Source organism: Streptosporangium sp. G11, assembly GCF_051192615.1.
GTDB lineage: Bacteria > Actinomycetota > Actinomycetes > Streptosporangiales > Streptosporangiaceae > Streptosporangium.
Map to the genome: position 1 here is coordinate 57,672 of NZ_JBPJUQ010000016.1, position 56,358 is coordinate 114,029.

The 56,358-nt window shown below is 70.9% G+C and carries 53 protein-coding genes (2 of these 53 running past the window's edge); 20 read left to right on the forward strand and 33 right to left on the reverse strand.

Features of this window, described 5'->3' with window-relative positions; genetic code table 11:
• Both ACSDR0_RS17830 and ACSDR0_RS17835 read left to right on the forward strand, forming a co-directional pair.
• A protein-coding gene (locus ACSDR0_RS17830; protein ID WP_435289939.1) for a HEAT repeat domain-containing protein crosses the window boundary here: on the forward strand, nt 1-219 show its end. Its footprint begins 450 nt before the window's first position; the window shows 219 of its 669 coding nt (coding positions 451-669); its start codon lies beyond the left edge, outside the window; the stop codon is at nt 217-219.
• Nucleotides 220-225: 6 nt separating this feature from the next.
• Nucleotides 226-1,230 carry a HEAT repeat domain-containing protein gene (locus ACSDR0_RS17835; RefSeq protein WP_435289940.1) on the forward strand — a complete coding sequence of 335 codons (1,005 nt, stop codon included), beginning with the start codon at nt 226-228 and terminating at the stop codon, nt 1,228-1,230.
• Between the two features lie 288 nt (nt 1,231-1,518).
• Here the strand turns inward: ACSDR0_RS17835 and ACSDR0_RS17840 are convergent, their stop codons facing one another.
• Complete coding sequence (locus ACSDR0_RS17840) at nt 1,519-2,709, reverse strand: erythromycin esterase family protein (RefSeq protein ID WP_435289941.1); 1,191 nt, start codon at nt 2,707-2,709, stop codon at nt 1,519-1,521.
• Between the two features lie 272 nt (nt 2,710-2,981).
• On the opposite strand from ACSDR0_RS17840, the gene ACSDR0_RS17845 reads away from it, so the two are divergent.
• Complete coding sequence (locus tag ACSDR0_RS17845; protein WP_435289942.1) at nt 2,982-3,188, forward strand: hypothetical protein; 207 nt, start codon at nt 2,982-2,984, stop codon at nt 3,186-3,188.
• 65 nt (nt 3,189-3,253) lie between these two features.
• Complete coding sequence (locus tag ACSDR0_RS17850) at nt 3,254-4,294, forward strand: alpha/beta fold hydrolase (protein ID WP_435289943.1); 1,041 nt, start codon at nt 3,254-3,256, stop codon at nt 4,292-4,294.
• Nucleotides 4,295-4,436: 142 nt separating this feature from the next.
• Here ACSDR0_RS17850 and ACSDR0_RS17855 read toward each other — a convergent pair whose 3' ends face one another.
• The gene (locus ACSDR0_RS17855) at nt 4,437-4,739 is read right to left on the reverse strand and encodes a helix-turn-helix domain-containing protein (RefSeq protein ID WP_435289944.1); all 303 of its coding nucleotides are present in this window, start codon (nt 4,737-4,739) and stop codon (nt 4,437-4,439) included.
• A 66-nt stretch (nt 4,740-4,805) separates the two neighbouring features.
• On the opposite strand from ACSDR0_RS17855, the gene map reads away from it, so the two are divergent.
• Complete coding sequence (gene map / locus ACSDR0_RS17860) at nt 4,806-5,576, forward strand: type I methionyl aminopeptidase (RefSeq protein WP_435289945.1); 771 nt, start codon at nt 4,806-4,808, stop codon at nt 5,574-5,576.
• A gap of 414 nt (nt 5,577-5,990) precedes the next feature.
• Here map and ACSDR0_RS17865 read toward each other — a convergent pair whose 3' ends face one another.
• The 3 genes from ACSDR0_RS17865 to ACSDR0_RS17875 all read right to left on the reverse strand — a co-directional run bounded on the left by ACSDR0_RS17865 (nt 5,991) and on the right by ACSDR0_RS17875 (nt 8,307).
• The gene (locus tag ACSDR0_RS17865; protein WP_435289946.1) at nt 5,991-6,785 is read right to left on the reverse strand and encodes an MOSC domain-containing protein; all 795 of its coding nucleotides are present in this window, start codon (nt 6,783-6,785) and stop codon (nt 5,991-5,993) included.
• 212 nt (nt 6,786-6,997) lie between these two features.
• Nucleotides 6,998-7,357 (reverse strand): MerR family transcriptional regulator, encoded by a 360-nt coding sequence (locus tag ACSDR0_RS17870; protein ID WP_435289947.1) that lies wholly within the window; start codon nt 7,355-7,357, stop codon nt 6,998-7,000.
• 11 nt (nt 7,358-7,368) lie between these two features.
• On the reverse strand, nt 7,369-8,307 hold the full coding sequence (locus ACSDR0_RS17875; RefSeq protein WP_435289948.1) for a zinc-binding dehydrogenase: 939 nt from the start codon (nt 8,305-8,307) through the stop codon (nt 7,369-7,371).
• A gap of 218 nt (nt 8,308-8,525) precedes the next feature.
• Here ACSDR0_RS17875 and ACSDR0_RS17880 point away from each other — a divergent pair, with 218 nt between their 5' ends.
• Nucleotides 8,526-9,290 (forward strand): hypothetical protein, encoded by a 765-nt coding sequence (locus ACSDR0_RS17880; protein WP_435290019.1) that lies wholly within the window; start codon nt 8,526-8,528, stop codon nt 9,288-9,290.
• 257 nt (nt 9,291-9,547) lie between these two features.
• Nucleotides 9,548-10,297 carry a dienelactone hydrolase family protein gene (locus ACSDR0_RS17885; RefSeq protein WP_435289949.1) on the forward strand — a complete coding sequence of 250 codons (750 nt, stop codon included), beginning with the start codon at nt 9,548-9,550 and terminating at the stop codon, nt 10,295-10,297.
• A 268-nt stretch (nt 10,298-10,565) separates the two neighbouring features.
• On the opposite strand, the gene ACSDR0_RS17890 is transcribed toward ACSDR0_RS17885, so the two are convergent.
• The 6 genes from ACSDR0_RS17890 to ACSDR0_RS17915 form a co-directional block, all read right to left on the reverse strand.
• On the reverse strand, nt 10,566-12,116 hold the full coding sequence (locus ACSDR0_RS17890; RefSeq protein WP_435289950.1) for a pectate lyase family protein: 1,551 nt from the start codon (nt 12,114-12,116) through the stop codon (nt 10,566-10,568).
• A gap of 493 nt (nt 12,117-12,609) precedes the next feature.
• On the reverse strand, nt 12,610-13,893 hold the full coding sequence (locus ACSDR0_RS17895) for an aspartate aminotransferase family protein (RefSeq protein WP_435289951.1): 1,284 nt from the start codon (nt 13,891-13,893) through the stop codon (nt 12,610-12,612).
• 327 nt (nt 13,894-14,220) lie between these two features.
• On the reverse strand, nt 14,221-14,727 hold the full coding sequence (locus ACSDR0_RS17900) for a S26 family signal peptidase (protein ID WP_435289952.1): 507 nt from the start codon (nt 14,725-14,727) through the stop codon (nt 14,221-14,223).
• The gene (locus ACSDR0_RS17905; protein WP_435289953.1) at nt 14,724-16,556 is read right to left on the reverse strand and encodes an ABC transporter ATP-binding protein; all 1,833 of its coding nucleotides are present in this window, start codon (nt 16,554-16,556) and stop codon (nt 14,724-14,726) included. Before ACSDR0_RS17905 ends, ACSDR0_RS17900 begins: the two co-directional genes overlap by 4 nt.
• Nucleotides 16,553-17,083: a peroxiredoxin family protein gene (locus tag ACSDR0_RS17910; RefSeq protein ID WP_435289954.1), complete on the reverse strand. Its 531-nt coding sequence runs from the start codon at nt 17,081-17,083 to the stop codon at nt 16,553-16,555. Before ACSDR0_RS17910 ends, ACSDR0_RS17905 begins: the two co-directional genes overlap by 4 nt.
• A gap of 189 nt (nt 17,084-17,272) precedes the next feature.
• Entirely contained in the window at nt 17,273-17,437 is a 165-nt protein-coding gene (locus ACSDR0_RS17915) for a hypothetical protein (protein ID WP_435289955.1), read from the reverse strand.
• 204 nt (nt 17,438-17,641) lie between these two features.
• Here ACSDR0_RS17915 and ACSDR0_RS17920 point away from each other — a divergent pair, with 204 nt between their 5' ends.
• On the forward strand, nt 17,642-20,548 hold the full coding sequence (locus ACSDR0_RS17920) for an AfsR/SARP family transcriptional regulator (protein WP_435289956.1): 2,907 nt from the start codon (nt 17,642-17,644) through the stop codon (nt 20,546-20,548).
• Between the two features lie 33 nt (nt 20,549-20,581).
• Here the strand turns inward: ACSDR0_RS17920 and ACSDR0_RS17925 are convergent, their stop codons facing one another.
• The 6 genes from ACSDR0_RS17925 to ACSDR0_RS17950 form a co-directional block, all read right to left on the reverse strand.
• Nucleotides 20,582-23,035: a hypothetical protein gene (locus ACSDR0_RS17925; RefSeq protein WP_435289957.1), complete on the reverse strand. Its 2,454-nt coding sequence runs from the start codon at nt 23,033-23,035 to the stop codon at nt 20,582-20,584.
• A complete protein-coding gene (locus tag ACSDR0_RS17930) occupies nt 23,032-23,535 on the reverse strand; it encodes a hypothetical protein (protein WP_435289958.1) in 504 nt (167 codons plus the stop codon). The genes ACSDR0_RS17925 and ACSDR0_RS17930 overlap by 4 nt, the downstream gene beginning before the upstream one ends.
• A 654-nt stretch (nt 23,536-24,189) precedes the next feature.
• Nucleotides 24,190-24,603, reverse strand: a complete 414-nt coding sequence (locus tag ACSDR0_RS17935) for a hypothetical protein (protein WP_435289959.1) — start codon at nt 24,601-24,603, stop codon at nt 24,190-24,192.
• Nucleotides 24,604-25,424: 821 nt separating this feature from the next.
• Nucleotides 25,425-26,846: an FAD-dependent oxidoreductase gene (locus tag ACSDR0_RS17940; RefSeq protein ID WP_435289960.1), complete on the reverse strand. Its 1,422-nt coding sequence runs from the start codon at nt 26,844-26,846 to the stop codon at nt 25,425-25,427.
• Nucleotides 26,847-27,121: 275 nt separating this feature from the next.
• Nucleotides 27,122-27,460 carry a helix-turn-helix domain-containing protein gene (locus ACSDR0_RS17945; RefSeq protein ID WP_435289961.1) on the reverse strand — a complete coding sequence of 113 codons (339 nt, stop codon included), beginning with the start codon at nt 27,458-27,460 and terminating at the stop codon, nt 27,122-27,124.
• Between the two features lie 61 nt (nt 27,461-27,521).
• Nucleotides 27,522-28,106 carry a tyrosine-type recombinase/integrase gene (locus tag ACSDR0_RS17950; protein ID WP_435289962.1) on the reverse strand — a complete coding sequence of 195 codons (585 nt, stop codon included), beginning with the start codon at nt 28,104-28,106 and terminating at the stop codon, nt 27,522-27,524.
• A gap of 408 nt (nt 28,107-28,514) precedes the next feature.
• On the opposite strand from ACSDR0_RS17950, the gene ACSDR0_RS17955 reads away from it, so the two are divergent.
• The 3 genes from ACSDR0_RS17955 to ACSDR0_RS17965 all read left to right on the forward strand — a co-directional run bounded on the left by ACSDR0_RS17955 (nt 28,515) and on the right by ACSDR0_RS17965 (nt 31,386).
• On the forward strand, nt 28,515-29,534 hold the full coding sequence (locus ACSDR0_RS17955) for a hypothetical protein (RefSeq protein ID WP_435289963.1): 1,020 nt from the start codon (nt 28,515-28,517) through the stop codon (nt 29,532-29,534).
• Nucleotides 29,535-29,696: 162 nt separating this feature from the next.
• Entirely contained in the window at nt 29,697-30,407 is a 711-nt protein-coding gene (locus ACSDR0_RS17960) for an alpha/beta fold hydrolase (RefSeq protein WP_435289964.1), read from the forward strand.
• 346 nt (nt 30,408-30,753) lie between these two features.
• Complete coding sequence (locus ACSDR0_RS17965; protein ID WP_435289965.1) at nt 30,754-31,386, forward strand: LysE family translocator; 633 nt, start codon at nt 30,754-30,756, stop codon at nt 31,384-31,386.
• Here ACSDR0_RS17965 and ACSDR0_RS17970 read toward each other — a convergent pair.
• Nucleotides 31,379-31,687, reverse strand: coding sequence for a GMC family oxidoreductase N-terminal domain-containing protein (locus tag ACSDR0_RS17970; protein ID WP_435289966.1), 309 nt, complete (start codon nt 31,685-31,687; stop codon nt 31,379-31,381). The genes ACSDR0_RS17965 and ACSDR0_RS17970 overlap by 8 nt on opposite strands.
• 90 nt (nt 31,688-31,777) lie before the next feature.
• Between ACSDR0_RS17970 and ACSDR0_RS17975 the strand changes: the two genes are divergently transcribed.
• Genes ACSDR0_RS17975 through ACSDR0_RS17985 form a run of 3 tightly spaced genes read left to right on the forward strand, consistent with a single transcriptional unit; the run spans nt 31,778 to nt 33,592 of the window.
• Nucleotides 31,778-31,960: a hypothetical protein gene (locus ACSDR0_RS17975; RefSeq protein WP_435289967.1), complete on the forward strand. Its 183-nt coding sequence runs from the start codon at nt 31,778-31,780 to the stop codon at nt 31,958-31,960.
• Nucleotides 31,950-32,615 (forward strand): helix-turn-helix transcriptional regulator, encoded by a 666-nt coding sequence (locus ACSDR0_RS17980; protein WP_435289968.1) that lies wholly within the window; start codon nt 31,950-31,952, stop codon nt 32,613-32,615. Before ACSDR0_RS17975 ends, ACSDR0_RS17980 begins: the two co-directional genes overlap by 11 nt.
• The gene (locus ACSDR0_RS17985; protein ID WP_435289969.1) at nt 32,612-33,592 is read left to right on the forward strand and encodes a threo-3-hydroxy-L-aspartate ammonia-lyase; all 981 of its coding nucleotides are present in this window, start codon (nt 32,612-32,614) and stop codon (nt 33,590-33,592) included. The genes ACSDR0_RS17980 and ACSDR0_RS17985 overlap by 4 nt, the downstream gene beginning before the upstream one ends.
• Before the next feature lie 93 nt (nt 33,593-33,685).
• On the opposite strand, the gene ACSDR0_RS17990 is transcribed toward ACSDR0_RS17985, so the two are convergent.
• Nucleotides 33,686-34,270: a TetR family transcriptional regulator gene (locus ACSDR0_RS17990; RefSeq protein WP_435289970.1), complete on the reverse strand. Its 585-nt coding sequence runs from the start codon at nt 34,268-34,270 to the stop codon at nt 33,686-33,688.
• 84 nt (nt 34,271-34,354) lie between these two features.
• On the opposite strand from ACSDR0_RS17990, the gene ACSDR0_RS17995 reads away from it, so the two are divergent.
• Entirely contained in the window at nt 34,355-34,990 is a 636-nt protein-coding gene (locus tag ACSDR0_RS17995; protein ID WP_435289971.1) for an isochorismatase family protein, read from the forward strand.
• A gap of 173 nt (nt 34,991-35,163) precedes the next feature.
• Here ACSDR0_RS17995 and ACSDR0_RS18000 read toward each other — a convergent pair whose 3' ends face one another.
• The 4 genes from ACSDR0_RS18000 to ACSDR0_RS18015 all read right to left on the reverse strand — a co-directional run bounded on the left by ACSDR0_RS18000 (nt 35,164) and on the right by ACSDR0_RS18015 (nt 40,493).
• The gene (locus ACSDR0_RS18000; protein WP_435289972.1) at nt 35,164-37,470 is read right to left on the reverse strand and encodes an FdhF/YdeP family oxidoreductase; all 2,307 of its coding nucleotides are present in this window, start codon (nt 37,468-37,470) and stop codon (nt 35,164-35,166) included.
• 51 nt (nt 37,471-37,521) lie between these two features.
• Nucleotides 37,522-38,652 carry an aromatic ring-hydroxylating oxygenase subunit alpha gene (locus ACSDR0_RS18005; protein WP_435289973.1) on the reverse strand — a complete coding sequence of 377 codons (1,131 nt, stop codon included), beginning with the start codon at nt 38,650-38,652 and terminating at the stop codon, nt 37,522-37,524.
• A gap of 65 nt (nt 38,653-38,717) precedes the next feature.
• Complete coding sequence (locus tag ACSDR0_RS18010; protein WP_435289974.1) at nt 38,718-39,065, reverse strand: bifunctional 3-phenylpropionate/cinnamic acid dioxygenase ferredoxin subunit; 348 nt, start codon at nt 39,063-39,065, stop codon at nt 38,718-38,720.
• A gap of 684 nt (nt 39,066-39,749) precedes the next feature.
• Complete coding sequence (locus tag ACSDR0_RS18015; RefSeq protein WP_435289975.1) at nt 39,750-40,493, reverse strand: sulfite exporter TauE/SafE family protein; 744 nt, start codon at nt 40,491-40,493, stop codon at nt 39,750-39,752.
• A gap of 202 nt (nt 40,494-40,695) precedes the next feature.
• Between ACSDR0_RS18015 and ACSDR0_RS18020 the strand changes: the two genes are divergently transcribed.
• A complete protein-coding gene (locus tag ACSDR0_RS18020; RefSeq protein ID WP_435289976.1) occupies nt 40,696-41,418 on the forward strand; it encodes a VOC family protein in 723 nt (240 codons plus the stop codon).
• A gap of 36 nt (nt 41,419-41,454) precedes the next feature.
• Here ACSDR0_RS18020 and ACSDR0_RS18025 read toward each other — a convergent pair whose 3' ends face one another.
• Nucleotides 41,455-41,589, reverse strand: coding sequence for a hypothetical protein (locus ACSDR0_RS18025; protein WP_435289977.1), 135 nt, complete (start codon nt 41,587-41,589; stop codon nt 41,455-41,457).
• A gap of 31 nt (nt 41,590-41,620) precedes the next feature.
• Here ACSDR0_RS18025 and ACSDR0_RS18030 point away from each other — a divergent pair, with 31 nt between their 5' ends.
• Nucleotides 41,621-41,731 carry a DUF397 domain-containing protein gene (locus tag ACSDR0_RS18030; protein WP_435290020.1) on the forward strand — a complete coding sequence of 37 codons (111 nt, stop codon included), beginning with the start codon at nt 41,621-41,623 and terminating at the stop codon, nt 41,729-41,731.
• A gap of 155 nt (nt 41,732-41,886) precedes the next feature.
• Here ACSDR0_RS18030 and ACSDR0_RS18035 read toward each other — a convergent pair whose 3' ends face one another.
• The 8 genes from ACSDR0_RS18035 to ACSDR0_RS18070 form a co-directional block, all read right to left on the reverse strand.
• Nucleotides 41,887-43,242 carry a sensor histidine kinase gene (locus ACSDR0_RS18035; RefSeq protein ID WP_435289978.1) on the reverse strand — a complete coding sequence of 452 codons (1,356 nt, stop codon included), beginning with the start codon at nt 43,240-43,242 and terminating at the stop codon, nt 41,887-41,889.
• Nucleotides 43,239-43,928 carry a response regulator transcription factor gene (locus tag ACSDR0_RS18040; RefSeq protein WP_435289979.1) on the reverse strand — a complete coding sequence of 230 codons (690 nt, stop codon included), beginning with the start codon at nt 43,926-43,928 and terminating at the stop codon, nt 43,239-43,241. Before ACSDR0_RS18040 ends, ACSDR0_RS18035 begins: the two co-directional genes overlap by 4 nt.
• Nucleotides 43,929-44,069: 141 nt before the next feature.
• Entirely contained in the window at nt 44,070-45,410 is a 1,341-nt protein-coding gene (locus ACSDR0_RS18045; protein WP_435289980.1) for a cation:proton antiporter, read from the reverse strand.
• A 29-nt stretch (nt 45,411-45,439) separates the two neighbouring features.
• A complete protein-coding gene (locus tag ACSDR0_RS18050; protein WP_435289981.1) occupies nt 45,440-46,960 on the reverse strand; it encodes a cytochrome P450 in 1,521 nt (506 codons plus the stop codon).
• A complete protein-coding gene (locus ACSDR0_RS18055; RefSeq protein WP_435289982.1) occupies nt 46,951-48,075 on the reverse strand; it encodes an alpha-hydroxy acid oxidase in 1,125 nt (374 codons plus the stop codon). The genes ACSDR0_RS18050 and ACSDR0_RS18055 overlap by 10 nt, the downstream gene beginning before the upstream one ends.
• A 44-nt stretch (nt 48,076-48,119) precedes the next feature.
• Complete coding sequence (locus ACSDR0_RS18060) at nt 48,120-49,688, reverse strand: NAD(P)-binding domain-containing protein (RefSeq protein ID WP_435289983.1); 1,569 nt, start codon at nt 49,686-49,688, stop codon at nt 48,120-48,122.
• A gap of 71 nt (nt 49,689-49,759) precedes the next feature.
• The gene (locus tag ACSDR0_RS18065; RefSeq protein WP_435289984.1) at nt 49,760-51,313 is read right to left on the reverse strand and encodes a class I adenylate-forming enzyme family protein; all 1,554 of its coding nucleotides are present in this window, start codon (nt 51,311-51,313) and stop codon (nt 49,760-49,762) included.
• 417 nt (nt 51,314-51,730) lie between these two features.
• Entirely contained in the window at nt 51,731-52,288 is a 558-nt protein-coding gene (locus tag ACSDR0_RS18070; protein WP_435289985.1) for a hypothetical protein, read from the reverse strand.
• 257 nt (nt 52,289-52,545) lie between these two features.
• On the opposite strand from ACSDR0_RS18070, the gene ACSDR0_RS18075 reads away from it, so the two are divergent.
• From ACSDR0_RS18075 to ACSDR0_RS18085, 3 genes are read left to right on the forward strand one after another with little or no spacing between them, the layout of a single operon-like run.
• A complete protein-coding gene (locus ACSDR0_RS18075; RefSeq protein WP_435289986.1) occupies nt 52,546-53,388 on the forward strand; it encodes a carotenoid biosynthesis protein in 843 nt (280 codons plus the stop codon).
• A gap of 40 nt (nt 53,389-53,428) precedes the next feature.
• Nucleotides 53,429-54,892 (forward strand): phytoene desaturase family protein, encoded by a 1,464-nt coding sequence (locus tag ACSDR0_RS18080; RefSeq protein ID WP_435289987.1) that lies wholly within the window; start codon nt 53,429-53,431, stop codon nt 54,890-54,892.
• Nucleotides 54,889-56,166, forward strand: coding sequence for a glycosyltransferase family 2 protein (locus tag ACSDR0_RS18085; protein WP_435289988.1), 1,278 nt, complete (start codon nt 54,889-54,891; stop codon nt 56,164-56,166). Before ACSDR0_RS18080 ends, ACSDR0_RS18085 begins: the two co-directional genes overlap by 4 nt.
• Here the strand turns inward: ACSDR0_RS18085 and ACSDR0_RS18090 are convergent.
• A protein-coding gene (locus ACSDR0_RS18090) for a glycerol-3-phosphate acyltransferase (RefSeq protein WP_435289989.1) crosses the window boundary here: on the reverse strand, nt 56,117-56,358 show its 3' portion. 355 nt of this gene lie beyond the right edge of the window; the window shows 242 of its 597 coding nt (coding positions 356-597); its start codon lies beyond the right edge, outside the window — the gene reads right to left on this strand; the stop codon is at nt 56,117-56,119. The two genes, ACSDR0_RS18085 and ACSDR0_RS18090, sit on opposite strands and share 50 nt — an antisense overlap.

Genomic DNA, 56,358 nt, shown 5'->3' on the forward strand with positions numbered 1-56,358 from the left:
GAACGTGAGACGCGGCTGAGCCTCAGCCGGGCGCTGGTCGCGCTCGGTGAGATGATCGTGCCCACGCTGCGCGCCGCGATGACGGATCTCGACCCGCGCGTGCGCGCGCACGCGATCGCCACGGAACGGCTGTTGCTCGACCCGGATGCCGGATTCGAGTTCGCGATCGAGGAGGCCAAGCGCGTCGTGGCCCTCGGCGGAGGCGGCAGGGAGGAGTGATGGGCAGTGTTGATCGGTGAGGTGGCACGACGCTCCGGGGTCAGCGCCCGCATGCTCAGGCATTACGACTCGCTTGGCCTGGTACGGCCAACGGGCCGTAGCGACGCGGGCTATCGGGAGTACTCCGGCGAGGACATCCGGCGGATCTTCCATATCGAGAGCCTGCGGTCCTTGGGGCTGTCGCTGCGTGACGTCGGGCGCGCGCTCGATGATCCCGGCTTCACGCCCTCGGAGCTCGTCGCCGACCTCATCCGCCGGACGCGAGAACGCATCGCGGCCGAGACGGAGTTGCTCACGCGACTGCGTCGGATCGACGCCGTGGAACCGGCCGGCTGGGAGGACGTCCTCCAGGTCGTCACACTCCTGCGGGCGTTGGGGTCAAAGAGCGCCGGCGAGCGCCAGCGCGCGGCCCTGTCCTCGGTCGAGGAGGTTTCGGTGCCGGTGGAAGCACTGGTCGAGGCAGCGCTGAGCGAGAGGGACCCGAACGTCGCCGGAGCCCTTCGCTGGGCTTTGGCGCAATCGGGCGACGGCGGCTTGGCGCTGCTGGCGCGGGGCCTCGGCTCACCGGTGGCCGAGGTGCGCGAACGTGCCGTCCAGTCCATCGCCGAGATTCCGGACGGTGAGGCGACCACACTGCTGCGGGACGCCCTCGCCAACCCCGACATCGTGGTCCGCAGGTACGCGGCCCTGGCACTCGGGGCCCGTGGAGTGGCCGACGCGATCCCGACGCTCATCGATGTCGTCGTCGAGGGGACGAACGACGTCGACGCGGCCGACGCCCTGAGCGCGCTGGCCGGCCGTCCCGCGCTGGCGGATCGGATCGCCACCGGGCTCGTCGATCGCCTCACCCACGGCGGCGTTGAACCGTCCGCGCGGCGACGGCTGACACAGGCGCTCGCGGACATCCCGGGAACCACGGTGTCACGAGCCCTCGCAGATCTGTCACACGACGAGGACCGTGCCGTCGCGCTTACCGCGACGTACATTCTCGGGATACGCGACGCACGATGACGGATCCTTCCCGGGCGCGGTAGGCGCGCCGCCGACAGGCTCGCGAGCGGTACCGGCGCCCGCCGCGACGTCGGCGTGGATCCGGCCCCGCCCGCCCCGGCCACGACCGTGCCCGCCTCCTGCTCGGCGAGTACGCGGGCCTCGACCAGCACCGGTCGCGGCACGGCGCCACCCACCTTGGCGACGCCGAAATCCCCCTCCGGCTCATCAAGGAACCCCCGCACCGCCATGCGCTACGTCAAACAACGGCACCGGAGGTCTGTCCGGTGAGTGATGACCGTACGGTCCTCACTCGGGCGTGGACGGTGTGATGGTGCGCATGTCAATCCATCCTGACAACTCCTTCAGGAAGACGACGCCGTCGATCGTGTCGAGCTGGGCCGGGTCCAGCGGGAAATAGGCGAAATCGCGGGAGACGCGCTGGGCGGGCTTCGTGACGGCCTCGGCCAGGCGGCGGGCGTCGACGAGAGAGTGGTCCCACGGGAGCGTGGACAGGACGCCCTCGACGGTGTCCGGGGGCGGGGTGTCGTCGCCGACCGTGCCGAAGGCGGAGGCCAGGAAGGCGTACCGGTCGCCCAGGTGCGTTGCGATGATCGCCCCCGCGCTCCACCACTCCAGCATCTGGTCACCGAACGACATGAGGCTCTTGTTCCGCTGCAGGTGGAGGTTGGAGGTGAAGACCAGGGCGGGGCCGTGCTCGGCGACGGCGCGCAGGTTGGCGGCCATCATCGCGTCCCGCAGGGCCGACAGCCGCGATATCCGCGCAGGGGACGTGTCGGCCATCCAGGAGTGGTAGCGGAGCAGGCCGACGGCGGTGCGCCCGTACAGCGCCGCCCGCTCCCTGTCCTCAGCGCTCAGCCTCGGCATCTGAGTGTCGAGCAGTGCCACCAGGTCGTCGGCGAGCAGCCGCAGCCGCTGGGCGTCGGCGGATCGGCCGATCGACTGGGACGGGTCCATGACCGTGGCCTCGTTCGTCCACCGGTCGTCCGGGCCGAGCAGCGCGTCGAGGGTTTCCATGGTGCAGGGCAGCGGGCCGTCGAGGAGGGCGTAGAGGGCGGTGAGCGCCTGGCGCGGGCTCTCGGCCCAATACTCCAGCGGGCCGTCGAAGCCGAAGAACCGGAGCTTCTCGTCATGCTCCTCGTTGTACGCGCGCATCCAGCGCACGAGCTCGCGGTTGGCCGGGGACGTGCCGAAGCGGTGGCTGAAGCCGCGTTCCATGACGTCGTCGAGCGTGCCCGCGCCCGTCGTGATGTGGTCGTGCACCACGAGGCCCCTGAGGCAGTCGCTCTCGATGGCGAACGACCGGTAGCCCTCGTGCTCGACCAGATGCCGGAAGATCTCGTTGCGCAGCTCGCCCAGCTCCTCCACGAAGTGTCTGGCCTCGCCCAGGCCGAGCAGCAGGGGCTTGGCGGGAAGCGACCGGAGAAACGCCGAGACGCCCGCGCCATCGAGCGGCCGGGCCGTGTCCTTGATATCCATGCCCTCAACGGTATCGTTGAACATACGGTGTAAACTTTTCGGCGGAAATGCTCGCGTTCACCGCAGATAACCCTCAATCGGTGATGCATCCACGAGGCCGGCGGCCCCGGCGCGCGAGCATGGCCTGTCCACCCGGGCGATCAGGAACCACGAGGACGCCGGCATCCTGGGTAGAACGAACAGAGGAGTATGACAAGGCCACGGCTCGGGGTCTCCGGAGTCACAACTTCACCGAGGCCGTCATCGGCTACGGCCGGTTCCTGGTCATCACCATGGGCGAGTCCAACCCCGCGCCGGCCACGTCGAGACACATGATCGTGTACGGCGAGCTGCTCGCCCTCGACGACGAGGCGCGTCTCGGCCGGGCGGCCATCGCAGAGGCGCCAGATCGCGAAGCCGCCGCGACACTGCTGCCGACCGGCGGCGACGGCCGCGCGGAAGTCCATCCCTGGCGCTTCGGCGGCAGACCCGCTCACTGAGGTTGAAAGATCATCGGCGGTGATTCATGGCCGGTGGACGGCCTCGCGTTTGGTATGCCGGAGTCATGCGGTACCCGGAGGGTAGTGGATCGACCCCCAAAGACCGGGCGCGACGTTCAGACCGGGTTCACGCTCCGGGCCCGGCGTGGCAGGCTGCAGGGGTGCGGTATGCAGATTGGGGCGAACGTTCCCCACGGTGGGCCGGAATCCGTAGCCAGGCGATCGACGTCGCCGGTACCAAGGTCCATTACCTGAGCGCCGGCAAGGACCAGGGTGGGCCCACTCACCTGCTGATTCACCCCATGGCCGGTAGCGCGTCGATGTGGATGGACACCATCGCCGAGCTGAGCGCCCACGGTCCGGTGGTCGCGCCCGACCTGCCGGGCTCGGTGTTCGGCCACACCGGCTCGCCGCACCCGCGCGCGTCCAAGGCCGAGCTGAGCGCGCGTTTCCTGCGAGCGTTCACCGGCCGCATGGGGCTCAAGGCCACCGTCACCCACGGCTGGTCCATGGGCGGCCTGGTCGCGGTGCACTTCGCGACTTCCTCGCCGGACAGGGTCGATCGTCTCGTCCTGGCCTGCCCGGCGCTGCCCGGCCCGATCCCGCCGGACGAGGCCACCTTTTGGCGCGTTCTGGGCCGCCCGCTGCTCGTGGTCGGGCCCGCACTGCTGCGGGGCGTGCTGCGGGTGGCGGGCCGGCGCATGATCGATTTCAAGCTGCGTGTCTACGCCGATCCCGGCGCCTGGTCGGGCGGCGTGGTCGGTGATGACCTCGAACGGCTCTCGCCCGAGATGCTGGCCTTGCTGAGCGACGAGCTGCGGGCCACCGACCCGCGCCGCCTCGGTGACGCCGTCGCGGCCTTGGCCTCGGTGGTGTCCAGCCTCTACGTCGACCGGGATGCGGTTCATCGGATGATCGAGCAGCTCGGCATGCCCACGCTGCTGCTGGCCGGGGCGCAGGACAAGCTGGTCACCACGGCCACCGTCGACGACGTGGCCGCTCGCCGCCCCGACTGGGCGCACCGCACCTTACCTTCGGCCGGGCACCTCCTGCCCCTGTCGGAGACGCGCGACTACGGCGCGACGGTCGCCGACTGGCTGGATTGATCTCGGCGGGAAGCCCCTGATGGGGCCCGGTGGGATGGGCGGCCGGTAGGTGGACCGGTTTCACCGGCCGGGGACATCGGTTGAGAGCCGCACCCAGGCCTTCTCGCTCCTCGACGCCTCAGCGCAGCCGCGGGATCGAGACCTACGAGGCCAACCGCTCACGTGCGTTATGAGCGGAGCCGACCGGCTCGACACCACGTTCGGGCTGGTTGATCTCAGCCCACACCACATCGAGGGAGAGGCCGAGGACATCGGCGATCGCCGCGACGGTCGGGAAGGCGGGAGTCGCCACGCGACCCGTCTCGATCTTCCGGAGGGTCTCCGGTGAGATACGCGCGTCGAGCGCGGTCTCGAGCATCGAGCGCTCTCCCCTGGCGCGACGCAACAGGGCGCCGAGGCGCTGTCCGCGCTCGACCTCTTCGGGTGTTAACGGCAACCTGACCATGGCTCCGATTCTAGTACCGGGATAACATGGCCGGGATAGTTATTGGTTGCGCGAGAAAGGCGCCGCATGATCGAGATCCTGAACCCCCCCGGCCTGGCCCGAGCGAAGGAGACAGGTGCCCTGGTCGCTCACATCTTGCAGACGCTGAAGAGCCGCAGCGCGGTAGGCACGAACCTCCTGGACATCGACCGGTGGGCCCAGGCCATGATCACCGAGGCCGGAGCGCTGTCCTGCTACGTCGACTACGAGCCATCGTTCGGACGCGGGCCGTTCGGCCACTACATCTGCACGGCTGTCAACGACGCCGTGCTCCACGGACTGCCGTACGACTACACGCTTGCCGACGGCGACCTGCTGACGCTCGACCTCGCCGTCTCCAAAGACGGGGTCGCCGCAGACTCTGCCATCAGCTTCATCGTGGGCGACTCGAAGCCCCCGGAGAGCGTCGCGATGATCAGCGCGACCGAACGCGCACTGAGCGCAGGCATCGCGGCCGCCGGGCCCGGAGCTCGCATCGGCGACATCTCCCATGCCATCGGCTCGGTCCTCAGCGAGGCGGGGTATCCGATCAACACCGAGTTCGGAGGTCATGGCATCGGATCAACGATGCACCAGGACCCGCACGTCTCGAACACCGGACGGCCCGGCCGTGGATACAAACTGCGCCCTGGGCTGCTGCTCGCACTGGAACCGTGGGTCATGGCGGACACCGCCGAACTCATCACCGATGCCGACGGGTGGACGCTCCGAAGCGCGACAGGCTGCCGGACAGCACACAGTGAGCACACGATCGCCATCACCAGCGACGGAGCCGAAATCCTCACCTTGCCGAGGTAGGCGCGACCGTGAGGTCGAGCGCTTCCACCGAACCGTGGCCGACGGATGGGCCCATGCCCGCCACTGCCGGTCAGAACCCGAGCGCCGAAAGGCACTGGAAGCATGGCCGCATCACCGCGACCACCACCGGTGGGAGCCGGTCGCGCCGAGCAGCCGCCCCTCACGCGATTGGTCAACGTCCCCGATCGGTACGACCAGCGCTGGGGCGGGGGAACGAGTCCACGGCGGAATGTCGCACGGGGGCGGTGGTCCACAGGACGTCTACCTGATGCTCGGGCAGGCAGCGGGTGAGCGCGGGAAAGGGAACGTCCTGGCGCACCAGCCGGGTCTCGGGGAAACTGCGGCGAACCTCTCGTGCGACGCCGGTCATGTCGATTTGCCTCAGGATCGCGCCAAGGCCGAGCGCCTGACCGGCTAGCCTGGCCGGACTTCGTCGCCGACTCTCAGCTCGCCGAGGTTCCTGGGCACCAGGCAGATGCCGAACCAGGTATTCCCGTCCCAGCGGCGGTGTTTGGCCAGGGTTTGCAGGGGTTCCTTGCCGCGGTCCTGAGTGGCCGGGTCCCAGATGGTGGCGGCGCAGCGGTCGCACAACTTCGAGACGCGGAAATCGATCTCGCCGATGCGGACCGACGTCCAGGCGTCCTCCGCGAAGGGTTCCGCGCCGTCGATGACGGCGTTGGGCCGGAAGCGGGCGACGTCGAGGGGGTCCGGGGGGTGCTCCTGGCGTTCCATGGCGCCTTCGGCGATCCAGTCGTCCAGGCGCTGGAGCGAACTCCTGGAGACGAGCAAAAGGGGTGCGTCCCAGAGGCCGCCGTGTTCCTCGGTGATGGTCCGGCGTCCGGGGTCGTCCACCCAGACGAGGCGGGCGGGCTTGCCGAGCAGGCGGGTGAACCATTCATGGGCGTCGGCGTGGGCGAGCACGGCTCGGTCGAGGTTGGAGAAACCCAGCGGGATCGTGTCGCCGGTGGCCGGGGGGACCTCGAGTTCGCCCACGCCCTTCGCCGACAGGCGAAGACCGCCTTCGAGGGTTTCGGCGGCCGAAACCGAGAGGAGCCGGGGGTGTTCGCCTACCCAGATCAATTCTCCCAGCGGGTCCACCACGACCCAGCGGCGGTCGCCTTCCAGACCCCAGGGGAGGACTTGGGCGGATGGGCGGGCGATGCCTTTGGTGGACTTGACGGGGTAGGTGCGGATCTCCGCTAATTCCATTAAGCAAGAATAGGAGAAAGCGCTTTCTTAGGGTATGGGAGCGTGTCCACGGGGCGTCCGGATCTACGGCCTGCGCTCGGCGGCGCAGGCCCGCACCGCGGTCACACCCGGCGAGCAACCGCGGTCAACTCTCGCGAACGACACCACCCTGCTCGACCTGGCCTGCGGCATCCGCCTCCGCGGACTCCGATCCTCACCCTGAGAACCCTCGGTCATCCTGTCAGGCGTTCCGCAAGTCGGTCACGGATCTTCGTAGCGGCGGCGATGCGCTCGTCGAGGGCGGCCAGCCGGGCGCGAGCCTTCTCCAGCGTGAGGTGGCAGATCGGGCTGCCGGGCCGGGTGAAGTCGGCGGGCACCTCCCGGTCCAGCAGGTCGACGAAGGTCTGCATGTCGGTGAGAGTGAAGCCGAGGTCGAGCAACTCCCGGATGTGGCGCACACGCTGTACGGCGCGCTCGTCGTAGTCGCGGTACCCGGCCGGGGACCGCCGCGGCTCCAGCAGCCCGTGCTGTTGGTACCAGCGCAGCGCCCGAGGGGTGGTGCCCGCGGCACGGGCGGCTTCTGCGATCCGCATGCCCCCCATGGTCACATACGGACGATGAGACCGCCGACGTAGCGTCCGGCCAGTAGGTCGATGAGAGCCTGCGGCGCGCTGTCCAAGCCTTCGACAACCGTGCACGGCTCGCGTAGCCCCGACTTGTGCCACTCTTCGCGCAGATGGGGATGGTCGGCGGCGGTGAACCCGCGCAGGGTGACGCGCTTGCCGATCAGTGTCATCAGGTCGAGTTCCACGGCGGCCGGGTCACCGCCGAGCTGGTGGGCCAGCGCTCCGCACAGCGCGATTCTGGCCCCTGCCCTGGCCAGCTGGACGGCCTCGCGCAGCTGGTGCCCGCCGACGGTGTCGAGCACCGCGTCCACTCCGTCGGGCGCCACGTCGGCCATGCCGCCTGTGTGCCGGTCATAGACGGCGTCGTAGCCGAGGTGGGCGGCGCGGTCGGGGGAGCCGGTGCTGCCCACCACGCGGACCGCGCCGAGCAGGCGGGCGATGGGAGCGGCGATGCTGCCGACCGCGCCTGTCGCCCCCGTCACCAGGACCGTGTCGCCGGGCCGTACCTCCGCCGCGGCGCGCAAGCCCACATAGGTGGTCAGGCCCTGTCCGAGGTGGCGCATCGCCTCCTCGGCGGAGGAGACCGGCTCGATCCTCTGGTAGGCGTCGACGACGGCGTATTCACACCAGCCACGGCCGTGCCGCACCCAGTCACCGGGAGCCAGATCGGGATCGGTGGAGGCCACCACCTCGCCCACCGCGGGCCCGTACATGACCTCGCCCGCCTGGTAGGCGGGCATCGGTGCGGCGGAACCGCTCATGAGCGTGCGCATGGCGGCGGTGACGGCCATCCATCGGTTGCGCACCACCACCGGGCCGCCGATCGGGGACCGAGTCAGCCGGAAGAGGCCGAGCGTGACCGGCCGGCCGGTGGGAACGTGGGTGTCGAGGCGGACCTCGCGCGAGTCGAAAGCCATGCGCCGATCGTCGACCTTGACGTAGGCGTCAGGGTCAAGCCCACCCCCGGCACTTCCCAAACGCTGGAGCCGACGGATCCTGAATCAGCGACGGTCACCTCATGCGACGGGGCCACACGCTGCCACGAACGGGGTGCCGGGAGTGTGGCCGGGGTCCGGTAAGTTGGCGATCTTCGGCTGGCGCAGGCTTCCGGAGTCTCTGAAGGCGAACACCCGTGATGAACCTCGACCGGACGCTTGCACGATCGCGCCTCGACGCTGCTCTTGACGACCTTGCCGCGACCTTCCGCGGGATGACCGCCCACCCCGACGAGGTCAACTGCGAGTGCCATTGGGGCAGCGCGCAAGACCTCGCGCGGCTGAAGGTGGCGGACGTGGAGCTGGACCCCGACCTCCTGCGTCGCACCTGGGGGGCTCCTGACTGGGATGACCACGCGTCCGTGTTGCGCCGTATCCTGCCTCAGTTCGCTACGGCCCTGGTCGGCGGCTTCGTCGAGCCTCTGTTCGGTATGGAGGAGGTCGGACATTGTTTCGCGCGCGGCCAGTGGCAGCGGTGGCCTGCCGAGCAGGCCGCGGCGGTGCGGGAATTCCTGCACGCCTGGTGGGCCCACACGCTTACCGATTCGGATCCCGCCGTGCCCGCGTACGAGGTTCTCGCGCTGATCGCTGAGGCGTCCGGCATGCTCAGCCCGTGGCTGAGCACCTGGGAGACACTGACCGGCACCATGGCCGACCAGCGCCTGGCCGAGGCGATGGCGCACTGGGAGTACGACCTGCTGGGAGACAAGCTCCCCTGGGACGCCTGGGAATGGGAAGGCGCGGAAGAAACGCGTGCCGAGCTGACGGCCTGGCTGGTCCGCCATGCGTCTGTTCGGCTCCGAAGCGACGCCGTCCCCGAGGAACTGCTTCACCGGGTACGACTGCTCGGTCTCACCGGTCCGGCCCGCTGGGAGGATCCGCATTGGCCTGGCCACAGCTACTGAGTTCGCGAACGCCGGCACCGGGCCGTCGTCTCTCGTTCTGTTCATGCGCGTTTCCGCGACGGCACGCCCCCGGACGAGCCCGGCGAGGACGGGAGGATCGGTACGGATCGTGGCGGCAGAAGTGGACGCCGTGACGTCTCGTATGGTTCGCACCGGTTTGCCAGGTGATCATAGGTCATCGCAGGATTGATCTCTGGTTGACCTCGCCCCTGATAGAGGCTGTGCACTGACATCGGTCCGAGTAAGGAAGATCCGCCATGCCCACCAAGACGCTGCAGATTCCCACCCCGGACGGCCAGGCCGACGCTTTCGCCGCCTTCCCCGAACATGGCGAGCGGCACCCGGGGGTGCTGATGTACATGGACGCCTTCGGCGTGCGGCCCGCGCTGAGGGAGCTGGCCCGTGAACTGGCCGAGCACGGGTACTACGTACTCGTCCCCAACCTCTACTACCGGCACGGCCCGGCACCGGTGGTCGAGCTTCCCGAGCACATCGGAAAAGAGATCCGGCCCGCGGTCTTCGCCCGGTTGAGGCCCTTGCTCAAGGCGCACACCACCGAACGCGCCCTGCGCGACGCCGACGCCTACCTCAGGTTCCTCACCACCCAGCCCGAGGTCGGCGCCGGACCGGTCGCCGTGATCGGCTACTGCATGGGCGCCGTCTTGGCGATGCGCACCGCGGCGGCCCACCCCGACCAGGTGGCCGCCGCCGCCGGATTCCACCCCGGCCCCCTGGTCACCGACGCCCCCGACAGCCCGCACCGCCTCGTCGCCAAGCTCACCGCCCAAGTCCACCTCGGCCTCGCAGAAAACGACATGACGCCCGAGACCATCAGCGAGCTCAACCAAGCCCTGGATGTCGCGGGGGTCGGCTACACCTGCGAGATCTACCCCGGCAGCGTCCATGGCTTCACCATGTCCGACACCGACGCCTTCAACCCCTCCGCACTGCGGCGCCACTGGGACCGCCTGCTCCCCCTCCTCGACCGCACCCTGGCCAACAGCTGAGGCTCCGGATCGGAAACCGAACCCGAAGCACACGGCTTCCCCGCCCCGCGCCTGGCGGTACCGGCCGAGGAGGTCGAGCCGCGCCCCGAAACCGCGGACGTCTTCGGGGTGAAGAGCCTCCCGGTCACCTGGTTGGACGCGGGGGACGCCGCTGGGCGCGGTCCCCTTCCGGGCTCCTGACCGTCCGAGGCCGAGGGGCGGGGCCCGCCGGTTCGACGGGCCCCGCCCCCGTTCCCGCTGGTCGGTAGCGGGTGGCGGGATCGGCCCGTTACCCGGCGTAGGTCTCGAACTCGGCGACCTTCGGCGTGCCGGTCGAGCCGGTGATCCTGAAGGTGATCTTGCTTAGCGAGGTCGGGGCGAAGGTCACGGCGCCCGCCCCGCTGCCGGATTTCAGGACCGCGCCGGTGCCGCCGTTGACGACCTGCCAGGACCCGATGGCGCCCGCGGAGCCTGACGCCTCACGGATGACGACGCTGGAGATCGTCTTGGCGGAACTCCATTTGATCGAGATGTCACCGGTCGAGCCGGCCGGCGACCAGTAGGTGCTCAGGTCGCCGTCGCGCACGTTGCCGTAGCTCGTCCCGTCGGCCTTGCTGGAGCCGTCGGAACCGGCCCCGATGCTGAGGTTGGGCCCGCCGGGCGAAGGAGTGATCGTCGGCGTGGGGGTGGGAGTCGGCGTCACCGTCGGGGTCGGCGTCGGGGTCGGTGTCTGGGGTGAGCAGCTGCCGTTCGACACCCGCAGCCCCTTGTTGGCGCCCGCCGTCTGGCGGACGATGTCCGGCACGCAGCTCGCCCCGTCGAGGCTGTAGGGGTACGGAATGCCGACGGTGGTGTTGGACTGCGGGTTGGGTCCGGCGGGAGCGTTGTCACCGCCGGGGGCCGACCAGGTCACGTTGTCGAAGATGTTGCCGCCGACCTGCCAGTAGCCGGCCTCGCTGGTGTAGAAGGTGCCCAGGACGTCCTTGGAGTCCTTGAAGTGGTTGTTCTCCACCTTGGCTCGGGCCCCGGCCCGGGAGTTGATGCCGGACTCGTGGAGGTTCACGTAGGAGTTGTTGTAGATGTGGGCTATGCCGCCACGCAGCAGGGGTGTGCGGGAGTCGATGTTCTCGTACAGGTTGTGGTGGAAGGTGATGAAGCCGTTCGAGCGGTCGCTCTCGCTGGACCCGATGAGCCCGCCGCGGCCGGAGTTGCGCAGGGTGCTGTAGGACAGGGTCACGTACTGGACGTTGTCCTTCATGTCGAAGAGGCCGTCGAACCCCTCGGACTCCCCGCCCGAGGCCTCCAGGGTGACGTGATCGACCCAGACGTTGCGGACGGTGCTCTCCATGCCGATGGCGTCACCTCCGTTGGAGGTGGGCGAGCCCGACTTCTTGACGTTCCGGACGGTCACGTTCTGGATGATGATGTTGCTGGAGTCGCGGATGTGGATGCCCAGCTGGTCGAAGACGGCGCCGTTGCCGACCCCGATGATCGTGACATTGCTGATCTGCTTGAGTTCGATCACGCCGGCGGCGGTGTTGCAGCTTCCGCCCGACACCTTGGTGGTGTTGCCGTGATTGATGGTCCCCTCGACCTCGATGGTGATCGGGGTGCCGCTGCCGGCCCGGCCGCACAGGGCCGCGTGGATCGCGGTCCCCGTGGTGGCCCGCACCGTCTGCCCGCCCGCACCGCCGGTGGTCCCGCCGTTGCCGGTCGCGTAACCGGTGGCGCCGCCGACCGCCGCCGACGCCTGGATCACCGGCAGAGCCACACCGGCCATCGCGACCACCGCGGTCGCGGCCAGCGCAGCCTGGAGTCGCAACGCGACTGCTCGTCTCATCCTGGTCTCACCTTCGTGTTCGAACACCTGGTCCGGGGAAGTGGTCACCGACCGCCACGTGGCCGGCGTAGACGTGCGCGTACCCGGACCGGACGCGGAGGTTCGGGTCTGTCCATATCGGCCCCCTCTTGGACCGGATAGAGGCGCACGAATCCATACAAGGCAACACGGAAAGCGCTTTCCGACTACTTGGACCATAACGACGACCGTCAAAAGACGTCAATGGCGCGGGCGGAAGCTGCAACAAACCTGCACACGCGCATGTGAGCTCATGCGGCGTTCCGCTCCCGCCCGATGGACGCCGGGGTCCCGCTCAGGCTCGGGCGGGACCCCGGCCCGGTGGTGATGACGAAGCGCGCGAACCGTCACGCCGGCCGGCGACGCCAGGTCGTCGCCCTTCACGTACGGATCACCTCGCACACCACCGGGACGGTCTTCATGGCACGGAACGGCCTGACCCTGAAGACGGGGTCAGGCCGGTACCGGCGCGTGGTTACCTACCGCCCCCGGAGAGGACCGCGCTCAGAGATGTCTCAAGGATGTCCAGCCCGGCGTGCAACTCCGAATCGCTGATCGTGAGCGGCGGTGCGATCCTAAAGATTCCCCCCATTCCCGGCAGCTGGACGATGTTGATGTGAAGCCCGCGCTCCAGGCACGCCATCGTCACGGCGTTTCCGAGCGTGTCCGCCGGGGTTTTACTGAGCTTGTCCGTCACCAGTTCCAGGCCCTGCAGAAGCCCGCGGCCGCGGACATCGCCGACCACCTCGAAGCGCTCACGCAGGTCCAGCAACCGCTCGTTGAGCTGCTCACCCAAAGCCGCGGCCCGCGCCACGAGACCGTCGTGTTCGATGACGTCGAGCACGGTCGCCGCGACGGACGCCGCGAGCGGGTCCGAGACGTGGGTCGTGAAGAACAGGAACCCGCGTTCGTGACAGACCTCCTCGATCCGCGACGAGGTGACGACGACCGCCACCGGCAGGCCCGCCCCCAGGGTCTTGGAAAGCGTCAGAAGATCCGGGACGATGCCGTCGCGTTCGAAGGCGTACAGCTCGCCGGTGCGTCCGAGTCCGGTCTGGGCCTCGTCCACGATCATCAGCATCCCGCGTTCGGCGCACATCGCTTTCAGCCGCCGCAGGTATCCGGCCGGTAGCTCGATGATCCCCCCGGAGGACAGGATCGGCTCGACCATGCACGCGGCCAGGCTTCCGGACGACTGCTGGTCGACGAGAGCGAACCCGTACTCAAGCTCGGCCTCCCAGTCGTAGGACCCGTCCGCGTGGCGGAAAGGAGAGCGATACGCGTTCGGCGACGGGAGCGTGAGATTGCCCGGCATTGGCGGTCCGTACCCTCTTCGACCGGCCGAGAAGGTGGCGGAGGACGCACCCGACGTCATACCGTGCCACGACCGATCGAACGAGACGATCTCATACCTGCCGGTGTAGAGCTTGGCCATCTTGATCGCGGCCTCATTGGACTCCGCGCCGGTACTCAGCAGCAGCGTCTTGCTCAAGTCACCGGGAAGTGTCGACGCGAGCCGGCCGGCCAGCTCGACGACGGGCCGGCTCAGCATTCCGCTGTACAGGTGATCCAGCGACGAGATCGACCGTGAGACCGCCGCGACCACGTCGGGGTGGGAGTGCCCGAGGATCGAGCTCATCTGCCCCGAGGTGAAGTCGAGGATCGCCGTCCCGGCGTCGTCGTACACGTACGACCCCGCCGCCCGTTCGATGACCCTTGGAGTGAACGTCGCACCGTATCGGATCAGGTGATATTCCACATCATTCCAAAATGACGCGTCTCTCACGTTTGCTCCTGCTCCTGTTGGCATGGCCATCTGTCACCAGATTGTCGCCCGGCCGACGTTCATGATCGAGACAGGGTGTCCAACCGACGGTGAACGTCGGCCGCGCTGCGGTGCCGGTGCGGGTGAGCCTCGCACTCACAAGCTCGTCACATCGTTACCCGGCCAGCCGGAAGGGGCGCCGCCGCGACGACCGCGTGGCGCCGGGCGGCGGACACCGGGCGGCGGACACTGGACACCGGCCGGGGAAACACCGTCCTCGGCCTCACCGGGCCCGGGAAACCGGAGCCCGGCGCGCCTCCCTCACCCACGTGAAGCGTGCGAGGGATCCCGGCGCGCGTTTTCGAGGCCGGGTGTTCCCTGACCCGGCAAGCGCCGGACCACGACGCCGACGAACCGGTCGCGGCGCACGAAGCCGTAGTACCGGGAGTCCCAGCTCGTCGCGCGGTTGTCGCCGAGCACGACGAGGGATCCGCGCGGCACCACCGTGCCGGCTATCTCGTGGACGTCCGGGTCCTCCCATCCGACGGGCACCCGGTCACCCGGCACGGCCACGGCCCGCTTGATGAGGAGCGGACGGCCCCGCTCGGGTAAGGGCTCCGCGGCGTGCGGCGGGTCGGGGCATACGAAGACGACGAGCTGTCCCGCGCGCACCCGCTTCGTCCTGCGGACCAGCAGGCGGTCGCCGGATCGCAGCGCCGGCTCCATGCTCGTGCCGTCGACGGTGGTGGCCAGGAAGCCCCGGCGGGCCCAGAGCGCCAGCAGGCCGGCGGCCAGCAGCATCCCGGCGGCCGGGAGGGCGGGTGTCACAGGGCCTCCTGGTATCCGGCGGCCTGGAGATGAAAAAGCCTGGCGTAACTGCCACCGGCGGCGAGCAGGACGTCGTGCGACCCGTGTTCGGTGATCCGCCCGTCGTTCAGGACCGCGATGTGGTCGGCGTCGCGGACGGCGCTGAGCCGGTGGGAGATCAGCAGGCTGGTGCGGCCCCGGCGGTGCTCCCGCATACGGGTGTGGATCTCGTGTTCGGCCTCGGGATCCAGGCCTGAGCTGGGTTCGTCGAGAATCATCAGATCGCCGCCGTCGCGCACGAAGGCCCGGGCCAGCGCGAGGCGCTGCCACTGCCCGCCGGAGAGAACGACCCCGGTCACCGGGTCGTCCCTGTCGTTCCCGATCACGAAGATGCGGGTGAGCGGCGTGTCGTAGCCGCGAGGGAGCCCGGCGAGCTTGTCGTGCAACCCCGCGCGCGCGGCCGCCTCCTCGATCCGCCCCTGATCGTCCAGTGCCGTCAGGTCACCGAGGCCGATGTTGTCGCCGGCCGTCATGTCGTAGTTCATGTGATCCTGGAAGACGGCGCTGATCCGTTCGCGCAGCATGGCCGGGGGGATGTCCCGCAGATCCGTTCCGTCCCACAGGATCTGTCCCCGGGTCGGGTCGTACATCCGGCACAGCAGCTTGACGAGCGTGCTCTTCCCCGCGCCGTTCAGCCCGACGAGCGCGACGGCGCATCCGTGGGGGATCGTCAGGTTCACCCCGCGCAGGACCCAGGGGTGGTCGTCGCTGTAGCGGAACCACACGTCCCGCAGTTCGATGCCCTGCCGCAGCCGCGGGGCGCGCCCCCGCTCGGCTCGCGGGAGATCCGGTCCGGCCGTGATGACGGCGACGTAGTGGGTGAAGGCCAGCAGCCGCGCCTGCCCGCCGGAGATGGCCGACGTCAGCGCCCCCAGGGCGGACTGCACGCCGATGACGGCCGCGAGGAACATGGAGACGTCTCCGACGCTCAGCTCGCCACGCCGCGCCGCCGTGATCGCCCACCACAGGCCGGCCCCGGCCACCGCCGCGCTCAACACCGTCAGTCCCCACTGGGCGCGGAGTTCCCGGAGATCCATCCGCCGGACGGCCGCGTTCGCCGATCGCCGTTCGCCCATCATCCGGGCACGCAGGAACGCCCCGATGCCGAAAAGGCGGATCTCCGTGGCAGCTGCGACCCCTGTGAGCAGCTGACTGTAGAAGAACTCCCGCCGGTAGAACTGTTCGATGCTCCACTCCATGCTCGACCGGCGCCGGGCGAGGTGGAGCTCGGCGGCGATCGCGGGAAGGGCGGCAAGGAGCACCACGACGGTCATCGCGGGGCTGAGGATCAGCATGGACGCCACGAAGCCGACGAGGGACAGCGCGCCGCCGAGAGCGTTGCCGATGCTGTCGACCAGCTCGGTGATGCGGCCGGTCCCCTCCTGCGCCAGCCGGAGCCGGTCCTGGAAGGCCGCATCCTCGAAGTTGCGCAGGCCGACCTGGCGTTCGGCCGCGACGAACAGCCGTTCGGTCGCGACCAGGTTGGCGGACCGGCCGATCTGAGCCCTCAGATAGCGGAGCATCACCGGCAGGGCGGCGGCACCCAGTCCGGTGGCGATCAGCCCGAGAGCCAGCCCTCCGACCGCGCCGTGCGGGGCCGTCAACCGGTCGAGCACCAGCTTGGTCAGCCACGCGGTCGCGACCGGCGCCGCGGCCGAGACCAGGGTCATCAGCAGGAACCCCGCCACGTCCCGCGGCCCCGACCGCCAGATGAGCGAGACGGCCTCCGAGACGGCGGCGCGCAGCTCCCGCGCGCCGACGCGCGGCTTCCCCTCCGGGTCACCGCTCACCGCTGCCCCTTGCCCGCGACGCGGTCACGCCGGTCGGGGAGGGGCAGTTCCTCCATCCGGGCGCCCGTGGCGACGACCCTGTGATCGTCGCCGACCAGATACAGCGCGGGCGTCCAGGTGTTCTGGAACGCGCGCGCCACCGGTCCGCCGTCGCGGTCGGCGACGACGACCCTGGCCACCGGGGTGAGTGCCCGTACCGCCGCCTCGTCGTCGCCGCCGAACACCGCCAGTACGTTCTCGCGCCCCAGCTTCCGCGCATGCTCGACGAAACGCGGTAGCAGTTCGTGGCAGGCTTCGCAGTCGGCGGAGAAGAAACCGACCACCCCGGTCAGGGTGTCGTGGGACACCGGCTCGCCATGGGTCGTCACGGCGCCGAACTCCCCGATGGAAGAGCCCGGTCCCAACGCGGACAACGGGTTCGCGAGAACGGCCTGTGCCCTCATCCGGCGCAGGATCCCGATCGTGAGCAGCAGGTTCAGCAGGCACAGCACGCCGAGCAGCACCACGGCGGCGGCAAGGTAGGGCATCGGGAACTCCTCGCGAACAGGTCGACGATGTCGTCGAGGGAAATGATCAGGGCCGCTCCGGCGAGGCCCCCGCGGCCGCCGGACCGGCCGGCGCGGGCCGGCCGCCACGTGTCGCACGCCTACGGCACTCCTCGTGGAAAGCCCGGGCGGCGGCGTGGCGCCACCGCCCGTGCCGTTCCGGCGGCCAGGTCAGCAGGGGCCCACGTAGTTCCACTCGCAACCGGTCTGCGGGCAGCAGAAGCGCCACCACTTGCCCGGGCGGCCGGCGGAGTTGCAGAAGTAGCCACCACTGCAGGCGGACACCCTGGCCTTCGGAACGATCCGATTGATCATTCGATCGATGAGGCGGCTCACACGTTTCTCCTTCGCGTCTTCTGGGCTGGAGTCACCGGTCACGCGTCTCGGGTGGTTCGCTTCCCGCTCCCTCCCGTGAACCGGTTGACACGGGTTGATCGCGGGTTCAGCATCAGCCAGGAAAGTGGCCAAAACCCTGCAGATTTCTCAATCACCTGGCCAATGGGGCAAACAGGAAGCCGGCGCTACGGGGGAGAGACCATCATGGAGTTGCGCATGCTGGGCCCGCTGGAACTGTGGACGGCCGGCGGGCCGGTGGATCTCGGGCCACCTCGGCAGCGGGCCGTGTGGGCGGCCATGGCGGTGGACACGCCACGGCCGGTGCCCATGGAGACGATGGTCGACCGGGTCTGGGGCGAGGCCCCGCCGGAGCGGGCACGGCACGCGCTCCATGTCTACCTGGCCCGGATCCGGCGGGTGCTGGAACACGCGGACCCCGGCGAGGGAGGATCGGCCCGGCTCACGCGCCGCAGCGGAGGGTACGCGCTGGACGTCGATCCCGAGAGCGTCGACGTGCATCGCTTCCGGCGGCTGGTCGGGCAGGCGCGAAGCGGGCGGTGCACGGAGCCGGAGGAGGCCCGGCTGCTGCGGCAGGCTCTGGAGCTGTGGCGGGGCACGCCACTGGGCGGCGTCGAGGGTGACTGGGTGGCCCGTGTGCGGCAGGCGTGGCACCAGCAGCGTCTCGACGCGGCGGCACACTGGGCGCGGGCGGAACTGCGCCTCGGGGACGCCTCCGCGGTCATCGGCCCGCTCACCGACCTGCTGCTGGAGAATCCCCTGTCGGAGCCGCTGGTCACCGCGCTGATGCACGCCCTGCACGCCGACGGGCGCGTCCCGGAGGCTCTGGACTGCTACGCCGCCTTCCGGCGGCGGCTGGCCGACCAGCTGGGCCTGGATCCCGGAAACGAGCTGCGCGAGCTGCACCGGGCGATCCTGTGCGGCAAAGCCGGCGGGGCCGGTCCGGCGCCCTCGCCCGTACCGGCACAGCCGTCGGCGACGGAATCCGGCACCGCCTCACCGGCGGCCACGACGGCTACGGCGGCTACGGCGGCTACGGCGGCTACGGCGACCATGGAAATCACGACCGTCCCGCCGGCGCAGCTGCCGTTGGACGTGCGCGGGTTCACCGGGCGCCGCGCCGAGCTCGCGCGCCTCGACGCGATCCTCGCCCTCGGCGCGGACCAGCCCACCGCGGTCCCCGTCTCGGTGCTGTCGGGTACGGCCGGGGTGGGCAAGACTGCGCTGGCGGTGCACTGGGCCCATCGGGTCGCCGCCCGCTTCCCCGACGGTCAGCTCTACGTCAACCTGCGCGGATTCGCTCCGGACGGGCCGGTGACGACCCCGGGCGAGGCGCTCGGCGGGTTCCTGCACGCCCTGGCCGTACCGGGCTCGCGCCTGCCGCCCGACGTGGGTGCGCAGACGGCGCTGTACCGCAGCCTGCTCGCCCGGCGGCGGATGCTGGTGGTCCTGGACAACGCCCGCGACGCCGAGCAGGTGCGGCCGCTGCTGCCCGGGGCACCCGGCTGCCTGGTACTGGTGACCAGCCGCAACCGGCTCACCAGCCTCGTCGCCGTCGAAGGCGCCCACCCGCTGCTCCTGGAACCGCCTACCGTCGCCGAAGCGCGGCGGCTACTGGCCGGCCGTCTGGGCCCCGAGCGCGCCGCCGCCGAACCCCGCGCGGTGGACGAGATCATCACCCGGTGCGCGCGGCTGCCCCTGGCCCTGGCGATCGTGGCCGCCCGCGCCGCCGGGCATCCGGCCTCCCCGCTGGCCGCGTTCGCCGACGAGCTGCGCGACGAGCGCGACCGGCTCGACGCCCTCAGCGCGGGCGATGAGGCCGGTGAGGTCCGCGCGGTCTTCTCCTGGTCGTACCGCACGCTGGGCGCCGCCGCGGCACGCCTGTTCCGCCTGCTCGGGCTGTCCGCCGGCGCCGACATCGCCACGGCCGCGGCGGCGAGCCTGGCGGGCGTCAGCCCGCAGGCGGCGCGGGGCCTGCTCGCCGAGCTGACCGCGGCCGGCCTCGTCACCGAGCAACAGCCGGGCCGGTTCGCCGCGCACGACCTGCTCCGCGCCTACAGCGCCGAACTCGCCCGGCGCGACACCGCCGCCGGACGGTGCGCGGCGACGCGTCGATTGTTCGACCACTACCTGCACACCGCCCAGGCGGCGGCCGTACTGCTCAACCCGCACCGCGACCCGGTGACGGCGGCGGAGCCCGAGCCGGATGTGACGCCGGGCGACGTGTCGGATCCCGAGCGGGCGACGCACTGGTTCACCGCGGAACACCGGAACCTGCTCTCGGCCGTACGGCAGGCGGACCGTTCTGGATTCGACGTCCACGCCTGGCAACTGGCCGTGACCGTGACCGAGTTCCTGGAGCGCCGGGGGCACTGGACCGACCGGATGGCCGCGCAGCGCACGGCGCTGGAGGCGACCAGGCGTCTCGGTGACCTGCCGAACCAGATCAGGGTGCTTCGCGGCCTGGGCAACGCCTGCGTCCAGATGGGCCGTCTCGACGAGGCGCGTACCCACCTCGCGGAGGCGCTGGCGCTGGCCGCCGAGCACGGTGACGACACCGGCCTCGCCCATGTGAACATCACCCTCGCGCTGGTGCTGGAGGGACAGGGCGACTACCGCACGGCACTGGAGCACGCGTCGCGGGCCCTGCGCCTCTTCCGCTCGGCCGGCCACGTCACCGGGCAGGCCAACGCCCTCAACATGATCGGCTGGTGCCACGCCCGGCTCGGCGACTACGCCGACGCCCTCGCCTGCGGCGAGCAGGGCCTCGTCCTGCAGCGGCGGGCCGGCGCGCGGTTCGGCCAGGCGTGCACGCTGGACAGCATCGGCTACGCCCATCACCACCTCGGCCACTTCGACAAGGCGGCCGACTGCTACCGGCAGGCGCTCGCCCTGTTCCAGGAACTGGGCGAGCGCTCGTTCCAGGCCACCATCCTGACCCACCTCGGCGAAACGCACGCCGCGGCGGGTGACCTCGGCGGCGCCCGCGACCACTGGCGGTCCGCGCTGAAGCTCCTCGACCAGCTCGACGGCCCGGACGCGGCGGCGCTCCAGGAGCGGATACGGCATCTCGGCAGCGGCACCGCCGGATAGCCGGGCCCGGTGATCCCCACCCGTCCGGTACGGTCACCCGGCCCCCCACCGGCTCCAGTTGAGCCAGGCGAGCGGCACGACCAGCACGGTCGCCGTGACCATGACCGCGACCAGGCAGCCGATCACGACGCCTGTCAGCGGGGACGGCCGCGGATCGGCCGGGCCTTCGGCGCCCGGACCGGGCGGGCGGCTCCGTCGCCGCCACAGCGTGCCGGCCAGTACTCCGATCGGCACGGCGGGGATGACCGCGAGCAGCCCGTACAGCGCGACGGTGTGCAGATCGGCGGCCAGTCGCGAGGCCACCACCTCCGGCAGGCAGCTGGACGGGCGCGTCCCCATCAGGTCGACGCACCGGGCGGCGGCGTAGGACCCGAGCTGCCCGGCGGTCGCGACGACGGCGGTCACCGAGGCGGCCAGCAGCGCGAGACCTGGGCGGTTGCGGCGGGCGACGCCGGCGGTGACGAGCGCCACGGCCGCCTGGACGAGCACCGCGATCACGAGGTAGGCACGCCAGTACGCGAGGTCGAAGTTCGCTCCCTCCGCGCCGAGGTCGTGCCGCACCGCCTCCGGCACCACGGCCCGCGCCCAGTGGGGCAGCGCGACACCGGCGGCGATCACGGCCGCGCCACCGGCCGCCCCCACCGCCAGCGCCCGCCGCAACGACGCGCGCCCCCGCCCCGGGGCGCGCCCGCGCAGTGCCCCGATCGACGGGACGAGCCACAGCAGGGCCAGACCGGGCAGCGTGGCGGGGTTGAGCTCGACGAGGTTCAGCGTCGGGAAGGCCTGCGCGCAGCCCATGGCCTGGAAGAAAGCGGCCGGATCGCCGGAGGCCAGCCCGCCGAGCCAGCACCCGGTCGCGGGGTACGCCTCCCGGGAGGGCCCGCCCTCGTCCAGCGACACGTACCAGGCGATGAACCACGGGAACGCGGCGATCACGGCGGCCACCGTCATCCACCGGGCGTGAGCGACCGACAGCATCCCCCGCGCGGCCGACCGGAACCACCAGGCCACCAGCACGCCTCCCGCCACCAGCGGCACCCCGGCCGCGGCCAGGGTGCCGAGGTCGCCCCACCACACCCGCGACGACGCCAGCGCGTACGGAGTCGTGTTGAACGAGTAGATCAGCAGCGGTAGCGCGAATCCGGCGAGAACCCCCACTACCAGCACCAGCGGCTGGACCAGGCACTGCCACCACCGGATCCGGCGGTCGGTGTCGCCGGCCGCCGCCCGCCACAGCGACACCATCAGGAACGCGGTGAGCGGCGGGCCGAGCACCGTTCCGACCGCCGCCTCGCCGCCGAAGGTGTTCAGCTTGCCGAACGCGTCCCGGAACAGGCCCCTGACCAGCAGATCCAGGCTGTTGCCCAGCAGCCCGGCCACCACACCGACGCCGGCGAGCTCCCACGGCGTCGGCCGCCACAGCAGCTCGGGTCGCCGGCGTACCGCCGCCCGCCAGGCCGGTGCCGGATGGGTGCCCAGCCCGGACCCCGGCCACGACCACGACCACCGGGGGGCGGCCCCGCGACCCGGCGGGCCGGCCGGCGGGCCGGGGTCCTCGGCCCGGACCGGCTCGTCGTGCGCCACACCCACCGGCTCGTCATGCGCCACGCCCACCGCGTCGGCGTGCAGTTCCCTGACCCGCAGGATGGCGTTGCGCACCAAATACACCAGAACGGCCACCACCAGGGCCTGCCCCACGTCATGCGGCCGGTCCACCATGTAGGGCACGAGCTGGGGCCACATCGCGTCCTCGGTGACCATCGGCCACGGCAGCACGGTGTAGCCGACCAGCCCCAGCAGCGGGACCGCGACGACGGCGACGAACGACCACCAGATCGCGATCGTCAGGTAGGTCTTGTCGACGTCCCGGTTACGCAGGTGCGCCAGCTCGTGCAGCACCACGGTCCGGAACAGCGCGCGGTCACGGGCGTAGAGCGCGATCAGCCCGGCGTCGAGCCGGATGCAGCGGCGCCACGGCAGGCCGAACGCCTGCCCGCCCGCGGTACGGATCGAGCGCGGCGCGATGAACCACGCGGGCGCCCTGGCCAGCCCCATCCTGGATCGCAGTGTGTCCAGATAACCGAGCACCTCCGCGTTGTCCTCGTCCTGGACGTAGGGCCGCAGCCCGCCCCGGCGCCTGATCCACACCGGATGCATCCCGTAGAGCAGCACGGCGACGGTCGTCAGCAGCAGGAATCCGCAGCCGATCCACACCATCTTGTCGTAGAACGCCGGCGCCTGGCAGACGGCCAGCAGCCTGCTGGCCTGCTCGAAATCGCCGGGGGCCGGCATGCCTATCCGCGGGTCGGCGAAACAGCGGGAGAAGACCGAGATGAAGTAATCCCAGTTTCCCGGGACCAGGAAGTAGAGCTCGTAGAACGTGAACAGCCCGCCCGCCATGACGAGCGCGATCAGCATGACGAACCGGGTGGTGGTGCCGGCGGGGGGCATGGCCACCGGGTCCTCGGCCGGCCGCACTGGCGTCACGGCCGGTTCGGCGGGCTCTGCTCGTCACCGGCCCCGGGAATCCGGTGGACGATCGCGTCGGCGATCAGCTCGGCCTGATCCGGTGAGAGCCCGCGCCGCCGCGCGGCGTCGACGGCCACGCCACGGAGCTCGGCGCGCTGTTCCGGGGTGAGCGCCCGCAACGACTCGACGTCCACGTCGTCCGGCCCTGGCACGCCCTTCCCGCGCCGCCGGAAAAGGCGCGCCGCCTTCGACCGCAGCCCGTCCGCCCCCTTCTCGACGTACGGCTGGGTGTAGTGCTGGACCACGACCTGCACCACCCACAGCACCGCGGGCGTCATCAGGGCGGTCACCTCGGCGAGACCGAACCCGAGCGGCCCGCCGTTGCGGTCCTTGCCGGCCAACGTCCGGTCAGGGTCGTCGAAATAGGCCGAGCTGACCGCCGCGAACACCGGCAGCTCCTCGGGAAACACCTCGGCGACCACCCCGTGGCCGATGTCCGCCACCACTCGCCCGGGCATGGGCCTCCAATCACCATGATCCGGCGACCGGCACGGGAGAGATCCGGCCGCCTCGAACGAACGTCACCATCCGCTCATCGGCCGCACGCCTTCCCGCGTTACCGTCCGAGCGCGCTCGGTGAGCGTCGACGAGGTCGTGCGCGGCCACGGGCCGAGGCCGGCGAACCCGGCGGCCTGCTTCGTCACCGGCACGGTGCCGACGGCCGGAACGGTTGCTTCCCAGCGGCCGATCGACGCCGCTCGGCCTTGTGTCCTGCCCGGTGGACGCGGGGTGGCGACTGCCCGCAGAACCCCGCTCACCCGACGCGACAGCCGGACCGCCGGCCTGCCCCATGCTTTCGAGCAGTGCCGAGAGCCGTTTTGGGCGACCAGGCCGCAAGCGGTTCCATGCTCGACCTCAAAAAGAGAGAGGAGCAGACAAAGAGCGTTTCCGAATTGGATTGCCACAGGGGTGACGGCCGGAAGCGTCATCGGCGAATAATGTGGATTCCCGGTGGCCGCCGCGCGGTCGTCGGTCCTTTACCCCGACGACCGCACGGCGGCCGTTTCATTCTTACCGCACTACGGCATGGACGAGCACGGATGCACTAGGAGCGGCGCGGCGAGTGGCCCGGCACCTCGCATTCGTCCCGCATCCGATGTGTCACCGGAAAATCACCACGTCCTCCAGAAGCCATTGTCACACCTGATGCTGCCCCTCAACGCGGCGATATTTCCGCTGACCGTGCAGTATGAGGCCCCGGACGCGGCCCCCCGGCTGATGATGCTGCGCTTACGATCCACTCCCCACACCACGTTGACGTCCAGCCAGACCTCGTCGCCAAGGTTGTACGGGGCGGACAGCGAAAAGGTTTCGCCCCCGCCGGCCGCCTTGTTACCGCTGCAGGCGGCTCTATCGTTTCCGCTTGTCGAGGTCAGCAGACAGAAGTCGGCGACAAAAATGCCGATGTGTTTGATGGTGAGGTTGTACCTGAGCTCCGCACTGGCGGGCGGCGCGGTCACGACTCCGGCCGCCAGTGCGACGCCGGCCAGTGTCGTGGCCAACGTCGCCTTGAAGGATTTACGCATGGGGGGCGCTCCTTACTCATCCGTACGCGTCGCCGCGCACAAAACAACGACCGCCTCGCGCTTCGACCGGCGGGGCCTGTTCGCGGTTGCGGGCATCGAGGCGATTCCTCTCCCTCGTTGGGAGGTGCCCCAGCGTGGCATCCACCTATATCTATTCCATTGCCAAAAGTTGTCCAGACGGCAAATCCCGTTCCGGAATTCCGTCTGATGCGAGAAATCTGCATCAGACGGAATTTCGAAGCACCCAGAACGCGCCCGCGTACATGGAGCGCCGCCCAGCTCGGCCACCTGCGGGTAGCCGGTACCGCCGCGGCGGAGGCGCCCAGCTCGCCACGGAGACCTCCCGGCCCTGTCCCTACGGCATGGCGCGGGCGATCGAAGCCCAGGGTGGCGGCCCTGCGACCGGTCGCGCCGGCTACATGATCCCGCCGATCCCGCGTACCGACTCGCGCTGCGCTGCCACACGCCGGCCGATCTCGCCGAAGCAGCCGCACACAGTGGTCAGGGGGCCTCCGTGCGCGGCATCCTCGCGGAAACGGAGGAGGCGGCGCTGCTCACTCCGTCGCCCTCGCCGCACAGCGGCCTGCGGCACGCGCGGGCCGTGCTCGCAGACGGCGGCCAGGCGGAAGCACTTCCCGTTCCGAGTCGGGCAGCGCGCTGTCACGACCGGACGAGGCGTCGACGCTCGTGTCACGGTCAATCGGCGTCCGGCCGCCGGATCCGGTCCGGCCGGCTGTACCGCGGGCGGAGCGGGTTGTTCAGCGAAGGGTTCGCCGTTCCTCGCGGCGGAGGCCCGGCCATGTGCGGCGTGGCGCGTGCCGTCAGCCGATGGCGGCCAGCAGCTCGCGGCGGAAGAGGCCGGGCTCGGGGTAACGGGCGGCGTCCGCGCCCAGGGTCATGATGCGGTCGACCAGGCCGGGCCTGGCCAGGACCTGCTCGGCGGGCTCCAGCATCGAGCCCACGTCCGCGTAGGCTCGCACCAGATCGGGGTCGGCGAGCTTGGCCGCGTCCAGGGCCCTGGAGACATGCCAGGCCGGGTCGCCCGTCTCGTACTGCTCGCCCCTGATCACCGCGTCGATCTCGGCGAGGCGGTGCGTGTCCCAGTCGCGCAGCGTCCGGTAGTAAGGCGCGGCGGTGTACTCCAGTGCCTCGGCGAAGACGATGCCCAGCTTGACGGGATCCACCGCGTTCACCGTGTCGATCGCGTCCCGCAGCAGCGCGCCCTGCACCAGGCCCATCGACAACCCCAGCCCGAACGTCGAGTTCGTCGTCGCCCACGCGTCGCCCACGGCCACCAGCCCGGTCACCGTGGGCAGCCCGTCGGCGACCAGGTCGCGCCGCCTGGCCTGGCCCACCGACATGACCTGTACGCCGGTGAGGGGCTCGCCGTGCCGCGCCCAATGGGCGTACTCGGGGAACAGCCCGAGCGCGCGGTCCCAGGCGCCCGCGTCTTGCAGGCCCCGTAGGTCGCGGTCGCGGCTGGAGACCACGAGGAACAGGGACCAGGCGCCGTTGTCGCCCGGGAGGGCGCCCGCGGTGATGGTCTCCCGGTGGGTGAGCGGCCAGTGCGCCGCCTCCGGCAGACCCTGGCCGCCGTCACGGAAGTGCCTGGCGTAGTAGACGAACCCCGCCTCGGCGCGATCCTCGGTGTCACGGAACGGGGCGATCTCGGCGAGCATCCTGGGAACCCGCGAATTACGGCCGCCCGCGTCAACGATCAGGTCCGCGTGGAGCACCTCGCCGTCACGGGTCTCCACCCCGGCGACGTGCGGCACGCTGGGCAGCCGTTCACCGCCGGGAACGAGCCGGGCGACGCCGTCCCCCCGTCGTACGGTGACACCGGCGGTGCGTGCCGCCACGGTGGCCAGCGCGAACTCCAGAACCGGCCGGCGGGCGGCCACGGTCTCATACCGCTCGTCTCCCGCGCGCCTGCCGCCCACGGCGGGGACGCCCCATGCTCCGGCGATCATGTTGTGTCGCCGGCTGCCCGCCGCTTCCAGCTCGGCGACCACCTCGGGCAGTTCCCGCTGCAGCAGGGCCAGTCCGCGAGGCATCATCACATGGGGCAGCCGGAACTGGCTCACTCCCGGCCGTTCCCAGGACTCCCACGCCTCCTTGCCGGTGGCGGGCGGTTCGGTGAAGTCGCGCTCCAGCACGGTGACCCGATGGCCTCGCCCGGCGAGCAGCATCGCGGTGGCGAGACCGGCCGGTCCCGCGCCGATAACAATAACGTTCGTGGTCATAACGGTCACGATGAAGCCAAGGACCGGCTGTTCACCAGGCCAGATGCTGCCCACTTCCTGTCCAATCACCATCTTGCGCGAAGCACGGTCCCGCACCTGCCGACCCTCGTCACCGGCCTTCGCCGTCATGCCGACACCCTCGCGGGTTCCGCGGTTGACCGGCCCCTCCTCAGACCGCCACGCGCCGGAACGCGACGTAGGTCACTCCTGGGTCGCCGGGGCGAGCGCGGAGCACGAGTCGATCATCTTGACAACACGCGCCTTTGGGCCGGAATTCAGGTCTCGGCGTCACGCAGGACGTGCGCCGGCCTGGGCCGCGCCGGGCCGAACCGGGGCCCCGCGCCGGAGGGCCGCCCGGCCGCGGCCCCCCGGTCGCCCGTGCCGGGGACGGGTTCGATCAGGTCGTCGATCGTGCAGTCCAGGATGTCCAGCAGGGCCATCAGCACGCGCAGGTTCAGCCGTTCGGGCCGCTCGGCGACCAGCCGGTAGACCTGGCTCGGTGACAGCGTGACACCGCGTTCGGCCAGCAACGGCCCCAGGTCCGTGGTGGCGTACATGTCGCGGTCGGCCATGACCCTGCGCAGATGCCAGCGGTAGTCCAACTTCGCCGTCACATCGGTTCCTTGTCTGCGGAGACCAGGGGAAGACTGCCGTGGCTCTCGCGCGTCATCGTGTTCATTGTGGGCGCGCCGGGCGAACGCGGGCCGCGATCGTCGCGGCGACGGTGCGTCCGACCTGCTGCCGCACGAACGCCAGGTCGGCACCGCCCTCCAGCAGATGGGCAATGTACGCGCCGCGCATGCGGTGCGGCGTCATCGCCTTGTCCAGGCCGAGAGCGTCCCGGTAAGACGCGAACCGCTCCCTGATGCCCCTGGCGCTCAGGCGCCCGCCCCGCTCCGTCGGCCACAGCGCGGGCTGCCGGCTGGAGCGGTAACGGGGCCGGATATGGTCCACGTAGTCCTCGACCGCCTCCACGGCCCACGGCATCGTGCTGACGACCGTCCGCCACCTCGGTGGCAGGCCCGAGGGCCCTACGTCCAGGGCGCCGAACCGGCCCAGTTCGGGAGCGTCGGCACGGCGGTGGAAATCCGCGATGTCCAGCCCGGACGCCTCGGAACAGCGCAGCCCCCACGCGTAGACGACCTTGAAGACGGTGGCGTCCCGATAGGAGGCCAGGGCTCCCTTGTGCCCCCGCCGCAGTGCTGTCTCCACCTGGGCGTCGGCGTGGTCGAGGAAGAGCTGGACCTCCTCGCGCGTCATCGGACGGCGCCCTGGGGCGTCCCGGTACACGGCAGATCGCCCTTGCGCCCGGCGCCCGGCTCCAGCACCAAGGACACCTCGTGCTCGGCGGACGGCCCGCCCGCCGGCACAGCCACCCACGGTCGTTGGGTCATGATCGATCAGCCTTCCTCGCATGACATGGGAGACGGTCCCGCCGACCGGTTCCCCGCCGACCGCGTGTTCCGTGGACGTGCCTTCGAGCATCGGGTCATCGCCTGACCGGTTCCCAGACCGTTTGCCGTCCATCTGCCGTCCGGCCGGTCCGGCGACCCGCGGACGCCGCCGGATCGGTCTGAAAGTGGCTGGAATTTGGCCTTGCCTATGAAGGGCGCAAACCAGGATCTTGTCTGTCGATCCATCCGAGATCCATGTCCTCAAGGAGCAGTGGTGCACGATTCTGAAGCAACGGCCCAGCACGTCGGCCGGCGGGACGTGCTCCGCGGCGCGGTACTGCTGGGTGCCGCGGCGGCCACGGCGGGCATGACCGCCGCCCCCGCCGCTGCGGCCGCCGGCCCTGTGGCCGTGGCCGCGGGCCCCGCCGGGATGCCGACCTACCGCTACCTCCGCGACGCCCTGGACGTACCGAACCTGAACTACAACCTCACCGGCGAGTTCATCTTTCCCACCATCCGGGGAGTGTGGGACAAGATCAGTGGCGCGCGTGCCCGCTACTACCTGTACTACGCGCCACACGAGAATCCCGGCGGCATCTGCGTGGCCTTCAGCGACTCCCTGGACAGGCAGTTCACGGAGTACCCCACCAACCCGGTGATCGACAGACGGCTGCCGAGCACCACGGTCAGCCATGTGTCCTCTCCCCACGTCATCTGGGACGCGGCCACCAAGCAGTTCTTCTGCTACTTCCACGGCGAGAACACCGTGACCCGGGTGGCTCGCTCCGCGGACGGCATCAACTTCAGTGACGAGACGCCGATTCTGAGCACTCGCCTGATCCCGGGAACATCGGAAACGTCATACGCGCGGGTGTTCGAGCACGCGCTGCCGGGCCGCAACAACAAGTACGTCATGGTGTTCATGGGAGTCAAGAACGGCCGCCGGATCTTCTACGGCTGGTCTCCCAACGGCTGGGACGACTGGCGGTTCAGCCCCACCCCGCTCGTCAACCCCGAGCCCGACGGCGTGACGGACATCTCCGGTCCCACACTGGTCAAGCGCAATGACACCACCTACGTCGCCTACCACGGCAGCGACGGCAAGATGCGGATCACCGAGGTCGGCGACGACTTCGACAAGGAGATCCACCTCGGTGTCTTCCACTCGCCGATCCCGTCGGACAACGGCCGGGTCGCCGCGCCGTCCTTCGGCACCCAGGACGGCGTCCAGTACATGTTCTACGAGGCGGGATCACGCCTCGAGGCACGCATCTGCATCGCCCGAGCCGTATGAGCCGGGCACTCCGGCAACGCGGCGCCGCACCGGCACCGTCCACGACTTCGCCGCGTTCGGCGCCCCGCGTGACACGCACGTCTCCCGTACCGCACCGATCCAGGCCATCCGCCAGGCGATCGGCCTCCTGTCGACCGCGCTGAAGACCTACCAGGAGCGACCATGACCACTGTGCCCACCATTGTTCTCGTCCATGGCGCGTTCGCCGAATCCGCGAGCTGGAACGGCGTCATCGCCGGACTGCGCGAGCACGACCTGAGCGTGATCGCCGCCGCCAACCCGCTGCGCAGCCTGTCCGGCGACGCCGACGTCGTCTCCGGCCTGGTCTCCGCCCTCGACGGCCCGGTCGTCCTGGTCGGCCACTCCTACGGTGGCCAGGTCATCTCAGGCGCCGTCCGCGGCGACGACCGCGTCAAGGCGCTGGTGTTCGTGGCCGCGTTCGCCCCCGAGGAAGGTGAGAGCATCGCCGAGCTGAGCGGCCGCTTCCCCGGCAGCACGCTCGGTCAGACCCTGAACCCGGTCGCGCTGCCCGACGGCAGCACCGATCTGTACATCCACCAGAACCGCTACCACCAGCAGTTCGCCGCCGACCTGCCGCCGGAGCGCGCCGCCCTGGATGCCGTCACCCAGCGGCCGCTGAACGACCGCGCGCTCAACGACAAGGCCGGTCCGCCGGCCTGGCGCCACCTGCCGTCCTGGTTCGTCTACCCCGAGCTGGACCGCAACATCCCGCTCGCCGCCCACCGGTTCATGGCCGAGCGGGCCGACGCCCGCGAGCGGGCCGAGATCGGCGGCGCCTCACACGCGCTGCCCGCCTCCCAGCCCGCCGCCGTCGCCGGCGTCATCCTCCAAGCCGTCGAAGCCATCGCCTGACGACCTTCCCGCCGCCGGGGGGCCGGCGGTGCCGGCAACCCGGATTTCCACCCGTTCGCCGCATGGGACGGTGACAAAATGGTCGCCACCGCCAACCTGGTGCTCGATCGGTCGGCGCGCCGCCCGCCGAGGAAGCGTGCGGCCGGACCGCGCCGATTCCCGATCACATCTCCGCTTCGTGACAGACCGCGTGAACAGAAAGTGGACAGCCGAAGGTCTGGGAAATGAGCAGCCACATCAGGTCAGCTGAACGAATGCCGTCTCTCCTCCCCCACGAAACCGCGAGGGAGATCCACGCAGAGGGCGAACGATGTACATCAGCACCTGGATTCCAAGGCAGATACTTATGATCAACTGGATCGGCTTCATTCCCGCCGCTCTCTTCGTTTCCCTCATCCCAGGCGCGAACCAGCTCCTTGGCCTGAGCAATGCCGTGCGCTATGGCACCGCGTACGCCCTGGCCGGAATCGGCGCACGGCTGGCCGCCTTCGTCCTCCTCATCGGGCTGATCGTGGCCGGGCTCGGCGCGGTGCTGGCCTCCTCGGCCACGGCGCTCACGGTGATCAAGTGGGTGGGCGTCGGCTATCTCGCCTGGATCGGGTTCTCAGGTCTGCGGCGTGCGTGGCGGGCTCCGACCGACGCCTCGGCCGCCTCCCCGTCCGACACCGGCAAGAGGTTGCGGCCGCTCGTCGTCAACGAATTCGTCGTAGGGATCAGCAATCCGAAGGCCCTGCTGCTCTTCGCCGCCTTGTTGCCCCAGTTCACCGGCGGACCAGCCGATGACACCGGCGCACAGCTCGCCTTGCTCGGAACGGCCTATCTCGCCATCGAGTTCATCGTCGGCCTCGTCTATGTCGGAATCGGGAGCGGGATCGGGGCGATCGGCATCTCGGCTCGAACGCACCGCAGGATCGACCTCGGCAGCGGCCTGTGCTTCCTCGGCCTCGCCGGGCTTCTCGCCCTGGACGACGTCACCTGATCCTCGACGGAGTGCACGCCCGGACCGAAGCCGGAAATCGAGCCGCCGGTAAAGGATGACGATGAACATACGACCTGAAGGAGATCAAGCAGATCATCGACGAGTACCCGACGCCGGAGAGCGTCAGCGGGCGTGGAGAGCTGATCGCGCCCGCGCTCAGGATCACCCCGCGGGCGGCGTGCGCGGGGTGATCCTGGCCGCCCGCGGTGCGGAGACGTAGGCCGCTCGCCCGTGCGCCCTCCGGCCTGACCGTGTGTCCCGGTCGAGCACGCGTTCCCGGCGAGGCGGGGCTCGAATCCACCGGGACGTCGCCGTCCGCACCTGCCGTGATTTAGACTGTTCATCTAAGGCATGTACAGTCTGTCCAGAGCATCTCTCTTCTGGAGGATCGATGTCCGAGGACGACGAGCATCCCTACTCGACGGCGTTCCGCGGCGGTGACCCGGTGGCGGTTTCGGGACGACCGGGCGTGAGCGAGCCAGGCGTGCCGGTGCCTGGCGGGTTCGACGCCGAATGCGCGCGAGCGCTCGCCAACCTGGACGAGGCTGTGCGGGAGCCGGCCCATGAAGCGTGAGCAGGACGCGATCATCGCCGCGCTCACCCCCGTGGTCGACGGGATCGTGGCGACGCTGGGCTCGTTCTGCGAGGTGGTGGTGCATGACTTCCGGCGGCCGGAGAACTCCGTGGTGGCCATCGCCGGCTCCGTGACCGGGCGCAGCGTCGGCGGGGCGATGAGCGAGATCGGCATGGGCATCCTCGCACGCGGCGACCAGGCGAGCGACGAGCTCAACTACGTCACCCGCACCGGGGGCGGGAAACTCGTCAAGTCCTCCACCATGGTCCTGCGTGACGGCGACGGGACCGTGTTCGGAGCCCTGTGCGTCAACCTCGACATCACGGCGGTCACCCAGGCCCACGCGCTGATCGGGCAACTGGCCGGACTCACCTCCCCCGCCGGCATGCCGACCACGACGTTCGGGGACGACATCGACTCCGTCGTGGACGCCGTCGTGGACGCCCACCAGCTCGAACAGAGCAAACCCTGGACGGAGCTCAGCCGCGAGGAGCGGCTGGAGCTGTTCAGAGGCCTGGACGAACGCGGCGTGTTCGCCGTGCGCCGGGCGGTTCCCCAAGTGGCGGCCCGGCTCGGCATCTCACGCGCCTCCGCCTACAACTATCTCTCCCAGGCACGGAACGAATCCGACACCTCGCAGGAGCAGCAAGCATGACGAACGCACTCCCGGTCACCCTCGATGACGTCCACGACGCCGCCGCCCGGCTCAAGGGCGTCGCCCACCGCACGCCTGTTCTGCGCTCCCGCACCCTGGACGCCCTGGTCGGCGCGGAGATCTTCCTCAAGTGCGAGAACTTCCAGCGCATCGGCGCGTTCAAGTTCCGCGGGGCCTACAACGCCGTCTCCCGGCTCTCGCCCGCACAGCTGGCCAGGGGCATCGCCGCGTACTCCTCCGGCAACCACGCCCAGGCCGTGGCTCTCGCCGCCCGCGAGATGGGCAGCACCGCGGTGATCCTCATGCCCGAGGACACCCCGCGGTCCAAGCTGGACGCCACCGCCGGGTACGGCGCGGAGATCGTCACGTACGACCGTTATACGGGTGACCGGGTCGCCATCGGCGAGGCCCTGGCCGCCGACCGTGGCCTGGCACTGATCCCTCCGTACGATCACCCGCACATCATCGCCGGTCAGGGCACCGCCGCGCTGGAGTTGATCGAGGAGGTCGGCGAGCTCGACGCGCTGCTGGTGCCTGTCGGCGGCGGCGGGCTGATCGCGGGCAGCGCCACGTCGGCCAAAGGGATGCGCCCCGGCCTGCGAGTGATCGGCGTGGAGCCCGAGGCGGGCGATGACACCAAGCGGTCGTTGAACCGGGGTGAGCGGGTGTCCGTCCCCGTCCCGCGCACGATCGCCGACGGCCAGGCCGCGGACATTCCCGGCGAACTCACCTTCTCCATCAACAAGCGGCTGGTCGACGAGATCGCCCTGGTCTCCGACGACGACATCCGCGAGGCGATGCGGCTGGCCTTCGAACGGCTGCGCATCGTCGTCGAGCCCAGCGGCGCCACCCCGCTGGCCGCCCTGCTGTCCGGGCGGCTGGAACGCGTACCGCCCAGAATCGGCCTGATCATCTCCGGCGGCAACATCGACGCCCGCCGCTTCGCCGAACTGTGCGCGGGCGCGCCCCCCGCCTAGATCACCGCGCTGCCCGACCCCGGGGAACCTCGCCAAGGGCGGTGATCGCCCCGTTTCCAGCACCCGCGAGGCACGCTTCCGGACCGGCGTCCGTCAGGGATCGGTGAGGAGGATGCCGCGCAGCGTCCGGGTCAGATGGCCGACGAGAGATTCGCGGCTCATGTCGGCCAGGGGGCCGACGCCGACGACGTACCGGCTGAAGGTGACACCGATGAGATGGGCGCCGAGGAGGTCGATTCGTTCGTCGGCGTCCGCTCCCGCCACGACCGTCCGGTAGGACTCGATGCTGCGCTGCCGCATCGCGGCGTAGAGCCGGGTCGCGCTCTGTTCGTCGGAGGCGACGCTGCGGATGAGCGCGATGAACGGGTCGTTGCCGTCGGCTTTCTCCATGCGGTCGACGTAGGCCTGGGCGATGCGTTCCGGAAGGGTTTCCGGCGCGCCCGGCATCAGGTCGTCGAGGTCGCTCGAGCCGGGCATCGCGGCGATGAACAGCTGTTCCTTCGAGGGAAAGTGCCGCATGACCAGGCCGTGGGTGACGCCTGCGCGCTGGGCGATCTCCCGGATGGTGGCACGGGCGTAACCGCGTTCGGCGAACGCCGCGCGTGCGGCCTCCAGGATGGCGGCCTTGCTCGCCTCTGGATCGCGCCTGCGCTTCCCGGTGTCCGGTGCGGTACTCACGAGCTAAGTGTACATCTGGTCACTAGTGGTGCTACGGTCACTAGTGACCATTTGGTCATTAGTGACCCGTCGGGAGAAACAACCATGTCCCTCGAACCACTGACCCCGCAGAACACCACGATCGTCCTGGTCGACCACGCCGTCGGATTCGCCAACGTGCTGCGCTCGCACGACACCGCCCAGCACATCAACAACGTCGTCGGCCTGACCAAGACGGCCATGTGGTACGAGAGCGGCCTGGTCGTCACCAACGGCCTGCCCACCAAACCGTCCGGTCCCCTCTATCCCGGCCTCCTCGAAACGATCGGTGACCACCCGGTGGTCGAGCGGGGCGGCGCCATCAACGCCTTCGCCGATGAGAACTTCGCGGAAGCCGTACAGCGGACCGGGCGCAGGAAGCTCGCGATCGCCGGAGTGTCCACGGAAGGATGCGTGCTGCAGACCGTACTCGGCGCGCTGCGGCTGAACTACGAGGTCCACCTCGTCGTGGACGCCTCGGCCAGCGTGACCTCCGAGACGCACGCCGTCGCGGTCCAGCGCATGGTGCAGGCCGGGGCCACCCCCGTCACCTGGTTCTCCCTGGCAGGGGAGTTCCAGGCCGACCACCGCGATCCGACCTTCCCGCACTACCAGCGGCTGATGCGCGAGCACGTCCCGACCATGGACATGGGCGTCCGGACCTACCTGGCCGCCTACCAGCAGGCGCAGCGCGCCGCGTAGCCGGTCACTCGCCGGACCCGGTGGGAGTCACCACCGGGCCCCGGGCCTCGTCGCCCGGGAGCTCAGGTGTCCGCGCCGCACGGGGGCTTCCTGAGCACGTCGTGGTTCCCCGTGTTCTCCCCGCCCTCAACGGTGTGAGGGCCGGCGGGTTCGGCGGAGGCCGGGGCCGCGCCTCAGGCGCCGTCCGTTGCACGCTTGACGAGCCTGACCACGACGCTCTTGGACGTGGGCGTGTTGGAGGTCTCCGCGACCGAGTCGAGCGGCACCAGCACGTTGGTCTCCGGGAAGTACGCGGCGCAGCAGCCGCGGGCGGTCGGGTAGGCGACCGCGCGGAAGGACTCCGCCGTGCGCTCCCCGTCGGGCCACTCGCTGACCAGGTCCACCATGTCGCCGTCGGCCAGATCCCGCTCGGCCAGGTCGTCGGCGTGCACGAAGACCACCCGGCGGCCGTTGCGGATGCCCCGGTAGCGGTCGTCCATGCCGTAGATCGTGGTGTTGTACTGGTCGTGGCTGCGGACCGTCTGCAGCAGCAGCCGCCCCGGCGGGACCCGCAGCACCTCCAGGTGGTTGACGGTGAAGTTGGCCCTGCCCGTCGCGGTCGGGAAGCGGCGCTCGTCGCGGGGCGCGTTGGGCAGCGTGAAACCGCCCGAGAGTCGGGCGCGCAGGTTGAAGTCCTCGAAGCCGGGGACCACCCGGGAGATGCGGTGGCGGATCACGTCGTAGTCGGCCGCGAACTGCTCCCAGGGCACGTGCGGGTCGGCGCCGAACAGCTCCGTCGCCAGGCGGCAGACGATGTCCACCTCGGAGAGCAGGTCATCGGAGGCGGGCGGCAGGTTGCCCCGCGAGGCGTGGACCATGCCCATGGAGTCCTCGACCGTGACGAAGCGGCCCGCGCGGCCACCGCGCGCGACGTCGCGTTCGGTGCGTCCCAGCGTGGGGAGGATGAGCGCCTCCCGCCCGCACACGGCGTGGGAGCGGTTGAGCTTGGTCGACACCTGCACCGTCAGCCGGGCCTGGCGCATCGCCTCCTCGGTCACCGCCGTGTCGGGGGTCGCGGCCACGAAGTTGCCGCCCATCGCGACGAAGACCTTCGCCCGCTCCGACCGCAGCGCGCGGATCGCCTCCACGGTGTCGAAGCCGTGGTCGCGGGGCGGCTCGAAGCCGAACTCGTCGCGCAGCGCGTCAAGGAACCAGGCCGGCGGCCTCTCGTAGATGCCCATGGTGCGGTCGCCCTGGACGTTGGAGTGGCCGCGGACCGGGCACACCCCCGCCCCCGGGCGGCCCACGTTGCCACGCAGCAGCAGGAAGTTGACGACCTCCCTGATGGTGGCGACGGAGTTCTTGTGCTGGGTGAGCCCCATCGCCCAGCAGACGATGACCGACTTCGCGCCGAGCACCTCCCGTACGGCGTCCTCGACGGCCGGGCGGTCCAGCCCGGTCGCCTCCTCGACCTCCGCCCAGTCCAGGGAGCGCAGGTCCCCGGCCCACTTGTCGAAGCCGTGGGTGTGGGTCTCGACAAAGGCGCGATCGACCACGGTGCCGGGGGCGGCGTCCTCGGCTTCGAGCAGGAGCAGCGACATAGCCTGGAAGAGCGCGAGGTCGCCGTTGAGGCGGATCTGCAGGAACCGGTCGGCCAGCGTGGTGCCCTTGCCCACCAGCCCGGAGGCCTTCTGCGGGTTCTTGAAGCGGAGCAGCCCGGCCTCGGGCAGCGGGTTGACCGCGATGATCCTGGCGCCGCCGCGCTTGGCCCGCTCCAGCGCCGACAGCATGCGCGGGTGGTTGGTGCCGGGGTTCTGGCCGACCACGAAGATGAGGTCGGCCTGGTACAGATCCTCCAGCGAGACCGTGCCCTTGCCGATGCCGAGGGTCTCGTTGAGCGCCGAACCGCTGGACTCGTGGCACATGTTGGAGCAGTCGGGCAGGTTGTTGGTGCCGAACCTGCGCACCAGGAGCTGGTACGCGAACGCGGCCTCGTTGGAGGTGCGGCCTGAGGTGTAGAACAGCGCCTCGTCGGGGCTGTCGAGGGCACGCAGCTCGCGGGCGATGATGGCGAACGCGTCGTCCCAGCTCACCGGCACGTAGTGGTCGGAGCCCTCGGGCCGGTGCATCGGCTCGGTGAGGCGCCCCTGCTGGCCGAGCCAGTAGTCGGTGTGCCCGGCCAGGTCGTCCACGGTGTGCCCGGCGAAGAAGTCGCGGGTGACCCTGCGGACGGTGGCCTCCTCGGCCACGGCCTTGGCGCCGTTCTCACAGAACTCGGCCGGACTGCGGCGCCCGCCCTCGGGCCAGGCGCAGCCGGGGCAGTCGAAGCCCTCCTTCTGGTTGACCACGGCCAGGGTGCGCAGGGTGCGACCCACTCCCATCTGGGCGTTCGCGGCCAGCAGCGACCGGGTCACCCCCGGGATGCCGGCGGCCCACTCCTTGGGCGGGCCGACCTCGAGGCCGTCCTCGTTGACGTCGTCGCGCGGAGCCTTCCTGGCCATCCTCGCGCCTCCTTTCGGCCGGTCACCTTCGAGAGCGCACAATACAGGCGCTCAGCCGGGCCCGGTTCCCAGCCTGTCGAGCACCCAGTCGTGGAAGGCCCCGATGTGGTGCTCGCTGGGCACCAGGACCCCACCTTGAGCGTACGCCCGGGAGTTCATCGCGGGCTGGCAGCGCTCGCAGGCCTCGAAGTCCTGCACGTTGACGCGGTGGAAGAGCTCGACGGACGGGCCGAGATCCCTGCCCGAGTCCACGACGTCGCCGAGGAAGAGCCAGTCGCACTCCACGATCGTCCGGTCGGCCGCCAGCGGGAACATCCGGTGCAGGATCACGTGATCGGGCACGAGATTGACGAAGACCTGCGGCTTGATGGTGATCGCGTAGTAGCGGCGGTCCTGCTCCTCGCCGACTCCGGGGATGCGGTCCACCCCCTCGGAGCCGTCGACGGTGAACCCCTGGATCTCCTCGCCGAACTCCGCGCCGTGCCCGACGAAGGACTGCGCCGCGTACCCGTCGGCGAACTCCGGCAGCACCTCGGTGAGCTCGGGGTGGATGGTGGCGCAGTGGTAGCACTCCATGAAGTTCTCGACGATGAGCTTCCAGTTCGCCTTCACGTCGTAGACGATCCTGCGGCCCACCCGGAGGTTGGCGATGTCGTAGTTCTCGATGGACCTCTCGTCGCCCAGCCTGTGCGTCGCCTCGGCGATCACGTCCGCCTCGAACGACGGCGGCTCGTCGGCCAGGCACACCCACACGTACCCGATCCACTCGCGCACGTGCACGTTGATCAGCCCGTACTCCACCCGGTCGATGTCGGGCATCTTGGTGAGGTTCGGCGCGGCGATCAGCTTGCCCTCGAGATCGTAGGTCCAGGCGTGGTACGGGCACTGGAAGGACCGCTTGACCTCGCCGGACTCCTCGGTTCTTATCCGGGCCCCCCGGTGGCGGCACACGTTGAGGAAGGCGCGGATCGAGTCGTCCCTGGCCCGGGTGACGAGGACGCTCTCGCGGCCCACCTGGACGGTCCTGAAGGCCCCCGGCCTGCCGAGGTCGGACGCGCGGGCGACGCAGAACCACATCGTCTCGAAGACGCGGGCCTGCTCCAGGGCGAAGATGTTCTCGTCGGTGTAGTAGCCGCCGGGCAGGGTGGCGATCACGCTGGGGGGCAGGCTTCTCGCGGTCACGATCGCTCCTCTTTACGCGGTGCTCGTCTTTACGCGGTGCTCGTCCTTACGCCGTGCTCGCGTCCTTACGCCGTGCTCGCGCGGACGCCGGGCGGCAGGTTCGGGGGCTCCTCGGAGGGGATGACGTAGACGGTGCCGTCCTGAACCACCACCCGGTGGGTGCGCAGGGGGAGCTTGGCGGGAGGGGAGCTCGGCCGGCCCGTCCGCAGGTCGAAACTCGACGAGTGCAGGGGGCACTCGATCTCGCACCCCTCCAGCCATCCGTCGGAGAGGGAGGCGTCCTGGTGGGTGCAGGTGTCGTCCACGGCGTAGATCTCGCCGTCCTCGGTGTGGAAGACGGCGATGGGCGGGTCGACGTCGAGCCGGTGGGCCTCGCCCGGTGGAAGGGTCGCGAGGGGACAGGCAGGGATCATCGCAACAAACCCCAGTTTCGTAGGGCGGAACAGGCAGCGCTATACGCAACAGCGTGACCCCAGGAAATCCCGATGTCAAGGGCCGGTACAGGGGTCTTTCCCATGGTCACGCAGAGTTCCGCGCGTGTGTCCGCCACCACCGCCGGGCCCACGCTCGCGGCGGCCCGGCTCGCCGCCGAACCACCGCCACCGCTCCCCCGCGTGCCGAAGATCGATCACCCCATGGACGTCCGCGCCTCTTCTCGCCCTTCGCCGGTATCGCCGCCGCGACCGTTCACCGTCGCCCCGCCGAACGAGACGATCTCCGAATACGGGGTGCCCGCCGGATCCCCGCCTGGGCCGCGCATCCTCAGGCGAAGATTCGCGCCCACGTGACGACCCGGAGGTCCACCTCGATGAGGCGCTGGTCGTTGCCGCGTACGGCCAGAACCTGGACCCACGAATAACGCCGGCCGTCCGTGCGGACGCAGAACTGGGCCTTCTCGTTCAGTGCTCTTCGGCCGACGGCGCCGTAGTAGGCGGTGACGCCTTCGCATGTGGTGCGAAACTCCGCACTAAACTTTGCGCTTTTGATTGGATTTATCCATATTAGTCGGACTCTTAGTAGATTGTCGCATTTGGTAAAGCAGTAATGGCGTGGTGATCGCGGCGGTGAGCCCGAAGAAAAGCGAGGAAGAGGGCGGCTCACGCGTAGGCGTCGAGGCCGAGTTTGATCGCGACGAGCAGCCCGCAGGCCGCGGTGCCCAGCCGGAGCGCGCGGCCCGGCAGGCGGCGGGCGATCGGCGGCCCGAGCAGGCCGCCCAGGAAGAACCCCAGCGAGAGCGGCGCCACCGCCGACCACTGCACCGGACCGAAGAAGGCGAAGCCGACCGAGGCCACCGCGTTCGCCAGCGAGGACACGACGGACTTGATCGCGTTGATCCTGACCGGCGTCTGGTCGAGCACGGCCGAGAGCACCGCGAACATGAGGATCCCGCCCGCGGCCCCGAAGTAGCCGATGTAGACCGCGACGCCGAACAGCGCGGCGCGCGCCGCCCATCCGTCCTCGTCGCGGAGCCCTCCGGCCGTCCCGGGCGCGCGGACCAGCAACAGCGAGGCGACCGCTATCAGCCACGGCGCGATCGCCTCGAACGTGTCGGAAGGGGTCATCAGCAGCAGCGCCGATCCCACCGCCCCGCCGATCAGGGTCATCATGCCGAGCCGCAGGATCCTGCCGCCCTGCCCGGCGAGTTCGGGCCGCGACCCGAACGCCGCACCCACCCCGTGGAACGTCAGCGCCACCGTGTTCGTGACGTTCGCGGTCAGCGGCGGCAGGCCGAACGCGAGCAGCGCCGGATAGGAGACGATCGACGCCAGGCTCACCACCGTGCCGACCACCCCGGCCAGCATCCCGGCCCCGAGCAGTCCCAGCACCTCAGCGACGTCCACGGGGTCACAGCCAATCACACGCCCCCGCGCCGCGCGGCACCGCCCCGGACCGATCGTGCTTCGTCAGGTGGCCGGGACGGTGCCGCGCCCTGTTCGGCGCCTCACCCGCCCGACGGGGGCGAAATACACTCGCTCGCTCCAGCGGGAGCCCGTTAGTGTCGCGCGGATAGGAAACGTTCTTCTACCGGATTGGAGATGCGGGATGACTTCTCGGCTCGTCGCGCTCTGCTTCGACGCGAACGACCCCCTCCGTCTCGCGCGCTTCTGGGCGGGAGTCCTGGGCTGGGAGATGGTCGACGATCCCCATGACGGCATCGCTCTCCTGCCGAGCGACGACACCGGGTTCCGGATCCGATGTCTTCCGAGCCAGGAGAAGAAGACCGGCCCGAACCAGACGCACTTCGATCTGACGAGCACGTCCCTCGATGACCAGCAGCGGACGGTGGCGAGGGCGCTCGAGCTCGGTGCGCGGCACATCGACATCGGGCAACTGCCGGAGGAGCGTCACGTGGTGCTCGCCGACCCCGAAGGCAACGAGTTCTGCGTCATCGAGCCGGACAACAAATTCCTCGCTGACTGCGGATTCATCGGAGCGCTCGCGAGCGACGGTTCGCAGGAGGTCGGATACTTCTGGAGCGAGGCGCTGGGCTGGCCGTTGGTCTGGGACCAGGACCAGGAGACCGCCATCCGCTCGCCGCACGGCGGCCCGAAGATCACGTGGGGCGGTCCGCCGGTGGCGCAGAAGACCGGGAAGAACAGGCTGCACTTCGACCTCGCTCCCCCCGCGCACGGCGATCAGCAGGCGGAGGTCGACCGTCTCGTCTCCCTCGGAGCGACGCGAATCGACATCGGCCGGCACGAGGCCGGTCAGGTGACCATGGCCGATCCCGACGGCAACGAGTTCTGTGTGCTGACCCCCCGTTAGCGTGACCGGAACCCGAGGGCGGCGACGGGGAGGCCATCACCCCTTCTTCCACGGCCGGTGGGACGCCACGGAGGACGCGCCCGTGGCCCGCCACCAGTCGTCGAGCGGGGTGACCGGAACGGCCCGCTTGTGCCGGGTCGCGAGATAGAACGACTCCACCTTCGCCGCCACGTCCGGCGCGACACTTCTCGGTTCGCGCGGTATCCACCGCTCCCCCGGTAAGGACCCCGAAGGCCCCGAGCTCCTCTTCGCCCCAGCCGGGTGGAACGCCTTCGTCACCGGCGTGAAGGCCAGCAGGTTCGACATCGGCTGAGGTCGTGCCTCAGGGAGCATCCGCTCCCCGCACCGTCCGGCCCCGCGGCGATCCCGTGGCAACCCGTGGCGCGATCCGTCCGGACACCATCGGGACGGGCCTCGCCCAGCCACGTCTCTCCCGGAAACAGCCGGTTCCGGGGACCGGTACGGGGGTCACGGCGCCGGCCCGGGACTGGATCGGGCTCCCGGCAGGCCGGGCGCGCCTCGGCCCTCCAGGTGGGGTCCGCCGTCCGGGTCCTCCGGCGGCGTGGCCGGGGGTGCCGCGGGCTCCGGGAGGTACGGGGGCGCCGCTCCGGCGGGGTCCGCGGGGAGCCGGACGGTGAACACCGCCCCGGCTCCCGGGCGCCCGCCCGCGGTGACGGTCCCGCCGTGGCCGTCCACCACCTCGCGGACGAGGGCGAGACCGAGACCCAGCCCCCCGCTGTGGGACCCGCCGACGAACCGGGTGAAGAGGCGTTCGGCGTCGCGGGGGTCGAGACCCACGCCGTCGTCGCGGACGTCGAGCCGGACCGTCTCCGGGCCGCTGGAGAGGACCACCCAGATGTGGCCGCCCACACTGGTGTGGGTGAGCGCGTTGTCGAGGAGGGCGGAGATCACCCTGCGCAGCGCGGACTGCGCCCCGCGCACGACGTGGCCGCCCGGCCCCTGGCGCCGTACCTCGATCGTCACACCGTGCGCCTCGGCGCGGGCCTCCTCGGCCAGGGCGAGCTCCTCGGCCAGCGCGGCGAGGTCGACCGGGCCGAACGGCCGGCGCAGCTGACCGAACTGGGCCGACAGCAGCAGATCCTCGACCACGTCGCCCAGCTGCCGGGCGCCGTTCACCAGCAGGTCGACCTCGGCCGCGACGAGAAGCGGGTCGTTCCCCCGCCGCAACCCGCGGGCGACGATCTGGGCGCGGATGTACAGGCGGGTCAGCGGGGAGCGCAGCTCGTGGCTGACGTCCGCGGCGAACCGGCGCTGGCGTACCAGGGCCTCGCCCAGCGGCGCGATCGCCCTTCGGGCGACGATCTGACCGATCATCAGCGCGGCCATCAGACCGGCGACCTCCGCGGTGGCGAGCGTGCGCAGCAACCGGTGCCGCTCCGCGGCCTGGTAGCGCAGGTCCATCGCCGCCTGGACCACCACGCCACCACGCCACTGGGTGCGTACGAGATAGGACTGCCCGGCGATCTCGATCCGGCCGACCCGGGGCTCGCGTCCGGCGGCGGCCCGGTGCAGCGCGGCGCGCACCGGCAGCACCGCCGGTGCGCCGGGAGAGCTCAGCACGGCGCCGTCCCGCAGTTCGAACAGCCAGACGCAGGGCGGGGGCCGCGAGAGGAGCGCGTGCTGGGCCGCGACGGCCAGGTCGCGCCGCGCGGAGGCGTCCTGGTCGCCGGTGATGACGCAGTAGACCATCACCCCGACGAGCGCGAGCATCACGGAGATGGCGCCCGCCACCTGCGCGGTGATCCGGCGGCGGGCCCGGACCAGCAGGTGCCGCTCCGGCTCGTGGGGCGGACGCCTCCTCACAGCCCGCCCAGGCGGTATCCCACACCCCGCACGGTGCGTACGACGTCCGCCCCCAGCTTGTTGCGCAGGTAGTAAACATAGGTGTCCACGATCGACTCCGTCCGGGCGCCGTCGAAGACGCGCTGGCGCAGCGAGGCGCGCGTGTGCACCTGCCGCGGCCGGATCGCCAGCGCGCGCAGCAGCCGGCACTCCTGCCCCGAGAGCGTCACCTGCTCACCGGTCGGCAGTCCCACGGTGTGGGAATCGGAGTCCAGCCAGCCCGCGCCGAGCGGCAGCAGCCTGGCGTGGTCGAGGTTCCTGCGGTGCAGCGCCCGCACCCTGGCCAGCAGCTCGTCGATCTCGAACGGTTTGACCAGATAGTCCTCGGCGCCCGCGTCGAGCCCGGTGACCCGGTCGGCGACCGTGCCGAAAGCGGTCAGCATGAGCACCGGCACGGTGACGGCCCGCCGGCGCAGCCGTGTCAGCAACTCGATGCCGTCGACCGCCGGGAGACCCCGGTCGACGATCATCACGTCGTACGGGCGGCTCAGCCCCAGGTGCAGGCCGCGCTGTCCCTCCGGGGCCAGGTCGACCGTGTATCCCTGCTCGGTGAACAACTCGACCAGCATGTACCCGAGCTCAAGGTCGTCCTCGACGAGGAGCAGCCGACGAGCGAGCGGGCCGGATGTCCCCGATGTCACAGCCACGAAGCAACCGTGGCATTCCTCCCACCGAATTACCAGAGTTCCCCGAATACTTGAAAGTTACACAGCAATGCCCGCAGCGTACTCGGCAGATCACGAAACGATATTCGCGCTGCGTTCAGGGCATTCGACGTGTTCGAGCGGTCACGAGGAATGGGATTTTCCGGCCTGTTCCGCCAGGGGGCGTGCGTCCGGGCCGGCGGGCTCGGATCCGTAGACCCGTTCGTGACGCTCCGGCAGCGCCAGTTTGTACAGTGGCAGGGCTCCCGCGGTGGTGATGATGGCCACCAGCACGAGGATGGCGAAGAGTTCCTGCGTGATCATGCCCTGCGCCAGGCCGATGTTGATGAAGATGAGGATCATCAGCCCCCGCGCGTTCATGAGCGCCCCCACCGCGTAGGACTCGCGCCAGCCGAATCCCAGAGCCCTCATCGACAGCGAGCAGCCGAAGTACTTCCCGCAGAAACCCGCGGCCAGGATCGCGACGAACGCCAGGAGCATGGGCCCCCCGGTGATGCCGTCGAGGTGGGTGTTCAGCCCCGAGAAGGTGAAGAAGACCGGCAGCAGCAGTGTCGATACGACGTCCATCATGCGGCCGTGCAGCGCCTGGCGGAACACCGGGTCGCGGGGCATCGCCAGCCCGGCGAGAAAGCCGCCGAAGACCGCGTAGACCCCGATCCAGTCGGTGAGCCAGCCCGCCGTGAGGGGAACGAGGACGACGACGTACATGGCGCCGGGGCCGATCCGGCCGGTCCGCGCGACGCTCTCGCCCAGGGGCCGCAGCAGCGGCGCGACCACCTTCAGCACCACCACCGCGAACAGCACCGTCAGGGCGATGGTGCGCACCGCGTCACCGGGACCCGCGTCGAGGTGCATCGCCGACAGCACGGCGAGGAGGCACCAGGCGAGGGCGTCGTCGATGGCGGCCGCCACCAGGGTCAGCTTACCGAGGGGGGAGTTCTCCAGCCCCCGCTCGTACAGGATCCTGGCCAGCATGGGGAACGCGGTCAGCGACAGCGCTCCCCCGACGAACAGGGCGAACTCCCACCGGCTGACGTCGGGGCGCGAGAGCATCTCCCACAGGAGCAGACCGGCGCAGGAGCCAAGGAGCAGAGAGGGGACGATGCCGGAGACCGCCAGTGTCGCCGCCCGGCGGCCCTGACCGGGCGTCTCCGCACTGTGGTCCAGCCCGGCACCGACCAGGAACATGTACAGCGTCAACCCGATGGTGCTCAGCACGTACAGGACCGGCCTGACCTCGGCGGGGAACACGGCGGCCTGGGCCTCGGGGAACAACTGGCCGAACAGCGTCGGGCCGAGGAGGACGCCGGCGACCATCTCACCCAGGACGCGCGGTTGCATCAGCATGATCGCCAGCCGGCCGCATATCGCCGCGGCCAGCAGGATGACGACCAGGGCGGGCAGGACCTTGAGGATCAGTTGGAGGTTCGGGTCACCGGCGGTGACCTGTGCCAGGGTGGGCATAACCGTTTCTCCGCTCGTGGGCCGGACGATCATCTGCTCTCCGCGGCGGCCGAACGGTCGGCCTCCGCGAAGTGGCGCTCACACAGCCGCTGCCTGCGCGCGTCCCAGACCATGTAGGTGCCGAGGACGAGCTGTACGAGGCTGCGCCAGACGTCCTCCCAGCGGTCGCGGAACCGCATGAACCGCAGCGTCGCCCGATGGGCCGCCCTCTCGGGGGCACCCCGCGGAACGAGCAGGCACGGCCCCCGGTTGGGCATCGACCGGGTGTGGGAGGCGGAGGAGTCGAGGGCGTACGCGCGCAGGACCTCCCGCGCCGCGATCCGCATGGTGATCGGCGCCAGCCGCCAGGCGGGGCAGGGGCGGTTGGCGGCGACGCCGAACGGGATGTGGTTGAGCTCCCGGACCGCGGGCCGGCCCGGGTGGGGACGGCCGGAGGCCGGACAGCCGGGGGACGGGCGGTCCGAGGCGGAACCGTCCTGGCCGAGATCGCCCCGGCCCGAGCGGTCCGGCTCCGGACGGACCTGAGCCGAACGGTCCAGATGCGAGTGGTCCGAGTGCGAGCGGTGCGCGACGAAACGGCCGGGATCGAAACGGCCGGGGTCGGGGAAGCCCTCGCGGTGGAAGGCGGGATAGTCGAAGCACAGTACCGAGCCGGCCGGGATCGTCGTGCGCTCGTCGAGGGGGATGTCGCCGGTGGTGACGCGGTGGGCGACACCGAAGAGCGGGTAGAGCCGCAGCGTCTCGGAGATGACGCGGTCGAGGTGACGCTCGTCGCCCGCGAGCACCCCGGCCTGGGCGTCCGGGTGCTGGGCGAGGACCATCAGCAGGTGGGCCATGGCCTCCGACATCTGGACGACCGCGGTGTTGAAGAAGGCTCCCTGCAGATAGAGGGCCTGCTCCCGGGCGGACAACCCCGCCGGGAGCCGGTCTCGCACCTTGGGCAGCAGACCGGTGAGATGCCGGGTCAGCCGGTCGCGCCGGTCCATGTGCCGCAGCCCGCAGCACTTGAGCGCGGTCACGACGTCGTCCGCGTTGCCCACGATCAGGTCACGCGCCACCGGCGGGCACGGCTCGCCGAAGACGAGTTCGTAGTAGAACTCCGCCCAGACCGGCATCATCAGGTCGCGCAGCCGGACCAGTCCCCCCGCGTCCCGCAGCGTCCGGGCGACACAGCGGCGGGTGAGCTCCTCGGCCTCCACGCGCGGCACGGAGAGGAAGCCGCGCGTGGCGCGGGCGACCGCCTCGTACCGCTCTCCCGCCTCGATGTGTTCCTGGTGCATCTCGGCGCCGGGCGACAACCAGTACCAGAACAGGTCCGACAGCGCGGCCCCCCTGCTCCGGCCGCCGGCCGCCGGGTGGGAGTAGATCTCCCTGAACCTCTCGACGCCGACCAGGTCTCCGGGAACGGTGATCCCCTCCTCCCCGTTGACCCGGGCGAAGACCCACGTCCGCAACGCCACGATCCTGGCGGGGAGCCATCGGGGCAGGCTCAGCACGGTGGCGGCGGCGACCGCCACCGCCACCGCCCTGACCGGAGCGGTCACCGGCATGACCGTCGCACCATGCCCGGATCGAGGTCGTGGACCGACGCGCAGCCGCACAGGGTGAGCGCGTGCTCGATCTCCGAGCGGAGCAGGTCGAGCACGCGGGTCACGCCGCGCTCGCCGTCCGCGGCCAGACCCCAGATCACCGGGCGGCCGACCGCGACCGCGCCGGCGCCCAGCGCCATCGCCTTCAGGACGTCGGTGCCGCGCCGGACGCCTCCGTCCATCAGCACCGGGACGGCCCCGCCGACGGCGGCCACGATCTCCGGCAGCAGCTCGACGGCGGCCGGGACCGTGTCGAGCTGGCGGCCGCCGTGGTTGGACACCAGCAGCCCCGAGACGCCGTGACCGAGCGCCAGGCGCGCGTCGGCGGGATGCGCGACACCCTTGAGGACGATCGGGAGCGCCGTCATCTCCCGGAGCAGGTCGATGTGCTCCCAGGAGATCTCCGGCGACATGACGATCGGCCGTACCCGCTCGCCGTCGCGCAGGTTCTCGCAGGCCATCCCCTCGGGCAGGTCCTGAAGGCCGTGGTGCCGCTCCCGGTCCCGCAGGCCCCGGGCCGGTGAGTCCACCGTGACGACCAGCGCCCGGCACCCGGCCGCCTCGGCGCGCCGCACGAGCGTCTCGGTGAAGGCCATGTCCGGCTGGACGTAGAGCTGGAACCACAGGGTGGCCCCGGGCGCCGCCGCGGCCACGTCCCCGACGGCGACGGTGGAGGCCATGCTCACGATCATGATCGTCCCGGCGGCGGCCGCCGCCCGCGCGGTGGCCCGCTCGCCCTCGGGATGGGCGAGCCGGTGGAACGCGGTCGGCGCCACCAGCACGGGCATGGCCGCCCGGCCGCCCGGCAGGGTGACGTCGGTCCGGGGTCTCCCCGCGCCGCGTAGCACCCGCGGCAGCAGGGAGAGCCTCTCGAACGCGGCCTCGTTGGCCCGTACGGTGACCTCGTCCCCGGCCCCGCCGGCGAAGTAGTCGTAGTGCTCCGGGGCGAGGCGCGCGCGGGCCGCGGCCTCGAACTCGCGCGGGGTCCGCGGGGCCGCCGGGGCCGCCCGTGCCCTCGCGTCCGCCACGCGTGGGAAGCGCTCACCGGCCGCCTGCGGCGTCCTCGTGTTTGTCACGCGCGGGAAGCGCTCACCCTCCACCTGCGGCGTCCTCGCGTCCGTCACGCCGGGACCGAGGCGACCTGGCGGGCGAAGAACGCGCGGAGCGGTTCGACGTGGGTCTCCGGGGAGGTCCACTCGTTCTCCAGGTTCTCGGTGACGTGGTGGACGGCCGGCGGCGCGCCGGCCCGGTGGTGCCGCACCACGGGGTGCAGGTAGTGGCCCTCGGCGGCGCGCTCGGCGTCGTTCTGCCGGATCCGGCCCACCCCGATGTCGAACGGATCGACCTTGTCGTGCTCCGGCCCGTACTCCAACGTGATCGTGAAGTGGCCGCCGTCGCCGATCGGCGGTCCCTCCAGGTCGACCGGCAGCTCCTCCAGATAGCGCGCCCCGCCGCGGCCGTCGAGGACGACGACGTCGCCCAGCAACCCGAACTGCTGCCACAGCGCCGAACTGCGGTTGACCCGTTCGAGCACCGCCGCCGCGAGCGTCTCCGGATCGGCCGGGAGCTCGTGGCCGGGCCACCCGGCACCGTGGTACCTGTTCTCCAGGATGCGGTGCAGCGCCCGGGTGCCGTACCGGAAGCCGTGGATGAACCCGCTGGTGCCGCGCTTGAAGTCACGGGACTGCGTCAGGGTCCCGGCGAAGTAGAGATCGGGCACGTTGACCGACTCGTAGGCGGGGGTGAGCGCGGGGAATCTGTCGCGGATCATCAGATCCGGGCGGCACTCATCGGAGAAGATCGAGGCGTCGATCCGGAAGCCGGCGCAGACGATGACCCTGTCGTACGGGATGTCCTTGGTGACCTCGTCGGCGCGGACGAAGCTCACCGTCACCAGGTAGGAGCCGTCGGCCTGGCGCTCGATCCGCTTGACGTCGCCGTCCAGCACCGCGTTCTGGGACTTGAGCTGGTAGGTGTCGAGGAAGTTGTTGTTGACCGCGCGCAGGTGCCCGACGAAGTGGGTGCGCCACGCCAGCCGGATGGAGTTCGGCCCGGCGACGTGGATCACCGCGGCCGTCTCGACCAGGCTGTCGGCCGTCTCGAACGCCGAGTTGCCCTTGCCGATGACGAGCACCCGCTGGTTCACGTATTCGGACGGGTCGGTGGAGACGGTGCCGTAGGGTTCGGCCGTCTCGATGCCCGGTATCGGCGGGATGTTGGACCGGCTGACCCCGGTCGCGACGACCACCCGCCTGGCCTCGTGGGTCCGGCCGCGTTCGTCGGTCACCAGGAAGTGGCCCGTGCCCAAGGCGCGGGTGACCCGGGAGACGCGGGCGTCGTAGGCGACGCGCAGGTCGCAGGCCGCGGCGAAGTCGGCGAGATAGCGGACCATGTCGTCGGCTTCGGGGAAGTAGCGGTCGCTGTAGCGGGTGAACAGCAGGCCGGGATCGTCCGACAGCAGCGAGTTCCAGTCCATCCGGAGGTTGAGCTCCGGGTCGTCCGACCCGGTGTACCTCTTGTTGATCGAGATGAGCCGGCGGTGGCGCGGGAAGGTCCGGAAGAAGGTGCCCGGCGCGGGGCCCGCCTCCAGGATCAGGTAGCTCCGTCCCGCCTTGCCGAGGAAGTACCCCAGCTGCAGCCCCGCGGGGCCGGCACCGATCACCACGTAGTCCAGGGCGTTGTCCGGCACGTACAACCTCCGTCACAGCGATCCGGTCGAACGGACGTCCCCAGTGTTGGCGGGGAATTCTCAGAGAACGATCAGAGAGCCCGCGGGTCGAGCATGTCCAGCAGCGCGCGCTTGTCGGGTTTGCCGCTCGCGGTGACCGGGACGGAGGGCAGCACCGTGATCGTCCAGGGGACGCTGCCCTCGCCGAGTTCGACGCCCACCAGCGCGGCCAGCGCGTCGCGGTCCGGGACCGCGCCCTCGGCCGGCACGATGAACGCGTGGACGGCCTCTCCCGTCAGCTCGTCCGGTGCCCCGGCCACGTACGCCTCGGCGACGTCGGGGTGACCGCTCAGCACCCGCTCGACGGCCCCCGCGTACACCACTATCGCGTTGACGATGATCACGTCGCGGGTGCGGCCGACAAGGTGCAGGAAACCCTTCTCGTCCAGGTGGCCGAGATCCCGGGTACGCAACCGGCCGTCCCGCAGGGTGTCGCGGGTCTCCTCCGGATTCCCCCAGTAGCCCGACATCAGGTACGGGCTGCGCACATAGATCTCACCGGTGTCCCCCGCGGCCACCTCGCGGCCCTCCTCGTCGCGCACGCTGATCTCGACGCCCGAGCACGGCCGGCCGACCGAGGGCAGGGCGTCGTCCGGGAACGCGGCGATGTCCCCGGGGGTGAGCACCGAGATCAGGCCCCCCTCGGTCTGCCCGTACCCCTGGTAGACCACGGGACCGAGCCGGTTCACGGCCTCCGCCAGACGCCCCGGGCCGAGCGGCGACCCGGAGACCATCAGCGCGCGCAGGCAGCCGACGTCGACCGGCTCGTTCCGGAGCAGGTCGAGCATCTGACACAACCGCGGCACGGTCACGATGGAGCCGGTGATCCGGTGGCGCTCGATCGCGTACGGGAACAGGGGCCGCCCGTCCTCCTCGGGGATCACCGCGGTGCCGCCGCCCAGCAGGCACAGCCCCAGGAAATCCATGATCACCATGCTCGCCAGGGTGCCGAACAGCAGGTAGCGCCCGAAACCCGCGGCGAGCTCCTCCGTAACCGGGGACCACAGGCGGGGCTGCCACGACCAATGCTCGCCGAGCGCGCGATAGGTGATCGCACAGCCTTTGGGGCGGCCGGTGCTGCCGCTGGTGAAGCTCAGGGCGGCCACGTCGTCCGGACGGGCCGCGACGACGAGGGGCCGCCCCTCGCCGGTGCCGGCGAGCAGGTCGATCATCGGCACCGGCGAGGGACACGGCCCGAGCGACAGCAGCGTGACGGATCCGACGGCCCGGAGCAGTTCCGGCGTCACGGTGGACCGGTCGACGAGGAGGGCGTCGACCTTCATCCCGAGCACGTGGGCGAGATGCCCCGCCGGGTAGCCGGGCCGGACGCCCACGACCCGGCAGCCCAGCGCGTGGGCGGCGATGTGGGCGGCTAACGCCTCGGGGGAGACGGCCGTGCGGACGGCGACGGCCCGGCCGGGGCCCAGCCCGGCATCGAACATCGCCCCCGCCAGCCTCCGGATCATCTCCAGCAGCTCACCTCGCGAGACGATCCTGTCCCCCTGCTCGAAGGCCGGGTCGCCGGGCGAGCTCCGCAGCGCTTCGAGAAAGGAGTGCGGGAACGGGGGCTCGGCGGGACCACTCATGGTCGGCTCCTCTGATCTCACGCGGGTCACCGCGGCGTCTTCGCGGTTACCGGATCTCTTCGGGGTCTCTTCCGAGGCGTTTTCTGGACCCTTTCGGGTCCCTGAGGCGGCCTTTGGACTCTTCTGAAGTGGCACGCCATCGCATGACCGGCATGTCGCTCACGACGAAGCTAGACAGCGCAGATCAGAGAATCATCAGAGATCCCGCCCGGCCGGCTGTCGCGTCCATGGGGCACGGCCGACACCGGCTGTCGCGTCCATGGGGCACGGCCGACAGGTGAGCACCCGGCACCGCGAGCTACCCGCGCCCTTGTCCGTGCGAGGCCATCGTGTGAAGCCGGGCCTTCCGACCCGTTTGAAGATCCGAAGTCCGTGAAGGCCCTAGCCGTCCTGGGCGTCCTGGGCGTCCTGGGCGTCCTAGCCGTCCTGGGCGTCCTGGGCGTCCTGGGCGTCCTGGGCGTCCTGACGGATGATCGAGCCGTTGCCCGGACGGGTGACGACCTTCCCGGTGAGCCCGCGCAGGACGACGTCGCCGTTGCGGCTGTGGACGGTGACGTCGATGCCGGCCGGGACGACGAAGGTGTAGTCGGTACGGTCCCGCGGGGTGTCACGGATCGTCGTGCAGATGAATCCCTCGTCGCACAGGAGGCCGACGGTGAGGGACCCGCCTCCCGACGACTCGCTGCGCGGGGCGTCCCCGTGGTGGCGGCGCGTCACGCGGACATCGGTGACGTCGGCGCCGACGATCTCCACATCCCCGTGGTCGGTGTCCACGGAGAGGCTGCGGACCCCGGGGAAGACGGTCTGCTCGGGCGCCCCCGCGAGGTTCCCCACGGAGAACACCACCATCAGCACCAGCACCAGCGCGATCGGGGCCCCGGCGAGAACCCACGCCCACGAGCCGGGACCGCGCCCGAGGCCGCGGAACATCCCGTGGTCGATCCACTCGGAGGTCGTGGATTGTGTCGTGCGCATGCCGGGTGGTCCTTTCGACCGGTACGGGAAACGGATGCCCGAGGTGGTGAGGAATTAGTACGGCACCGGGCATGCGCGGCCCTTGCAGGGTGGTTGCACGTCACGTCGGCGCGTGTGGCGTACGAGCGCCCGGGACGGGCCGGGGACCCGCCCGTCGGGGCGGGATCCGGGGAACATCGTCCGCGCCGGCCCGGACTCGCCGGAGATCGTGACCTCAAAGTGAATCTGACCGTGCCCGGCCGATCGAATGACCGTCCATGGGGCACAGCCATGAGGTGAGCGGCGGACGACCCGGGCGCGGCGCGGTGCGGGAGCGGCCCTCGCCCGTGAAGCCGCGGGCACGCGCGGCGAGCGTGCTCGGTGCGGCGCTGCTGGCCGCGATGGTCGTCGCGCAGGTCGTCTCGGGACTGCAGCCCCGGCCGATCACGCTGACCGGCGTGGTCGTCCTGCTGCTGGCGGCGAGCGCGCTGGCCTTCGCCTCTGTGACCCACTCCCCCGCCAGGGCCGTCGCGGCGTTCACGGCCGTGGTCGCGACCGGGTACGCCGCCGAGTGGATCGGGATCAGGACGGGCCTGCCGTTCGGCGACTACCACTACACCGGCGTCCTCCAGCCCGCGCCCGGCGGGGTGCCGGTGATCGTGGCGCTGGCGTGGGGCGGCATGGGGCTGGCGGCCCACGCGGTGGCCGCCGCCGTCGCGCCGGGAGGCCGGGCGGCGCGGATCGTCACGGGGGCGCTGGCCCTCACCGCCTGGGACCTGTTCCTGGACCCGCAGATGATCCGGCTGGGCCTGTGGGCCTGGCACGACCCCGGCCCCTACCGGGGCGTTCCCCTCGGCAACTTCGCGGGCTGGCTCGTCGTCTCCCTGCTGGTCATGGCCCTGTTGGAACACCTGCTGGCCGAGCCGGCGGCGTGGAGCGCCGGACTGGTATCGATCTACACGGTGATGGCGGTCATGGAGACCATCGGCTTCGCGGCCGTCTTCGTCCCGCCGGACCCGCTGGTGGCCACGACCGGAGGGCTCTCGATGGGACTGTTCACCCTGCTCGCCTGGAGGCGCGGACGCCGGAGACGACCTGTTCCCGAGGCGGGCCGAGCGTGATGGCGACGATCTCACCCACCGGAGCCGGAAGGGGACGCGGATGCCGGAGGTGACGGTGATAGGCGGCGGCGTCGGGGGCATGGTCTCCGCGCTGCTGCTGGCCGGGCAGGGGCATCGGGTGCGCCTGTACGAGCGGCTCCACCGGCTGGGCGGCAAGCTCGCCGAGCACACCAGGGACGGCTTCACCTTCTCCATCGGCCCCTCCCTGCTGACCCTGCCCGGCGTCTTCACCGACCTCGGGCTGAAGCTGGACCTCGTGGAGCTCGACGAGCTGTGCCGCTACCGCTTCGCCGACGGCTCGACGCTGGCGGCGTACCGCGACCCGGCGCGGATGGCCGCCGAGGTCGACCGGCTCGCTCCCGGCCAGGGCCGCGCCTGGCTGGCCTTCCACGACTGGGCGCGGGGCTGCTTCGACGCGTCGCGCCGCACCTTCTTCACCGGCCCGCTCACCCGGCCGCCCGCCGAGGCCCGCCTGTCGGACCTGCTGGCGGTGGCTCCGGCCCGGACCCTCGACGGCCTGGCCCGCCGCTTCTTCACCGACCCGCGCCTGCGCCAGTACGTCGGCCGCTACGCGACCTACGCGGGCTCCAGCCCGTACCGCGCCCCGGCCGCGCTGGGGTGCGTCCCGGCGATCGAGCACGGCGAGGGCGGCTGGTACGTCCCGGGAGGGCTTCCCCGCATCGCCGGCGCCCTGGCCCTCATGCTGGAGAAGGCGGGGGTCGAGGTCGTCCTGGGCGCGGAGGTGGACCAGGTGCTCGCCGACGGCGATCGGGTCAAGGGGGTGCGGCTGGCCTCGGGGGAGCGCGAGCGCGCCGACGTCGTGGTCGCCAACACCGACGCGGCGGCGCTGTACGGGCGGCTGCTGCCCGACCGGCGGCGGCTGCGGCGCATCGCCGGGCTCGGCACCTCCTCCTCGGCGTTCCTGCTGCTGGCCGGGGTGGAGGGCAGGACCGAGGGACTGGCGCACCACTCGATCGTCTTCTCCGGCGACTACGAGCGGGAGTTCGGCGACATCTTCCTCCGGCGCAGGCCGCCGGAGGACCCGACCGTCTACATCGGCCGCTCGGTCGTGGATGACCCGTCGCAGGCTCCGCCGGGCACGGAGAACTGGGTCATGCTGGTCAACGTCCCGGCCCGCGACCCCGGCCGGTGGCCGATGTCCCCCGAGGCGTACCGGGACCTGGTGCTCGAACGCCTGGCCTCCAGGGGCCACGACCTGTCGGGACGGCTGCGCTTCGTGGACCTGTTCACCCCCGCCGACCTGCGTGACCGCTACGGCGCGTGGGGCGGCTCGATCTACGGCGGCGCCTATTCGAGCAGGCTCGCGCCCTTCCGCCGCCCCGGCAACCGGGGTCCCCGGCACGGCCTGTACCTGGTGGGCGGCTCGGCGCATCCCGGCGGCGGGCTGCCGCTGGTCGCGATGGGCGCCCGCATCGTCGCCTCGCTCGTACGGGAGGACTTCCCCGCGGGTTCCCCCCGATCGGCCGCGAAGGCGTGGCGATGAGACTCCTGACCGCTCTGCAGGCCGCCGCCGCGCTGGCCGTGGCGGTGCGGCTGGCCCGGGGACGGAACCGCCTGCCCGCGCTGGCACCCGTCGGGACGGCGCCGCCGCGCGTCTCGGTGGTGATCCCCGCCCGCGACGAGGAGGCCCGCATCGGCCCGTGCCTGTCGGCGGTGCTCGCCGATCCGGACGTCGCGGAGGTCATCGTCGTCGACGACGAGTCGCGCGACGGCACGGCGCGGCTGGCGTCCGGGCTCGGCGCGAAGGTCGTCCCCGGGACGCCGCTCCCCGAGGGCTGGGTGGGCAAGCAGTGGGCACTGAAGCAGGGGGTCGAGGCCGCGGGGGGCGACGTCGTGGTGACCCTGGACGCGGACGCCCGGCCCGCACCGGGGCTGTTCGGCGCGCTCGCGGCGACCCTGGGGGAATACGACCTGGTGAGCGCGGGACCCAGGTTCGTGTGCGGGGGGACGGCCGAGCAGGCGCTGCACGCCTCGTTCCTGGCGACGCTGGTCTACCGCTTCGGCCCGATCGGACCGGCCACCCTCCCGGCCCCGCACCGCACGATGGCCAACGGCCAGTGCACGGCCTTCCGCCGCGCGGCGATGCTGAACGCCCGCGGGTACGCGCGGGTACGCGGGCACATGGCCGACGACGTGGCGCTGGCCAGGACCCTGGCGGCGGACGGATGGGCCGTGGGGTTCCTGGACTCCGGTGGCCTGCTGGAGGTCGACATGCACGATTCGGCCGCCGGGGTGTGGCGGGAGTGGGGGCGGTCGCTGTCGCTGCGCGACGTCACCGGGCCGGGCTGGCAGGCCGCCGACCTGGCCGTGGTCTGGCTGGCCGCCGCGCTGCCGGTGCTGCGGCTGGCGACCGGCCGTCCCACCCGGCTCGACCTGGTCCTGCTGGCCGTACGGCTGCTGCTGGCCGGCGCGCTGCGCGGCAGCTACACGCGGCCGGGGCCCGGCGTGCTGCTCTCCCCGCTGCTGGACCCGCTGGCGGCCCTGCGGCTGACGCGGGCCACGCTGCGCCCGGTGCGCGACTGGCGGGGCCGCACCTACCCGGCGGCCACCACGACCCCCCGGCCCGGCCCGATCGCCACGGGCGCGCGACCGGGCCGGGTCACGACGGGCGGCCGGTCAAGCCGGGACGCGGCGAACACGCGGCCAGAACCCGTCACGAAGGACACGGACCCCGGCCGGAGCGCGGCGAACGCGCGGTCAGGCCCGGTCACGACGGGCGGGTGGCACGAGCCGCCTGACCGAAGCGCAGCCCGATGAGGCACATGAGCAGGCCGGTCCCCGCCACGTACGCGACCGGCGCGAAGAGCAGGTGGAACAGCGGGATGCCGAAGACACCGACGCGCGCCCCGATCGCGAAGGACCGCGTCACCACGGCGACCGCGACCAGGGCGGCCACGCCGAGCAGGAAACCCGGCGGGCAGATGACGGCGAAGCCGCCCACGAAGGCGA

Coding starts and splice junctions, on each gene's coding strand:
- ACSDR0_RS17840 (WP_435289941.1), bottom strand. CDS start 2,709: ATGGATATCAAGGACACGGCCCGGCCGCTCGATGGCGCGGGCGTCTCG.
- ACSDR0_RS17845 (WP_435289942.1), top strand. CDS start 2,982: ATGGGCGAGTCCAACCCCGCGCCGGCCACGTCGAGACACATGATCGTG.
- ACSDR0_RS17850 (WP_435289943.1), top strand. CDS start 3,254: ATGCGGTACCCGGAGGGTAGTGGATCGACCCCCAAAGACCGGGCGCGA.
- ACSDR0_RS17855 (WP_435289944.1), bottom strand. CDS start 4,739: ATGGTCAGGTTGCCGTTAACACCCGAAGAGGTCGAGCGCGGACAGCGC.
- map (WP_435289945.1), top strand. CDS start 4,806: ATGATCGAGATCCTGAACCCCCCCGGCCTGGCCCGAGCGAAGGAGACA.
- ACSDR0_RS17865 (WP_435289946.1), bottom strand. CDS start 6,785: ATGGAATTAGCGGAGATCCGCACCTACCCCGTCAAGTCCACCAAAGGC.
- ACSDR0_RS17870 (WP_435289947.1), bottom strand. CDS start 7,357: ATGCGGATCGCAGAAGCCGCCCGTGCCGCGGGCACCACCCCTCGGGCG.
- ACSDR0_RS17875 (WP_435289948.1), bottom strand. CDS start 8,307: ATGGCTTTCGACTCGCGCGAGGTCCGCCTCGACACCCACGTTCCCACC.
- ACSDR0_RS17880 (WP_435290019.1), top strand. CDS start 8,526: ATGAACCTCGACCGGACGCTTGCACGATCGCGCCTCGACGCTGCTCTT.
- ACSDR0_RS17885 (WP_435289949.1), top strand. CDS start 9,548: ATGCCCACCAAGACGCTGCAGATTCCCACCCCGGACGGCCAGGCCGAC.
- ACSDR0_RS17890 (WP_435289950.1), bottom strand. CDS start 12,116: ATGAGACGAGCAGTCGCGTTGCGACTCCAGGCTGCGCTGGCCGCGACC.
- ACSDR0_RS17910 (WP_435289954.1), bottom strand. CDS start 17,083: ATGCCCTACCTTGCCGCCGCCGTGGTGCTGCTCGGCGTGCTGTGCCTG.
- ACSDR0_RS17920 (WP_435289956.1), top strand. CDS start 17,642: ATGGAGTTGCGCATGCTGGGCCCGCTGGAACTGTGGACGGCCGGCGGG.
- ACSDR0_RS17930 (WP_435289958.1), bottom strand. CDS start 23,535: ATGCCCGGGCGAGTGGTGGCGGACATCGGCCACGGGGTGGTCGCCGAG.
- ACSDR0_RS17935 (WP_435289959.1), bottom strand. CDS start 24,603: ATGCGTAAATCCTTCAAGGCGACGTTGGCCACGACACTGGCCGGCGTC.
- ACSDR0_RS17940 (WP_435289960.1), bottom strand. CDS start 26,846: ATGACCACGAACGTTATTGTTATCGGCGCGGGACCGGCCGGTCTCGCC.
- ACSDR0_RS17950 (WP_435289962.1), bottom strand. CDS start 28,106: ATGACGCGCGAGGAGGTCCAGCTCTTCCTCGACCACGCCGACGCCCAG.
- ACSDR0_RS17960 (WP_435289964.1), top strand. CDS start 29,697: ATGACCACTGTGCCCACCATTGTTCTCGTCCATGGCGCGTTCGCCGAA.
- ACSDR0_RS17965 (WP_435289965.1), top strand. CDS start 30,754: ATGATCAACTGGATCGGCTTCATTCCCGCCGCTCTCTTCGTTTCCCTC.
- ACSDR0_RS17975 (WP_435289967.1), top strand. CDS start 31,778: ATGTCCGAGGACGACGAGCATCCCTACTCGACGGCGTTCCGCGGCGGT.
- ACSDR0_RS17980 (WP_435289968.1), top strand. CDS start 31,950: ATGAAGCGTGAGCAGGACGCGATCATCGCCGCGCTCACCCCCGTGGTC.
- ACSDR0_RS17985 (WP_435289969.1), top strand. CDS start 32,612: ATGACGAACGCACTCCCGGTCACCCTCGATGACGTCCACGACGCCGCC.
- ACSDR0_RS17995 (WP_435289971.1), top strand. CDS start 34,355: ATGTCCCTCGAACCACTGACCCCGCAGAACACCACGATCGTCCTGGTC.
- ACSDR0_RS18000 (WP_435289972.1), bottom strand. CDS start 37,470: ATGGCCAGGAAGGCTCCGCGCGACGACGTCAACGAGGACGGCCTCGAG.
- ACSDR0_RS18010 (WP_435289974.1), bottom strand. CDS start 39,065: ATGATCCCTGCCTGTCCCCTCGCGACCCTTCCACCGGGCGAGGCCCAC.
- ACSDR0_RS18020 (WP_435289976.1), top strand. CDS start 40,696: ATGACTTCTCGGCTCGTCGCGCTCTGCTTCGACGCGAACGACCCCCTC.
- ACSDR0_RS18045 (WP_435289980.1), bottom strand. CDS start 45,410: ATGCCCACCCTGGCACAGGTCACCGCCGGTGACCCGAACCTCCAACTG.
- ACSDR0_RS18050 (WP_435289981.1), bottom strand. CDS start 46,960: ATGCCGGTGACCGCTCCGGTCAGGGCGGTGGCGGTGGCGGTCGCCGCC.
- ACSDR0_RS18065 (WP_435289984.1), bottom strand. CDS start 51,313: ATGAGTGGTCCCGCCGAGCCCCCGTTCCCGCACTCCTTTCTCGAAGCG.
- ACSDR0_RS18070 (WP_435289985.1), bottom strand. CDS start 52,288: ATGCGCACGACACAATCCACGACCTCCGAGTGGATCGACCACGGGATG.
- ACSDR0_RS18075 (WP_435289986.1), top strand. CDS start 52,546: ATGGGGCACAGCCATGAGGTGAGCGGCGGACGACCCGGGCGCGGCGCG.
- ACSDR0_RS18080 (WP_435289987.1), top strand. CDS start 53,429: ATGCCGGAGGTGACGGTGATAGGCGGCGGCGTCGGGGGCATGGTCTCC.
- ACSDR0_RS18085 (WP_435289988.1), top strand. CDS start 54,889: ATGAGACTCCTGACCGCTCTGCAGGCCGCCGCCGCGCTGGCCGTGGCG.